General features: G+C 60.9%; 34 protein-coding genes and 2 pseudogenes (1 of these 36 running past the window's edge). 11 read left to right on the top strand and 25 right to left on the bottom strand.

From position 1 onward, the window contains the following. Positions 1-8,588 carry the 3' portion of a glycosyl transferase gene (locus tag IPI01_20180; GenBank protein MBK7260073.1) on the top strand. The gene continues 643 nt to the left of window position 1, outside the view, so the window shows 8,588 of its 9,231 coding nt (coding positions 644-9,231); its start codon lies off the left edge, out of view; the stop codon is at positions 8,586-8,588. Positions 8,589-8,612: 24 nt separating this feature from the next. Here IPI01_20180 and IPI01_20175 read toward each other — a convergent pair whose 3' ends face one another. Further along, positions 8,613-9,317, bottom strand: coding sequence for a hypothetical protein (locus tag IPI01_20175; GenBank protein ID MBK7260072.1), 705 nt, complete (start codon positions 9,315-9,317; stop codon positions 8,613-8,615). A 247-nt stretch (positions 9,318-9,564) separates the two neighbouring features. Next, the gene (locus tag IPI01_20170) at positions 9,565-10,299 is read right to left on the bottom strand and encodes a cytochrome b/b6 domain-containing protein (GenBank protein MBK7260071.1); all 735 of its coding nucleotides are present in this window, start codon (positions 10,297-10,299) and stop codon (positions 9,565-9,567) included. Between the two features lie 276 nt (positions 10,300-10,575). Between IPI01_20170 and IPI01_20165 the strand changes: the two genes are divergently transcribed. Further along, positions 10,576-11,148 carry a DinB family protein gene (locus IPI01_20165; GenBank protein ID MBK7260070.1) on the top strand — a complete coding sequence of 191 codons (573 nt, stop codon included), beginning with the start codon at positions 10,576-10,578 and terminating at the stop codon, positions 11,146-11,148. A 98-nt stretch (positions 11,149-11,246) separates the two neighbouring features. On the opposite strand, the gene IPI01_20160 is transcribed toward IPI01_20165, so the two are convergent. From IPI01_20160 to IPI01_20140, 5 genes are all read right to left on the bottom strand, one after another. Then, positions 11,247-12,119 carry a T9SS type A sorting domain-containing protein gene (locus tag IPI01_20160; protein MBK7260069.1) on the bottom strand — a complete coding sequence of 291 codons (873 nt, stop codon included), beginning with the start codon at positions 12,117-12,119 and terminating at the stop codon, positions 11,247-11,249. Positions 12,120-14,007: 1,888 nt separating this feature from the next. Beyond that, positions 14,008-15,342 (bottom strand): sensor histidine kinase, encoded by a 1,335-nt coding sequence (locus tag IPI01_20155; GenBank protein MBK7260068.1) that lies wholly within the window; start codon positions 15,340-15,342, stop codon positions 14,008-14,010. Then, positions 15,339-15,974, bottom strand: coding sequence for a DUF1638 domain-containing protein (locus IPI01_20150; protein ID MBK7260067.1), 636 nt, complete (start codon positions 15,972-15,974; stop codon positions 15,339-15,341). The genes IPI01_20155 and IPI01_20150 overlap by 4 nt, the downstream gene beginning before the upstream one ends. After that, positions 15,940-16,962 (bottom strand): uroporphyrinogen decarboxylase, encoded by a 1,023-nt coding sequence (locus IPI01_20145; protein MBK7260066.1) that lies wholly within the window; start codon positions 16,960-16,962, stop codon positions 15,940-15,942. Before IPI01_20145 ends, IPI01_20150 begins: the two co-directional genes overlap by 35 nt. 8 nt (positions 16,963-16,970) lie before the next feature. Continuing rightward, positions 16,971-17,636: a cobalamin-dependent protein gene (locus IPI01_20140; GenBank protein ID MBK7260065.1), complete on the bottom strand. Its 666-nt coding sequence runs from the start codon at positions 17,634-17,636 to the stop codon at positions 16,971-16,973. Positions 17,637-17,969: 333 nt separating this feature from the next. On the opposite strand from IPI01_20140, the gene IPI01_20135 reads away from it, so the two are divergent. The 3 genes from IPI01_20135 (at position 17,970) to IPI01_20125 (ending at position 23,801) form a co-directional block, all read left to right on the top strand. Further along, the gene (locus IPI01_20135; protein ID MBK7260064.1) at positions 17,970-20,495 is read left to right on the top strand and encodes a T9SS type A sorting domain-containing protein; all 2,526 of its coding nucleotides are present in this window, start codon (positions 17,970-17,972) and stop codon (positions 20,493-20,495) included. A gap of 241 nt (positions 20,496-20,736) precedes the next feature. After that, positions 20,737-21,612 carry a tetratricopeptide repeat protein gene (locus tag IPI01_20130; GenBank protein ID MBK7260063.1) on the top strand — a complete coding sequence of 292 codons (876 nt, stop codon included), beginning with the start codon at positions 20,737-20,739 and terminating at the stop codon, positions 21,610-21,612. Positions 21,613-21,968: 356 nt separating this feature from the next. After that, complete coding sequence (locus IPI01_20125; protein ID MBK7260062.1) at positions 21,969-23,801, top strand: alpha-L-fucosidase; 1,833 nt, start codon at positions 21,969-21,971, stop codon at positions 23,799-23,801. 73 nt (positions 23,802-23,874) lie between these two features. On the opposite strand, the gene IPI01_20120 is transcribed toward IPI01_20125, so the two are convergent. From IPI01_20120 to IPI01_20070, 11 genes and pseudogenes are all read right to left on the bottom strand, one after another. Further along, on the bottom strand, positions 23,875-25,320 hold the full coding sequence (locus tag IPI01_20120; protein MBK7260061.1) for an alpha-L-fucosidase: 1,446 nt from the start codon (positions 25,318-25,320) through the stop codon (positions 23,875-23,877). Between the two features lie 247 nt (positions 25,321-25,567). Further along, a complete protein-coding gene (locus IPI01_20115; protein ID MBK7260060.1) occupies positions 25,568-28,291 on the bottom strand; it encodes a beta-galactosidase in 2,724 nt (907 codons plus the stop codon). After that, the gene (locus IPI01_20110; protein MBK7260059.1) at positions 28,291-28,503 is read right to left on the bottom strand and encodes a hypothetical protein; all 213 of its coding nucleotides are present in this window, start codon (positions 28,501-28,503) and stop codon (positions 28,291-28,293) included. The genes IPI01_20115 and IPI01_20110 overlap by 1 nt, the downstream gene beginning before the upstream one ends. 18 nt (positions 28,504-28,521) lie before the next feature. Continuing rightward, positions 28,522-30,233 (bottom strand): annotated as a pseudogene (locus IPI01_20105) (sodium:solute symporter family protein). Between the two features lie 74 nt (positions 30,234-30,307). Next, entirely contained in the window at positions 30,308-30,475 is a 168-nt protein-coding gene (locus tag IPI01_20100) for a tetratricopeptide repeat protein (protein MBK7260058.1), read from the bottom strand. 379 nt (positions 30,476-30,854) lie between these two features. After that, positions 30,855-31,432, bottom strand: a pseudogene (locus IPI01_20095) (DNA-3-methyladenine glycosylase I). Further along, entirely contained in the window at positions 31,429-33,105 is a 1,677-nt protein-coding gene (locus tag IPI01_20090; protein MBK7260057.1) for a D-aminoacylase, read from the bottom strand. Before IPI01_20090 ends, IPI01_20095 begins: the two are co-directional and overlap by 4 nt. 164 nt (positions 33,106-33,269) lie before the next feature. Next, positions 33,270-34,580, bottom strand: a complete 1,311-nt coding sequence (locus IPI01_20085; protein MBK7260056.1) for a TonB-dependent receptor — start codon at positions 34,578-34,580, stop codon at positions 33,270-33,272. Further along, on the bottom strand, positions 34,574-36,250 hold the full coding sequence (locus tag IPI01_20080; GenBank protein MBK7260055.1) for a carboxypeptidase-like regulatory domain-containing protein: 1,677 nt from the start codon (positions 36,248-36,250) through the stop codon (positions 34,574-34,576). Before IPI01_20080 ends, IPI01_20085 begins: the two co-directional genes overlap by 7 nt. A 336-nt stretch (positions 36,251-36,586) precedes the next feature. Beyond that, complete coding sequence (locus IPI01_20075) at positions 36,587-37,075, bottom strand: hypothetical protein (GenBank protein MBK7260054.1); 489 nt, start codon at positions 37,073-37,075, stop codon at positions 36,587-36,589. A 503-nt stretch (positions 37,076-37,578) separates the two neighbouring features. Continuing rightward, positions 37,579-38,577 carry an acyl-ACP desaturase gene (locus IPI01_20070; protein MBK7260053.1) on the bottom strand — a complete coding sequence of 333 codons (999 nt, stop codon included), beginning with the start codon at positions 38,575-38,577 and terminating at the stop codon, positions 37,579-37,581. 264 nt (positions 38,578-38,841) lie between these two features. On the opposite strand from IPI01_20070, the gene IPI01_20065 reads away from it, so the two are divergent. The 3 genes from IPI01_20065 to IPI01_20055 all read left to right on the top strand — a co-directional run bounded on the left by IPI01_20065 (position 38,842) and on the right by IPI01_20055 (position 43,658). Continuing rightward, positions 38,842-40,842, top strand: coding sequence for a heparinase II/III family protein (locus IPI01_20065; protein ID MBK7260052.1), 2,001 nt, complete (start codon positions 38,842-38,844; stop codon positions 40,840-40,842). Between the two features lie 15 nt (positions 40,843-40,857). Beyond that, positions 40,858-42,081 carry a glycoside hydrolase family 88 protein gene (locus IPI01_20060; protein MBK7260051.1) on the top strand — a complete coding sequence of 408 codons (1,224 nt, stop codon included), beginning with the start codon at positions 40,858-40,860 and terminating at the stop codon, positions 42,079-42,081. 107 nt (positions 42,082-42,188) lie between these two features. Further along, positions 42,189-43,658: a T9SS type A sorting domain-containing protein gene (locus IPI01_20055; protein MBK7260050.1), complete on the top strand. Its 1,470-nt coding sequence runs from the start codon at positions 42,189-42,191 to the stop codon at positions 43,656-43,658. 108 nt (positions 43,659-43,766) lie between these two features. Here IPI01_20055 and IPI01_20050 read toward each other — a convergent pair whose 3' ends face one another. From IPI01_20050 to IPI01_20025, 6 genes are all read right to left on the bottom strand, one after another. Continuing rightward, complete coding sequence (locus IPI01_20050; GenBank protein MBK7260049.1) at positions 43,767-46,784, bottom strand: T9SS type A sorting domain-containing protein; 3,018 nt, start codon at positions 46,782-46,784, stop codon at positions 43,767-43,769. A gap of 60 nt (positions 46,785-46,844) precedes the next feature. Further along, positions 46,845-49,571, bottom strand: coding sequence for a carboxypeptidase-like regulatory domain-containing protein (locus tag IPI01_20045; protein ID MBK7260048.1), 2,727 nt, complete (start codon positions 49,569-49,571; stop codon positions 46,845-46,847). 219 nt (positions 49,572-49,790) lie between these two features. Beyond that, on the bottom strand, positions 49,791-50,177 hold the full coding sequence (locus IPI01_20040) for a winged helix-turn-helix transcriptional regulator (protein MBK7260047.1): 387 nt from the start codon (positions 50,175-50,177) through the stop codon (positions 49,791-49,793). A 173-nt stretch (positions 50,178-50,350) separates the two neighbouring features. Next, entirely contained in the window at positions 50,351-51,067 is a 717-nt protein-coding gene (locus IPI01_20035) for a hypothetical protein (protein ID MBK7260046.1), read from the bottom strand. Between the two features lie 95 nt (positions 51,068-51,162). Continuing rightward, complete coding sequence (locus IPI01_20030) at positions 51,163-52,119, bottom strand: metallophosphoesterase (protein MBK7260045.1); 957 nt, start codon at positions 52,117-52,119, stop codon at positions 51,163-51,165. Next, complete coding sequence (locus IPI01_20025) at positions 52,116-53,273, bottom strand: glycosyltransferase family 1 protein (protein MBK7260044.1); 1,158 nt, start codon at positions 53,271-53,273, stop codon at positions 52,116-52,118. Before IPI01_20025 ends, IPI01_20030 begins: the two co-directional genes overlap by 4 nt. A gap of 273 nt (positions 53,274-53,546) precedes the next feature. Between IPI01_20025 and IPI01_20020 the strand changes: the two genes are divergently transcribed. After that, positions 53,547-55,904 (top strand): hypothetical protein, encoded by a 2,358-nt coding sequence (locus IPI01_20020; protein MBK7260043.1) that lies wholly within the window; start codon positions 53,547-53,549, stop codon positions 55,902-55,904. An 87-nt stretch (positions 55,905-55,991) separates the two neighbouring features. Here the strand turns inward: IPI01_20020 and IPI01_20015 are convergent, their stop codons facing one another. Beyond that, complete coding sequence (locus tag IPI01_20015) at positions 55,992-56,345, bottom strand: PAS domain-containing protein (protein MBK7260042.1); 354 nt, start codon at positions 56,343-56,345, stop codon at positions 55,992-55,994. 198 nt (positions 56,346-56,543) lie between these two features. Here IPI01_20015 and IPI01_20010 point away from each other — a divergent pair, with 198 nt between their 5' ends. Both IPI01_20010 and IPI01_20005 read left to right on the top strand, forming a co-directional pair. Next, positions 56,544-57,206: a hypothetical protein gene (locus IPI01_20010; GenBank protein ID MBK7260041.1), complete on the top strand. Its 663-nt coding sequence runs from the start codon at positions 56,544-56,546 to the stop codon at positions 57,204-57,206. Continuing rightward, a partial coding sequence (locus IPI01_20005) for a hypothetical protein (GenBank protein ID MBK7260040.1) occupies positions 57,203-57,671 on the top strand: 469 nt, incomplete at its 3' end. The genes IPI01_20010 and IPI01_20005, both read left to right, overlap by 4 nt.

Below are 57,671 nucleotides of genomic sequence, written 5' to 3'. Positions count from 1 at the left end.
ATCGCCTCCGGCTTCACGAAGCATGCCTCGATCTTGACGTGGCCAACACGCTGGAACAGAGCGTTTCGCCCGTGGCCGAATGGCTGCTCGACAATGAGTATGTCATCGAAGGCACCGCCCGGAACATCGTGCTCAACATGCCACGACGGTTCTACCGTCAGCTGCCCGTGTTGACCGGTGAACCCGGGGAGGAACAGCCGCGGGTGTCTGCGCTCGCGAAGGAACTTGTCCAGCATTCCGATCTGCGTGTGGACAGGGACAGCATCCTGGCATTCCTTACCGCCTATCAGCGTGATCTCCCGTTGACCATCGGTGAACTGTGGGCCGTCCCCCAGATGCTCCGGATCGCGCTGATCGAAGGCATTCAACAGATCGCGGCGCGGACCCGGACGGAATTGCGCGAGCGCAGCGTTGCCAATCTGTGGGCGAACAGGCTCATCGTGGTGAGCCGGCGCGACCCCCAGCGCATCTTCTCGATCCTGGCGGAAATGACCTCGACACACCCGGACCCGAGTCCGTACTTCGCGTCGCAGTTGGTCGATTATCTCTATGATGAAGAGTCCGCGCTGGCACCCGTGCAGAGTTGGCTTGAGCGCACATGCCAGAGATCCTTGAACGATCTCAGTGCCGTCGCCAAGGCCCGGCAGACCAGCGATCAGGTCTCCGTCGGAAATGCATTTTCCAGTTTGCGGCGGCTTGACCTCCTCGACTGGAATGTGTGCTTTGAAGAGTTGAGCCGGGTGGAGTGGTTGCTTCGCCAGGACCCGGCCGGGGTGTATGCCTGCACGGATTTCACCACACGTGATCGCTGCCGGAGAGCCGTCGAAGATCTCCGTCGGGGATCCGGGCTTGCCGAAGATCATATCGCCGGTCGCGCCCTTGATCTTGCCACAACACTGTTTCATAGCGCCGGCAACGATGTGCACGCGGGCCACGTGGCAACATTTCTCATCGGAGATCGGAGAGGCGAACTGGCGGCATTGATCGGGGGTCGTGAGTCTCCGGGATTCAGGATGCTGCAGTGGACGTACCGGCACCACGCACTCTTGTATTCGCTTGCGCTCGGTATCTTCACTCTTCTCAGTATACTGGTCCCGCTGCAATTGGGCTTGTCCGGCGCACACCCCGCCGTGCGGCTTCTGATCACAGTCCTTCTGATCGTCCCGGGAAGTCAACTGGCGCTCGAGGTGGTGAATTTCCTCGTCATGCGGCTGTTGCCTCCACGCATCTTGCCGAAGATGGACTACAGGGTGTCGGGTATCCCCGACGCGTGCCGGACGCTTGTGGTGGTGCCCGTGATCCTGACGACGCCGGATGCGGTGTCCGAAGAAGCGGAAAAACTGGAGATCCGGTACCTTGCGAACAAAGAGGATAACCTGCTCTTTGGACTCTTCACGGACCTTCCTGATGCACCGAACGCGCACCAGGAGGGGGACGACGTATTGGTCCGGAAGGCGAAGGCAATGATCCGGGAATTGAACGCCCGGTATGGAGGCAAGCGCTTTCTCCTCTTCCACCGTGACCGTACATGGAATGACTCCGAACAACAGTATATCGGCTGGGAACGGAAACGCGGCAAGCTGGAAGAGCTGAATGGTCTGATCAATGGCACCCGGCAACGCGGGGCACCGCGTCTGCTCCATGTCGGCGATCATGGCCAGTTGGTGAACATACGATACATCATCACCCTGGACAGCGATACGCAGCTGCCGAATGGCACCGCGCGCCGGATGATCGAAACACTGTCGCATCCGCTGAACCAGGTCCGCTTCGACAAGAGTGGCCATGTGATCGATGGGTATACGATCATCCAGCCACGTGTGAGCGCATCGCTGCCCAGCATGAGCGGGTCGCCTTTCAGTCGCTTGTTCTCCAATCCGGTCGGGATCGACCCGTATACGAGTGCGGTCTCGGATGTGCATCAGGACCTCGCCGGGGAGGGCTCCTATCATGGCAAGGGGATCTACGATGTCCGGGCCTTTCACCGGATCCTCGCGAACAGATTCCCTGAATCAAGGATACTCAGCCATGACCTCATCGAGGGAGTGCACGTGCGGGTGGGTCTGGCGAGCGATATCGAACTGTTTGACGAGTTCCCGCAGGACTATCAGAGCTACATCAAGCGCCATCACCGGTGGGTGAGGGGCGATTGGCAGATCGCGGAATGGATCCTTCCCTTTGTGCCGGGGCGCGGTGGTCAGAGGATCCCGAACGCGCTCTCCCATTTTGCGCGCGGGAAGATCTTTGACAATCTCCGCCGGAGTCTTCTCCCGGTCGCCAGTACGGTGCTCCTCGTCGCATCATGGTCGATCTCGTTGCAGGCCGGTGTGATCGCCTCCTGTGTGGTCGGTGCCCAGCTGCTGCTCCACTCGATGTCGCAGCCTCTCGCCTGGGCCACCACATCCCCCGGTGCCACGCGACTCTCTCTGAGGAAATTCGCCCATGATCTCCTCCGCGTGGGTGTGGAAGCTGCCCTCCTGCCATATCAAGGCTGGCAGGCCCTGGATGCGATCGTGCGCGCGCTCCATCGTCGGTTCGTTTCCCACCGAAAACTTCTGGAATGGACCCCGGCGCGGGCCATGGAAGGGCATGCACGATCACGCCTCCCCGCGTTCCTTCGCTCGATGGGCCTTGCAAGCCTCTGCAGTCTTCTTGGTGCGGTGTTCGTCTACGTCTCCTCAAGCCCGGCCATGGGGATCGCACTCCCGTGGCTCGTTCTCTGGGTCCTCTCACCCGGCATCGGGTGGCTTTTGAACCGGAGGCCGACAGTGCGGCTTCCGGAGACACTCCTGAAGGAAGCAGACAAGCTCTTCTTACGAAACGTTGCCTGCCGGACCTGGCGGTATTTCGCCGAGTTCGTGAATGAGCGTACATCATGGCTGCCTCCCGACAACTACCAGGTCGCCTATCAGGATCAGCTTGCGATGCGCACCAGTCCGACCAACATCGGACTCTGGATGGTCAGTGCGCTCGGAGCCCACCAATTCGGCTATATCAGTATCGACGATGTCATTCGCCGACTCTCGGCGACCATGAAGACGATCGCCGGGCTGGAAAGACACGAAGGGCATCTGTTGAACTGGTACGACATCCAGACGCTTGTTCCCTTGAAGCCGCGGTATGTCTCAACGGTGGACAGTGGCAATCTCCTCGGTGCGCTCGTGGCTCTGGACCAGGGACTCGGATCGATGATACGCACGGAGCTGCTCGACGACAGAGCGTGTGCCGGGCTTTACGATGCAGGTGAAGCTCTGCGCCAGGCCATCGTGGCGGATCGATCCCCCGCCGTCGACGTGGAGGCCGTGCGATCCATGCTGGGCACCTGGGGTGCTCCCCCGGACCGCATCGTGGATCTGATCGCCACGCTCCGTGGCATGCAGCGCGTGGTGGAAGATCTGTACGTGGCCGATAGTGCCTGTGGACAGGAAGCAGGACATGTTCCCCTCCGAACCCGGCCACTCCACGAACTCCTTGGCTCATGGATCGCCATCATTGACCGGTACCTTGGCTGGATCGAGATCATGGGGGAGAGGCCTGCAGAAGTTGTTGCCCGGGGAGACCCAGAGGCCATCTCGGCCCTTACCCACGCCCTCAGCCGTGCGCCGTCGCTCCACGACCTTGCCCGGGGCGAGCTTGCCTGGATCGAATCGCTGCAACGGATCCGTGCTCATGCATCAGCGGAAGACACGGCACTGCTCGAATGGATCGATCGTGTGTTCGCCTCCTTTGATACAGCGAAATGGTTCGCCGGTGAGATGGTCGCGTCCGGCGAACGACTGCGCGAGGATGTGCGTGGGCTGTCCGCATCCATGAATATGAGATTCCTGTACGACAACGGCCGGCGTCTTTTTTCGATCGGGTACAATGTTACCGAGGGCCGCCTGGATCACGCGTACTACGACTTGCTTGCCAGTGAAGCGCGTCTCGGTAGTTTCATTGCGATCGCGCGAGGTGACGTCCCGGCAGAGCACTGGTTCGCCATGGGCCGGCCGTACGGGGCTCTCGAGCGCCGGCAGGTATTGCTCAGTTGGACCGGCACCATGTTTGAATACCTGATGCCCCTGCTCTTTCAGCGCACATATCCTCGCTCGCTCCTGGATCGTGCCACGCGGGAAGCGGTGGTGGCACAGATGTCCTACGGAAAAGCACACCACGCGCCCTGGGGGATGTCGGAATCCGCTTCCGGGGACCTGGACATCAACAAGACCTATCAATACAACGCCTTCGGAGTGCCGTCGCTGGGGCTGAAGCGGGGATTGACGGAAGAGGTGGTCGTGGCACCCTACGCGACTCTTCTTGCGTTGAGCATCGTTCCTCGCGAGGGGGTCGCCAATTTACGGCGGCTCACCACACTCGGGATGCTTGGCCCCTACGGGTTCTTCGAAGCCATGGATTTCAGCAAACAGACGGAGCGTGAAGGGCAACGTGGCGTGATCGTGCAGGCGTATATGGCCCATCATCAGGGGATGGGTTTTCTGGCGTTGGTGAATCTTCTTCAGGGGGATCTCCTCCAGGGGTACTTCCACGACGATATGCGTGTCCGTACCGTCGAACCGCTGTTGCAGGAACGCACTCCCCATATTCCGCCTTCGAACCAGATCTCCATGCGCGCCCGGGTCTCTTCCGTAGCGGCCCTGGGGGAAGTTGCACCCTCCGTGAGCCAATTCGCGACGGCACACACTGCCACCCCGCGGACGCAGTTGCTTTCGAACGGCCGATTGGCATTGATGATCACGAATGCGGGAGGCGGCTACATTCGCTGGAACGACATTGATATCACACGATGGATGTCGGACCGGACCCGGGATCCATGGGGGGTGTTCTGTTACATCCATGATGTCGACGCGGGCCGGCTGTGGTGCACCACCTATCAACCGGTCGGCGGGAAACCGGACGGGTTCTCGGCGGATTTCTCTCTTGACCGCGCAGTGTTCCACCGCGTCGACCATGGCATCGAGAGCGAAACGGAGATCATCGTGGTGCCTGACGATGACGTGGAGATACGGCGGATCACGCTGATCAATCGGTCGCTGCGGTCACGTCAACTCGACCTGACAAGCTATTATGAACTCGCTCTCGCTCCACACAAGTCCGACCGCCAGCATCCGGCGTTCAACAAGCTTTTCATCCAGACGGAAGCCGTACCCGGTGAGCGCGCGATACTTGCTTCCCGGCGACTGCGGCAGGAGAATGAAACGCCGATCCATATCGGACATCGGTTCACCGGGGGAAAACCCGACAGCGGAGAGATCCGGTATGAGACTGACCGGACCCGATTCATCGGACGTGGGCGGACCCTTGCGGCACCCATGGGAGCCGTTCAGGAGCCGGGGAACAGCCAGGGAGTTGCTCTGGATCCCATCCTGAGTCTTCGGGAGAGTGTGATCGTGGATCCCGGTGAGCGCGTCCAACTCTCGATGATCGTTGCCTGCGGCCCGAGCCGGGAGTACGTCCTGAGGATGATGAACAAGTATGGCGATGAGACCGTCATTGCACGAGCAATGGACCTGGCGTGGGGTGCGGCCCAGCTTGAGCTGCGCCTCATGCGGATACAACCCGATGATGCGCGCCGCTTCCAGCAACTGGGAAGTCACATGCTCTTTCCCAATCTTCTCCTCCGCTCACCGGCAGAACGCATCGCCGAGAACCGCAAGGGACAGGCCGGCCTGTGGGCGTACGGGATCTCGGGAGATCTGCCCATCGCGCTCGTCGCCATCGATGAGAAACAGGATCTTGGCCTGGTGCGCCAGATGCTCCAGGCCCATGCGTACTGGCGCATGCACGGACTCACGACCGATCTTGTGATCCTGAATGAGGAGTCGCCGGGCTATGAACGTCCCTTGCATGAGCAGCTCGAGCGATCGGTCCATGCGGACGCGGGCATTGCCGGGATCGACCGGCCGGGCGGCGTTTTCCTGCGCAGTGCGGAATCGATCCCGGCGGATGATCAGACGCTCTTGCGGGCCGTTGCCGCTGTGGTCATGGTTGCCGCACGTGGAAACCTCTCGCAGCAGCTCGGTGTGCCGCCGGAATCTCCCGACCTTCCCGCGCCGCTTGTGGCACGGCGGGAATACCGCGATCCCTCCGCTGCCTTGCCATTCATGGAACTCCCGTACTTCAACAGCATCGGCGGGTTCACCCCGGATGGCCGCGAATACGCCATCTATCTCGGGCCTGGCATGCATACGCCGATGCCATGGGTCAATGTCATGGCAAACCCCGGATTCGGAACGCTCGTCAGTGAGACCGGTTCCGGGTTCACGTGGCAAGGGAACAGTCAGAGCAACAGGCTGACGCAATGGTCGAACGATCCGGTAACAGACCCGGCGAGCGAAGCCATCTATGTGCGTGATGAAGAGACGGGCGCCTACTGGACACCCTGCGCGCGGCCGATCCGGGAACCGGGCGCGTACCGTGCGAGGCACGGTGCGGGATATTCAGTCTTTGAGCACAACAGTCACGGCATCGAACAGGAACTGACGGTCTTTGTCCCTGTGGATGACGACGGCGGAGAGCCGGTGAAGTTACAGAGGCTGGTGTTACGCAATGATTCTGCGCGGACACGCCGGCTCTCGGTGACGTACTATGTGGAGTGGACCCTTGGCGATTTCCGGGAGTCCTCGCAGATGCATGTGGTAACCGGGTGGGACGGTGAAGCCAACGCGATCCTCGCCTACAACCACTACCATCCGGATTCTGCGGATCAGGTGGCATTTGCGGCGATCAGCCTGGGTGCAGATTCCTACTCCGCAGATCGGACCCACTTTCTCGGGCGCAATCGCTCGGTGGAGAATCCCGCAGCGATGGAGCGTGTCGGGTTGTCGCGCCGGACCGGGGCAGGCCTCGATCCGTGTGCTGCGGTGCAGGCCATGATCCGCCTCCTCCCGGGCGAACAGATCGAACTGACCTGTATGGTGGGTCAGGTTCCTACGGTGCTCAAGGCCAGAGAGCTGGTCCATAGATATCGGGACAACAGATCGGTGGAAGCAGCGCTGGCCGTTACACGAGCGTGGTGGGATGAGCGGTTGGGAGCGATCAGCACCCGGACGCCGGAGCCCGCGATGGATCTGCTCGTGAACCGCTGGCTGTTGTATCAAACCCTCGTATGCCGCCTCTGGGGCCGGTCCGGCTTCTATCAATCGGGTGGAGCCTACGGGTTCCGCGATCAGTTGCAGGATGTGATGGCACTGCTCTACACCTCGCCCGGAGAGACACGGAAGCATATCCTTCGGGCAGCAAGCCGTCAGTTCGCTGAGGGAGATGTGCAGCACTGGTGGCATCCACAGAACGGAGCCGGGATCCGTTCGCGGATCTCCGATGACCTCCTCTGGCTTCCCGCTGTGGTGGCACACTACGTCAGGATCACCGGGGATGTGTCCATCCTTCATGAATCCGTGCCATTCCTGCAAGCGCCTGCACTCGAGCGGTCCCAACACGAAAGCCTCCAGGTGCCGGCGGTCTCTCCGTTGCGCACGTCGCTCTTCGATCATTGCCAGCGGGCTATCGCACGTGGCCAAACGGCCGGCGAACACGGCCTGCCGTTGATCGGAACGGGGGATTGGAATGATGGCATGAACAGGGTCGGTGCCGGAGGCAAGGGAGAGAGTGTGTGGCTGGCATGGTTCCTTGCGGACGTGTTGAAAGGAATGGCCGAATTGTCGGGCCACCTGGGCCTGGAAGAGGCACGCGGCAAATATTCGAGCGACCGTGCGGCATTGATCGCCGCAGTGGAAGCCTTCGCCTGGGACGGGCAGTGGTACATCCGGGCGACCTCCGACGATGGAACACCGATCGGTGCTTCAGCATGTGTCGAGGCGCGCATCGATTCCCTCCCGCAATCATGGGCCTGGATCAGCGGTGCCGCTGATGGCGATCGGGCAAAGACAGCGTTGAGTTCCGCGTGGGAGCACCTCGTCAGGGAGGATGAGGGGCTGATCCTTCTGTTCGACCCACCCTTCAACCAAACGGTCCCTTCGCCCGGGTATATTCAAGGATACCCGCCTGGGGTGCGTGAGAATGGGGGACAGTACACGCATGCGGCGCTCTGGTTGGTGCTGGCGATGGCGCGGAGCGGTGATGGCACGCGCGCAGGAAGGATGATGCGCATGCTCAATCCTGTCGAACATACGCGTGACCCTGGATCGGTCTGGCGCTACGGCACGGAGCCGTACGTCATCGCTGCAGATGTCTACCGGCTACCGGGAAGGACCGGACAGGGGGGTTGGTCATGGTATACAGGATCAGCGGGACTGATGTACCGGGTCTGGGTCGAAGATATCCTCGGTCTACGCGTGCGGGGGGAAACGATGGAGATCGTTCCCGTGATCCCCGAGTGGTGGGATGGGTTCACGTTGACCTACCGGCACGGCGATGCGATCTACGAGATACACGTTGAGAATCCATACCATTGCGAACGAGGGGTCACACGTGTCGTGATGGATGGACGTCCGATGAGGGACGGTATCATTCCGCTTGTCCGTGACCTCGTCAAACACCGGATCGTCGTACGCATGGAAAAATCGAATGTGCCGGATGCGTCCTCCTCCACATCAGTGGATGGTGGATATGCAGCCGGCACAGTGTCGTGATATCAGCGATGTTGCGAGATCGGATCAGGGAGCGTGGTACTCATCCTGTGCTTCCGCGAGTTTGCGGAGGGCATCAAGGAGGTCCTTCTCGGCCGACACCCAATCGTCCTGTGCGCTCAGGGCCTTCTCCCAGCGTGCGTTCAGTTCCGTCTCCATGGACTTGATCGCCTGATCGAGGGGAGGCAGCGCCGCCGAGGCTCCGCTCTTCTTCGCTGCAGCATCCCGCTCCGCCTTCTTTGCGAGCAATGCGGATTCATGGTTGCACATCGCCTCACGGGCTTCCACGAACCCCAGCGCCGCCTGGGCCGCCTCGGTCTCTGCCTTCCGTGCTTCCGTGCGTGTCTCGAGCAGGTCCTTCAGCTTTTCCAGCAACGCCTTCCGGTCCTTCCCCGTTGCGTAGGCGGCCGAATCCCTGTCGGAGTCGAGTGTATCAAGCCGGCCTTCGATGGCCTCGATCTCCTTCTCCAGCGACCTGACCCGACCGTCAAGGACGCGCACTTCTTCCTTCATGCGCTCTTTCCGTGCCTGGGCACCGCTCCGCAGGGCAGCGACGTAGGCAAGATCTGCCTTGATCTCTTCCTGTGCGCGTCGTTGGATGACCGTGACGAAGGTATCCGATGCTGCGGTTGCCGATGGTGTGGTCTGGGCGGCGACGTCCACGAACGTCATCATGAACAGAAGAAGGAGAGAGCCCAGGATCTGGAAGATCCGGTGATCGGTTGCGAGCATGGTGACCCCTGAAGTGGTGGTGGATTGATCGATGGTAGAGACAGCGCGGCCAGCCGAGGCCGTCCCAGTATAGAAAAACACTCCATACCCATCAAAAGTTCGCGTTTCTTTTTTTTTCCCCTCTCTCCTTTCTCTTTCCTTTCTCTTCCGTCGCCGGTTTTTTTCCCTTCTTCTTTTTGGGTCTCTTTTTTTCCTTTTCTGGCGCTTCGGGGTCTCCTCCCTTCCCCCTCCCTCCCGTCCGCGTTGCTCAGTCGATGTCCTGTTGGTCACTTCCTTCTGACTCCGGCGTGTCGGATTCGCCGGCAGTCTCACCCCCCAGCGAGATCGTCTGTCCTGTCACCGGCACCCTCAGTTTCCCGGTCGAAAAATCGAAGGACGAAGAGAGGCCGAAGAACCAGAGTACGACGAGGAGGATGATGACCAACCCCGTCGGCGATCCTGCGTTCGCCAGGCCTGCACCTTCTTCGCCCTGCTTCCATCCGGTGATCATGCTCAGGCTGATCGCCTCCTTGTGCCGCACCGTGTGCAGGGTGATGCCGAGGAGGTGGGCACCGATCAATCCGATCATCGAATACGCGAAGAGCTTGTGTGCGTCTTCGGCGAGTTCGGAACTCATGGTGAGCCCGCTCACGACCAGGAGGATCACCAGAACGAACATGCCGAGGGCGGCATTGGCGGTGCCCGGGTTGTGGCCTGTATAGCGCTGCGCCGTGCCAGTGATGGCCCCCGTGAGATATTTCACCGTCTCCCCCGGGGAGAAGAACAGGCCTCTGAGCCGCGAGAACTTCCCGCCGACAACTGCCACCAGGATCCGGATGACCAGCATGAATCCTGCAGAGAGCCCCGCGAGCATATGTCCGCGGAACGCTGCGCTGTCATCGTCGACGGTGAGAGCGATGACCAGAGCGGAGACAACGCACACTGCGAAGGTCCAGTGAAAGACGCGTAGTGACAGATCCCAAATCCGGACGCGTGCCGCCATAGGGTTCTCCAGTTCGTGTGTGACGTGGGCGTGTTGCCGAGCGCGTGGGAGAGGCCGGAAATCCAGCCTTCTGAATATCAACGTACCGTTCCCGGTATCCAAAGTCAAGACAGGGATCGCATGGGGATTCGCGCCGGGGAAGGAACAATGTGGGACTTCCCCCTGTTCTGGAGTATGCTCTCCTTATTCATGTCACACCGGCTGCATGCCCATCCTGCTGCAGGTAAGCGTATGGCCGAAACGTACTGCTGTCCCACTCTTCCAAAGGACCCGCGTATGCGCACACTCCGACTCTTGCTTGTTCCTTGTCTCCTCTCTGTGGCAATGCTCTCTTCAGCATTCGCAGGGAGTGGATTCCAGACGGACCTTCTCCACCACATTGAATATGTGCAGAAGGAGATCATGGATCTCGAGAATACGGTTCCGGACAAGAAATTCTCCTGGCGCCCGGCGAAGGGTGTCCGCTCCGTCAGTGAGGTCTATGCCCACCTCGCATTCGCCAACTTCATGATGGCACAGATCGCGGGCATCAAGTTGCCGGAAGACATCACGATCACGGGTCCTGCGGATGCAGAGAAGTGGGAGAAGACGCTGACCGGGAAGAAGGAGCTTTCGGAACGATTGGTCCGATCATTCGAATTCCTGAAAGCCTCGGTCAAGGAACTCTCCGATGCAGACCTCGAAAAATCCGTGGAGTTCTTCGGGAATCCGATGACCGTGCGATCGCTCTTCATGCTGATACTCTCACATCAGCACGAGCATCTCGGACAGTCGATCGCCTACGCCCGCATGGCCGGTGTTGTCCCGCCGTGGACCGCGGCACGTGATGCCCAGGGAAAAGGGAAGTAACCACACTGTCATTGGGGCCGAGAGGTAGGAATGCCGTACAGTCGCGGGGATGATCCGCGGCTCTGCGGCATTCACACTTCAGAGACGACCCTGCGCACTTACTTCATGAGGAGCATTGTTCGCGCCGCTGTGGTGCCGTCGATCGCCAGCCGGTACACATAGACGCCACTTGCAAGGCCGGTCGCATGGAATGGGACGGTGTACTCGCCCGGACCCTGTGGCTGGTGGACCAGCGTTGCCACTTCCCGTCCGAGCAGATCGTACACCTTCAGCTCGACCATCCCCGGCCCGTGGGTGCTACGGGGCACCGCATAGGAGATCGTGGTGGCCGGGTTGAAGGGATTCGGGTAATTCTGCGCGAGGGAGATCATGAGAGGTTGCGCTGCCACGTCATCAGGATCGATCCCTGTTGTTGCCGCCGGCGTTCGGAGGATGGTCCCGGAACTCCCTGCGATCCACTGGATGCGGGCATCCGTAGGTGCGATGCACCGGAGGTTCACCATCGTGCCGCTGACGGTTCCCCTCCACGCGGTGCCCCCATCGGTCGTCTGCAGGATCGTGCCATTGTCTCCGGCGATCCATCCTGAATCGCGGCCATGGAATGCAACGGCATTCAGGTGAGAACGTGTCGGGATGCTCTGGATCGTCCAGAGTGCGCCACCATTGGTCGTGCGGTACACCCGCCCGTACCTTCCGACGATCACCCCGGTGAGTGAATCTGCGAACGCCACCCCGTTGAACGCGAGTGTGTCGGTGAACGTCGCAACGGACCAACTCGAGCCACTGTCCGATGTTGATGCCACCGTGCCTCCATCACCCACCGCCCAGCCATGGGCTTCATCGCGGAAGTGGAAAGCGCGGAGTATCCGGGGCGTTCCGGTGATGACGAGCGTCCAGTTGTTCCCACCATTCGTTGTCTTGTAGAGCGTGCCTCCTGCGCCGGAAACCCAGCCGGTCGAAGCTGAGAGCATGGAAATGGCATAGAGGCGTCCGCCACCGGGAATGGTCAGGAAGGTGGTGTTCCCACGATGACCCGCCATCGGTTGTCCGGTACACTGCGGTGGATCCTACCGCCCATGCGCGCATATTGTCGACCGCGGTGACACCGTAGAGTGTGGCAACCGGCCGGTTAGGGAGGTTGACCCACGTGCCTCCGCTGTTCGTCGAACGGAACAGGATGGACGAACCTGTGGCCCATCCGGATTGTGCTTGCGGGAATGCGATGTCGTTCACCTCATTGGCGGGTGAGAGCCGTGAAAGTGTCCACTCCGGTTTCTTCTCCGTGATCGTCACCGTGAACGCAATGCTATCGCCGATCGCACTGACATCCGAGATGTCCAGATTCCCTCGCGCCCCGGAGGTGAGCACGCACGCCGGGTCGGTGGTATCGTTGATCGCCGTACGTCCGCTCGCATTGAATGCCGCCTGATTCAGGCTGCCGTTCGGAGGCCAGCTCGTGGTCGGGTTGCCCCCGGGGCGGTAGATGTAGATCCCATCGGGCGGGCCGTTCGCATTGCCGGAAATGAGGCTGTCGATCCGGTAGACGAGAAGGCCCTGTCCGGGGAGGGAGTTCTCAAAAATGGAAGTCTTCTTTCGGTATTCGAGGACGAAGAATTCTCCCGGGTTCGGCGAGTCGATGCGGTAGCAGTTGTTGGTCGGCGAACTCACGGGATGCAATGCATAGCGTCCTGAGGTGGTGATCTTCGGGAGGGACGAGATCCACGTCATATACCGGTACCGGAGGTACGCTCCGGAATGCTGGGGCGGGTTCGATGTGGATGCCATGATGTCCCAGGCACCGGTCGGGGCTACGGCGTCCGGGGAGGCATACCGGTACGTATCGGGTGCGCCGAGGGTGTGCATCATCTCATGCGACAGCACATTGACCCCGGCCATGGATTCGATCTGAAAGTTGTATGCGCCGATCTTCTTCCCGCCAAGCGTTGGCCCGGAACTTCCCATCGAGGACATGTGGGGCCAGAGGAGTGTCGCCCATGCGGACGGCGTGCCCCTTACGATGAAGCAGACATTGTCGGCGTACCCATCGTTATCGCCGTCCACCACCAGCCCGGTCGGGATCTGTGCCGACACCGAGGCGGCCGCACGGACGAGCAATTCCCGTTCACGGGTGTACTGGTCGTTCACATAGCCGCCGGTGTTGGTTGCGCTGTAGGGGAGAAAATACGCGCGCGGCTGGATATCCTGATAGCTCAGCACGGTGGCACCGATGTTCAGCGGATAGAACGTCGTGAACACCTCGAGCCGTCCGTAGGACACCTCTTTGAAGTAGTTGTACATCGAATTCACGCCCGGGGTGGTGACGTTGAAGGCATTGTCATATTTCGACGGCGGGTCGGTGAACTCGGCATCATCACTGAAGCGGATGAAGATGACCACATTGTTGAGGACGCCGGTCCGTGGTGCCAGCGCCCGTGCGGGAGGTTCATACCACGGCATCGCGGCGCGGATCTGAGCAGCGGCAGCAGCAGAGATCGTGGCGTATGGCGTGAGGCCGGCAGACCCTGGATCCTCGTGTCCGGCGACCACACGGGTGCTGATCAGCCGGTCGCCACTCCGTTGTGCATAGACGTACATCCCGGTCGCCGGGTCCTGAACGATCGTGAATCCCTGCCGGTCGTGCAGCCAGTTGTAGAACTCGTCTCCCGATGCGTAGCATGGGAGAACCGTTCCATCGGGTTGACGAACGGTCACCGGCACATCGCGCAGGAAGGCCCCGCGGGCGATGAAGGCAGAGAGACACAGGAAAGCACACAGGAGCGAAGTTCGCACAGGGTCAGGATCCTTCCTTCAGAAATGTGGAAAGGCGATCATGCAAGGTACTTCGGCGACGGTCCACAATCAAGGAGGCACGTGCGCCGGATCGGCGGGCGGGAGGGGGATATCGAGGGAAAAGGTACAGCCCGCACCGGTGGCGCAGGTCAGCGATCCATCGATCTGCTCGGCCAGCGATGTTACCAGCGTCATGCCGAGGGTCGTAGGGTGCTCGCAGCCGCGTTTTCCTTCGGGGAGGCCCACCCCATCGTCGCTGACGATCAGGCGCGCATGCGAGGGATCGATCATATGCAGGCTGATCGACACCGTTCCACGACGGTCTGCGGGGAACGCGTGCTTCAGGGCATTCGACAGGAGCTCGTTCGCAATCAGTCCGCAGGGGATCGCATTGTCGATCGCCAGAGTGACCGGCTCGATGTCCAGAGAGAGTTGGATGCCCACCCTGCCGTAGGCCGAGACCAGTTCCCGGGTGATCCTTTTGAGGTTTTCGCCGAACTCGATGCTGGCAAAGTTCTCCGACCGGTAGAGTTGTTCGTGCACCATGGCCATCGTGCGGACACGCCTCTGGCTCTCGTCGAACGCGCGGAGGATCTCCTGGTCGCGGTATCGGCCGGATTGCAGGCTCAGAAGGCTCGAGATGATCTGGAGGTTGTTCTTGACCCGATGGTGGATCTCCTTCAGCATGATCTCCTTTTCCCGCAGGGAACGGCGGATCCCCTCCTCACTCGCGCGCACGTGTTCGTTCGCCCGCTGCAATTGCGCGGTGCGTGCGAGGACGCGTGCCTCCAGTTCCCTGTTCAGATCAAGGAGCTGTTCCTCTGCTTGCTTCCGGACCTTCACCTCCGCCGACAGCGCCGTGTAGGCGTGTTGCAGGCGCGAGTGCCCAAGGATCGCGTTCTTCAGTACCATCGCAGCGTACGCAAAGAAGGTGGAGAGTTCGCGTGGCATGTCGCCCAGACTGATGTGCAGGCATTCGATCTTGAAGACCCCGATGAGTTCCTCTCCCACCAGAAGGGGTACGGCCCAGGTATACGCACTCGCGAACTCTTCGGTGGTCATCCTGGTGTCCTCGAACGGTTGCTCGATCTCTTCGGGTTGCCGCGATGTGAACACGCGCTGGACCAGGGGATCGGCGATGGACGTGTCGTGGCGCGCACTGCCATTGATGTCGGCGGAATGGATCTCGCCCTCCCGCATGTAGTAGAGGATGAGGTCGAGTCCGCCGATCACATCGGCCAGGGCATGGAGCATGTTCTGGATGGTGGTGTCGAGTCCTGGCGCTTCACTCATCCGGTTCATCAGGCTGATCACGAGTTCGAGGGATGACTTCTCGCCGGCAAGTTTGCGCACGCGTTCTTCGAGTGCAGCAACGTCGCGGTCCGTGGCGATCTCCCCGTTCATGGGACATTCGCCGATGATCGGAGCACGATGGCGGTACGGAGCGTGTCTTCCAGAGCGTCGAGGGAGACGTCCATCCATCTGACCGGCAGGCCGGCAACGCGCCCTGCTTCTTCGGCCGCCCCGGTGAAGTCGCCGGTGCAGGGGGTCCGGAGCGCCAGGAGGTACCGGCGGTCCTCGTTGAAAATGGATCGGATGACATCTGGCGTCGTGGTGCCAAATGCATTGGCGATCACGCGGTGCCAGTTGCGTGCCCATGCTTCCATCAGGAAATAGGCCCCCTGTTCCACTTCCCTGCTGAACACGTCGTGGCCGAGCAGCATCTCGATGCAGTTCTGTCCCTGGGTGCGCACCGTCTGTGCCCCGGCCACGATATCGTCGATCCTGGGGTGGCAGCAGCCATAGAAGACGACCGTGCTGTCGGATCGATGCGCGGTGAGGGAGGATGCGAGCGCCCTCTCAAGCGAGCAGAAATCGTTGTGCAGGTCCGGGTCGAGCAGGATGGGTTCGAGGGGCCAATGATTTTTCCTGATCAGGGATCGGATCTCCCGGGCCAGGATCCCGCAGCCTATGAGGAAGGTCAGCTCCTGCGCAGGTGCGCTACTGGAGCCACCGTCCGTATTCGTATGCTGCATTGAGCATGGTCCTGATGTTCTCTTCCGGGATACAGTAGGGCATGACGCCGGTGCCGAACAGGAAATGTCCTCCGGGCATCCCTGCCTCCATCATGCGTTTCACCTCCTGCCGGATCTCTGCAGGAGACCATTCGATCAATCTGATATCGTTGATGACCCCGCAGGTCAGCCCCTGCGTGCCGATGATCTGTTTCGCCGATGCGAGGTCGTCCAGCGGACTCACATAGTACGTGCCGAGCCCGGTCCGTTCGCGGACAACGCCGATGACGTCGTTCATCCGTGCCATGCCACAGTAGTACACGACCCCGTCCGGACCGATGGCCTGGATATCGCGCATGATCCACGGCAGGGAAAGGGAGGTGAAGATGCTCATCGGCACGAAATCCGTGGACCCGAAGGGGTTTGCGTACACGATGACATCCGCCCCCGCCGCACGGCAGGCGCGGACCTCGCGAACGAAGAACTCGTGGCACGTTGCGAGGAGCAGGTCGCGCTTCTCCTCGGGGCCAAGGAGCAGCAATTCGAGCCAGCGTTCCATCCCCATGAGCATCGCGGGGATCGTCATGGACGACGAGATGTACGAACAGATCGGCACCTTCCCGCCGACCTCGTTCCGCAGGATGGCAAGGCACCGGGATTGTTCGGTGAACGCCGGATGATCCTCCAGCCGTTCGGGCACCTCCAGGGTGTCGATATCATCCAGGGTACGGATGACGAAGTCCATCACATTGGGCGGTCCTTCCCGGGCGAACAGGATCTTCTTGCATCCGAGCAGTTCCGCCTCTTTGCCGACATAGAAGAGGCTCCAGACGTTGTCATGTCCATACTTCCGGAGCATGCGGAGCTGTGCTTCGGCGACATGCTCGCCGCTGGTGTAGTACGATTCAAGGTCGAGTCCGAGCTCTTTCGCTCCCTGGTCGAGCAGGTTGCAGAACACGGGGATCCTGTCCGCCGGAGTTCCATTGATCGCCGCAACGAGCCGTTCCATCGACGTATTCACTGGCGGACCTCTTTGATCAGTGCGCTGATCACGGTACCTGCGACGATGCCGTCCTCGGCCCACGCGTCTGCTCCGACAGTGCGATAGAGATCATGATCGAAGCGGTAGGGAGCACCGCCGACGACAAGTTTGATGCGCTGTTCGAGGGCGCGGTCTCTCAGGAGTGTGCGGACCCCGGGCGCCGCGGACGGTCCGCGCGCCGTGTGCACCATCATGGATGACACGCCGATCACATCGGCGTTGTGCGCGATCGCTTCTTCTACGAAGCGTTCGGCCTGGACATTCAGCCCGAGATCGATCACTTCGATCATCAGCGCTTTGAGGCACCCGCTCACGATGCGTTTCCCGAGTCCGTGCATGTCGCCAACAGAAGTACCGATGACGACGCGGCCGATGATCTCAGGTGACCGGGCGAACTTGCCCACCATGCTTTCGGTGACCTCGGAGGCGATCTGCGCGGCCACAAAATGTTGGGCGATGCTCGGAGTCCGCCGTTCGCTGGTGGACTTCATCATGATGTGGATCGAGGGGACGACGACCTTGAAGACGATATCTTCGGGGAGGATGCCGTCCTGCTCGGCTTCGTGGATGACCCGCAGCGCGCGCTGCCGGTCCGTGTCGAAGATAGCCTCGTTGAACGCAGTAAGTACGTGATCGATCATTGGGTGCCGTGCGAGATCCTGCTGAATTTGGAGCAAAAATCACGCCATCGGAGACCCTGCTCTATTGACGCAGATTTCAAAGAAACCGGAGTCCCCACCCCGTGCACGGAGTATATTCATGGCCACGTGGCTGCCCCAAAAATAGAACAAAATGACGATGTCTGTGGGCTTGACAGGGGGGGGGTGGAAAAGGTACTTTGCGGCACGGTCGTCCTCTGGAACGCTTACGAGGACGCCGCACGCATGTGCATTCATGCACACTCTGTCCGGTAGCGAACCACGGCATCATTCATCCCAACAGACCTGTTCCACATCGCCGAAGGGGCACGGTCCATGCGCACATCACTTGTCGTTGCCTGTCTGATAGTCATTCTGTTCTCTCCCGACGCCGCCTGTCAGGTGTCGGTGCCCTGGACATACACCGGCGGACCACTGGCCGGTCAGGTTCAATGCTTCGTGTGTACGGAGGAGGGCGAGATGTATCTCGGCACCGATGCGTCGGGTGTCTATCGCTCGGTGGACGGTATCAACTGGAAACGTTCGGCAAGCGGGCTTCAGGAACAGAACGTCCAACTCATGGCGGTCGAACCGGACGGAGACCTTCTGGCGCTGACGTACGGGAGGCCGTATCAGGGGAGCCATTCTCCGATCCTGGAACCGGCAACGGGCTATCTGTACCGATCCACGAATGCAGGAGCGGGCTGGACGGTGATCGACACGGTCGAGATCTCCGCCCTGCTGGTCGATTCGAATGGGAACATCTGGCGCAGACGCTACACGTCCGATGTTGGCGCGTGGTATATGAGGTCAACGAATGGAGGCACATCGTGGGAGCAGAAGATCCCCGGGTATGTCGGCCATCCCTGGGTCCGGAATCTGGCCATGGACTCCTCCGGCGCCTTGTACCTTGGCTTAAGCGATGATTCCGGAACAAAGGCGACCTACAAATCCACGACCTCAGGAACATCCTGGACCACATTCATTGCGAATACCTCGCTCTCGGATCTTGCTATCACGAAGGGAGGTTACATCTTCGGCATTGAATCCCCTAACAGGTTGGTACGTGTAAAGACTGATGGAACGGGTTACACCGTGCTTGATTCGAGTTTCACGGGCCGGGGATTCGCATTCCTCGCCAATGGGTATGTGTATGCGGTCGAGAACGATGGCAGCCTTGTTCGGTCGACGAACAACGGGGTCACCTGGACGACTGCAGCTGCTGCCAGTTATGGCGCGAGGAGTGTCTACTGTCCGGACGGCACAACGTTGTTCATGGCCGCATCGGCGGGCCGTCTCCTTCGTGCGTCGGGCCGGGGGTGGACCGATGTCACGGATGACCTGCGGAACAGCTTCGTTCCTTCGTTGCTTTGCACGCGGGATGGGGCACTCTATGCCGGCACCCAGATGGGCATCTGGCGGAGAGAAAGCGATCCCGGATCATGGGTGCAGCGCACGAGTGCGGCATGGCATGCATCGTTCCCGCCACAATACGTGTGGTCGATGGGTGAAGGGTCCGATGGGTTCCTGGCTTCTGTAGCAGAGGGGTTAGGGTTCACAGCCGGTGGCGCATCCTATGAAACGTGCTGGGGCAACGTTGCGACGACCTCGAATGACTGGACGGACGTGCAGGAGGCCCGCGCCGGCTATTCCGGGGGAGCGCCAAGCGCGCCTCCATCACAGGCGAAGATCCTGCCTTATGCGGTGACGGTCGGGGCGGGCGACACCACGTATCTTGCGGGGCTTCCCACGAGCAACGGGCGGGCGTTCGCAAAATTCTCGGGCGGGACCTACTCCGCATTGGCCGGACCGCTCTCGGGGAAGACCGTATTTGCGCTGGCCAGGAACGCGCAGGATACGCTCTTCGCAGGTACGGGCGACTTCGGCGTGTTCCGGTCTGCGACGCGAGGGACGACCTGGGCCGTTGCGTCGGGCGGCCTGGCGGACCTGGACGTGTATGCACTTGCGACCGATCTTTCCGGCAGGATATTCGCAGGGACCGGGACCGGCCTGTACCGATCGACGAACAACGGAAGCACGTGGGCCGTGGCTTCCGGTTTTCCGTCCACGAAGGTCCAGGCGATCGCGACCAACAGCGAGGGGCATGTGTACGTGGCAACAGCAGACTACGTCTGGATGTCTGCGACCCACGGCACCTCCCCGTGGTACCGTTTGAACTCCGGGTTGCCGATCGCGGACATTACCTCCATAGCGATACACCCCGATGGTAGCATCTACGCCGGGACATGGGGCCGGGGCGTCTATCGCCGTCCTGCATGGCCGGCCGCTCCAACGATGCCTGTCCTCGTCTTCCCGTCCAACCTGGCGGCGGGTGTGCCGCAGGATCCGGTATGCATCTGGAACAGGGTGGCGGGTGCGGAGACCTATCATCTCCAGATAGCGACATCGTCCACGTTCGCATCGCCCGTGTTCGACGATTCGACGCTGGCAGATACAGCGAAGGCTGTTACGCTGACGGGTGCGGGGACATACTACTGGCGTGTGCGCGCGAAGAATGTTGCAGGCACATCCGCCTACTGCGTTCCGTGGAAGTTCTCGGCGGTGCTCAGCACGGTGGGGTCAACGCCGGGCGTTCCCGATGTCTACTTCCTTGATCAGAATCATCCGAATCCGTTCAATCCATCGACGCTGATCCGCTATGGGATGCCTGAACGCGCGCAGGTACGGTTGGTGGTCTATTCCGCGCTCGGTCAGGAAGTGGCCGTCCTGAGGTCGGAAGAGATGGCGGCGGGGTATTACGAGGACCGGTTTGATGCGCTTGGCCTCGCCAGTGGCGTCTACCTCTGTCGGCTCGAAGCGGGCACCTTCATCCAGGCCCGCAAACTTCTCCTCATCCATTAGGGTGAGAGGATTCTCCACCTGCGCGTGTCCGGGGGTGGTCACAAGAGCGTGGATGAGCGATATCTCCGTTTCAAGGATGGTATATGGGATCATCTGGCGCATAGTGCGCATGCGCTGCTCAGAGAGTTGTGGATTGTGAGCAGGAATCGTAGTTTTGAGATGCACTCACTTTGATGGACAGATGATCCGGGAATGGGGAATCAAGGCCGTACGGGTAGCGCGCTCTGCGCGCAGAGGGGCAGTGATCCTCTCGGTCGTGTCTGCATCGATCCTCATCTCCGGATGCAGGACGGCGGATCAAATGCTCTTTGCCCGGGCAGAAGACTCGTACCGGCAGGGAGCGTTCATGCGCGCGGAGAGCCTCTTCACCATCTACCTTGCGCATGAACCCCGGGATCCTGACGGATGGTATAACCGTGCGCTTGCACGGACGGCCCGTCAGGATCTCGCGGGTGCAATGAACGATCTGGATAGTACGATCACGCGATACGACGACGACCGTGATGCCCGATGGATGCGATTCAGGGTCAGGGAGATGCAGATCGAGCATGCCCGGCGGGAAGAGGGGACATGGACCTATGAACGTCCGTTCCGCCGGACCTGGATCAACGCGCTTGCAGTGCTGCAGTTGGAGGAGTTGACCGGGCTCCTCGAGCGCGACCCCTGTGATGTGAGGGCCCGATGCGAGAGGGGGATACTCTGGAGGTTATCGGGCAGGCATGTAGAGGCATACATCGACCTTACGCTTGCATTGCAATGCGACGCGGCGGATGTACAGTCGCTGACGGAGCGTGGCAACCTTTTCCACGCTCTGGGCAAGTATGAAGAGGCGGTGAAGGACTATGACGATGCATCGAGTGCATGCGACACGTGTTTGTGGTTGCTCTATAATAAGGCTCTGTCGTTCCGTGCCGCCGGGCGGCTGAACGAGACCGTCTCGGTCCTGGAAACCCTCGTCGCCGCCGACAGCACGGATGGGGAAGCGTGGTTCATGCTCGGTGACTGCCGGTTGGAGCTCGGCCGTCGTGGTGCGGCATGTACTGCGTGGCGGCGGAGTGCACTGCTTGGCGTAGCCGATGCGCGGGGGCGGCTCGAGCTGCACTGTGGCAGGCCATGATCGGGTCCGCCCGGAAACCTCCTGCTTCATCGTCTCCCCCCTTGGGATGCTCACCCGAATATTCTACCACGCCCTGCTAGAGTCAGTGCATTTGCGACATCATCGTCAGGACGCCGATCGATGTCAGATCTCCCGTCCGGAGATGCCAACTTGTGTTACTCCCGTGCCCCCGATCGGTAATGGAAGGATTGACCAAACCACTCCAGAGGAGGGGTTTGTGGCCCAGGGATCCTGAACGCCTGCCATCCATGCACTGAAGGCAAATCACCGTTGACATTGCAGGGCCGCGGCACTAGATTGAAGTGAACATTCACCGTACGCAGTCTTTCCACGAACGTATCCCGAAGAGGTAACGCATGTCGATCCTCAGAACCGCCGTTCTCGTTATCATGCTCGCAACGTGCGGTCCCTTCCTGTCCGCCCAACAGAATGGTGGCGGTGAGGCCCACCCCGATCTTACAACCAATGCCGCGTCGCTGAAACGGTGGCAGGAGATGCGCTTCGGGATGTTCATCCACTGGGGGCCGATCACCCTGCGCGGTGCCGAGATCGGATGGTCGCGCGGTCCGCAGGTCAGGATCGAGGATTACGATGGCCTCTACAAGGAGTTCAATCCCGTCCTCTTCAATGCGCAGGAGTGGGCCGGACTCGCGAAAGCGGCGGGCATGAAGTACCTGGTCATCACGAGCAAACACCACGACGGCTTCTGTCTGTGGGACTCGAAATACACGACCTACGACATCATGTCCACACCCTTCCGTCGGGATGTGGTGGCCGAACTCGCCGATGCCTCTCGAAAGCAGGGAGTGATGTTTTGTACGTACCATTCCATCCTCGACTGGCACCATCCGGATTACCCCGTTGCCTATGGCGGCGATCCGAAACCGATCGCCTCTGCAGATATGAACCGGTACCGCGCGTATCTCCGCAACCAGGTCACGGAACTCATCACGAAGTACGGCACCGAGATGCTGTGGTTCGACGGCCAATGGGAGGATCCCTGGACCCATCAGGACGGTATGGAGCTGTATGCGTACGCACGGAAATTGAAGGACGGTCTCCTTATCAATAATAGAGTGGACAAAGGACACGGTTCAGGGGCGAAGGGGATGAGCGCTTCGAACATCTACGCGGGCGATTTCGGCACACCGGAGCAGGAGGTCGGGTCGTTCGACAATGACCACCCCTGGGAATCCTGCATCACGATCGGTACGCAGTGGTCCTGGAAGCCCAACGACAGGATCAAGTCGCTGAAAGAGTGTCTCCATACTCTCGCCAGAACCGCCGGAGGTGGTGGCAATCTGCTCCTGAACATCAGTCCGATGCCCGACGGCCGCATCGAACAGCGCCAGATCGACCGGCTGAAGGGGATGGGCACCTGGCTGAAGAGATACGGTGAGAGCATCTACGGGACGAAGGGTGGCCCGATCAAGCCTGGCACCTGGATCGCGTCCACGAACAAAGGGAATCGCGTCTTTGTGCACCTGCTCACCGCCCCGAAGGATACTCTCTTTCTGCCGGTGTTCCCCGGCCGCACGGTCACGAAGGTGTCGGTGCTCGGCGGCGCACCGCTGACCTCTCGTTCCACAGAAGGACGCCTTGCCATCCCTCTCCCCGCGCAAGGCCTTGACCCCGATGATGCCGTGATCGCATTCGACCTGGATGGCCCGGCTTCAGGGATGCCCCTGTTGGAGGTGCCAGAGAATACCTTTGGGACGCTGCAGGTGGAAAAGGTGACGTTGAAGGAAGCGGCGTCAACGAAGTACCCCGGACACGGGGCACAGGCGCTGACCGACGGTATGCGTGGCACCGTGGAGATGAACGACACAGAGTGGATGGGATTCGAAGAAAGCGATTGCGAGGCCATTCTCGATCTGGGGAAGGAACGGAAGATCTCCAGCGTTACCGTCGGGTGTTTACAGGCGCAGGGTTCGTGGATATTCCTCCCCCGTTCGGTGGAAGTGATGGTATCGATGAATGGGACCGACTACCTTCCGGCGGGGTTGCAGACGACCGGGGAGCCAACGGATGATCCCCGCGTCATGACGAAGGACCTCACCGTGTCGTTCGCTCCCACCGGGGCGCGGTTCCTGAAAGTGCGAGCGGCGAACGTTGCTGTCTGTCCCCCGGGACACAAAGGTGCCGGCGGCAAGGCCTGGCTGTTCGTGGACGAGATCATCGCAAGGTAGGAGTACGCGAGGATACATGAACACGCCCCCGGGAAGCGGATACCTGCCGCTTCCCGGGGGCGTTGATCTATATTCACTGCACCTGTGAGATCCTGACGACCCAGGCTTCCTTGCACGGCGCCTTCGCCCGCACGGAGGCCGGGATCGTTATCTCGCACCCCTTCCCGGTGTTCTTCCACGCGAGCGTCGCCGTGGACCCGAGCAGGCTCACCCTGGCCCCTGCGGCCGGACGGAGTGAACTCAAGCGGACCGTTTCCGGCGGCATGGTCTCTCCCTTTCCTGCCAGCGTGACCGCATACACCGCGCCATCCTTGCCCTGCGTCAGCCGCACGGCCCCTTCACGATACGGAGCGATCGGGTGTGTTTCGTAGATCGCGCTGCTGTTGACCTTCATCCATGCACCGATCTCCGCCAGACGGTCGTATGCCTCCTGGTGCCATGTGCCATCAGGCCCGGGGCCGATGTTCAGCAGCAGGTTTCCGCCTTTCGCGACGATGTCCACCAGCATATGGATCAGTTCACGGCCTGACTTGTACTGATCCTTGGACGTGTACGACCAGCTCGTCGTTGCGGTGATGCAGGATTCCCAGGGATAGGGGAGCAGTGTATCCGGCACGACGTTCTCCGGCGTCAGATAGTTCTGGTACTTCCCATGGACCGCGCGGTCCACGACGATGAGCCCCGGCTGATGCCCGCGCGCCATGCGTGCGAGTTCCGGCATGTAGATGTCCTGACTCTGAATATGGCTGAACTTGTAGTCGGGTGCCGTGATGTAGTGGAGGACCTCCTCACGCGTCATGGGCTGGACCCACCCACCGTCGAGCCACAGGATGTCGACCGGCCCGTAGCCGGTCATGAGTTCCTCGATCTGTGTGTGGGTGAAGCCCACGAATCTCTTCCACCGGTCCGGATACTTTTTGATGTCATAGTTCACGTTCCGGTCGGGCGTCGGGAAATACGGCCACCAGTAGTTCTCTGAATGCCAGTCGGGTTTTGAGAAATAGATGCCGGCCCATAGCCCTTCCGCACGGAAGGCAGTGAGGATCTCCTTGAGGATGTTCGCCTTCGGGTGTGAAGAGAACGGCGTTCCGGGATCGGTGATGCGGTAGTCCGTGGTCCGCGTGTCGAACATACAGAAGCCGTCGTGGTGCTTCGCCATGCCTACGACGTACCGGATGCCGGCGTCCTTTGCGGCGCGCGCCCACTTCGCGGGATCGAACTGCACGGGGTTGAAGGTCTTCTTCAATCCTTCGTAGTCCTGTTTGTACCGAACATAGTCCGGCGCGTTGCGCTGGCACCAGGGTTCGTCCTCGGCGCAGATCGACCAGGACTCCACGACGCCCCACTGGCTGTAGGGCCCCCATGTCATCATCAATCCGAATTTCAGCCCCTGCCATGCGGCAAGCTTTTTGACGACAAGCGGGTCGGTCTCCGGCACGTACGGCGAACGGTCCTGCGCCCGCAGGATCGCGGCGGTGATGAGGATGAACGAGAAGAGAAGCACTGCCTGTCGTTTCATAGAGACTCCGGTTCTTTCAAGGTGCGTGGATCCCTGGTTGGTGGTCATCGGCTGAAGAGCCGCACGGTGATGGTATTCCGGTACGGTCGGGTCAATGGTGCAGGACGCTCGTAATTTCCCCAGTTCATATTGAGATATGTCCACTCGTTATCGATGAGAAGATCCAGCCGGCCGTCCGGACGCACCGAAGCCCTCGCTGCAACCGTGCCATCCGATACCACTTCAACGCCGTTGGCGGAAGTTCCGTTCACCAGAGCATAGCGAATGACATTCTCTCTTCCGCGAGCGGAAATCGTGCGGAACGGGCAGCCCGGAAGCCTGCATGCCGCGCCGCGATGGGAAGAGGTAATGGTCCCGGGTATCCATCTCCCACGGCCGTGCCGGATCCCGGTGCGGGGTCTCGCTTTCCGCATGACGGACCAGCTTCATCGCCTCCCCCGTGAGGGCGTCCGATGTGGCCGGCCGGATAGGATGACCAGAGTGCATTGCGGTCCCATTGCAGCCGGTCCAGGGAGGGGCTGAGAAGGAATTGCACGCCTGCCTCCTGGCATTGCGCCGGGGGGTCCAGTAATTCATAGGAGGTGATGATCGCTCCTGCCGACGTCACGGTGATCTCGCGGCGCGCGGAAAGGCTGTCCGTCCGCCCGCTCGACTTCACGACGACACGATGAGGTGAAACGGATACCGTGACCGCGTCCGTGCGCCACACCCCGCCCCCGATGTCGTAGGTCGTATCCACGTCCCAGTTCAGCGGCGGGCCACGCTTGATCACGCGGATGAACGGCCCCGCATCGATGATCTTCTCTCCGTTGCAGCGGGCGGAGAGGATCAGTCCCGTGCCACGGTCGAAAGCGACAGCGAACCCTGATCCGTGGACCGTAAGTGCCGCACCCGTGCTGTCCACGTTCAGGACCTCCCCCCGCTCACTGATCACCGACGGGGCCGTGTGCGGGTGGATCACTTCTTCGTCGATCACCCGGCCGCTGCGGTCGGTGAATATCAGTGTTGCCGGGAGGTGCAGGGTCATCGATCCGGGGATGGTGAAGCGTCCGCTGCCATGGGGTGCGACCGATGGCGATGGGATCGTGATGGTCTTCCTGCTGCTTTCACAGGTGATCGTGATCTCACGCAGGTCTGTGTGGTCGAAGCGGTTCTGCACAGGCAGCACAAGATCCTGGCCCGGCATGACGGCGGTGGCTGCAGGCATGCTGACGCAGATGGGCGAGTAGGCTTTGCGCGTGTGCCAGAACTCCGGCTTCTTCCTCCTCCAGATATCCACGATACCCCAGGGGCCATAGCCGACGGTCGTATCGGGGAGGGGGAAGATCTCATCGATCATTCCCCAGATGGCGCCACCGATGCTGAACGGCGAGGTGACATTGTTCTCCCAGGCGCGTTTCATGCTCTCGCCCCACGCATCATGGATGCCCGGATCGTCGCGAAGATCCTGCACGCAATAACATGGGACGTGCATCCATTCATCGCCGACCACAGGGAGCTTCGTGGTGCTGTCCGTTTTGGAAGGATGCAGACACCGGTCCCACGAGGGATAGTGGCTGCTGAGAAGATCGTAGCAGTAGACGCTGTCCGGAGCGGTATGGGCATAGCTGAAGATGATCGGCCGCGAAGGATCCAGCGTCCTGACGGTATCGAACGATCTCTGGAAATTCGAGCCGTAGGTGCTCTCATTCCCCAGCGACCACAGGATGACGGAAGGATGGTTCCGGTCGCGCCCCACCATTTCCGTCAGTTGGCCGATGTATCGGTCCGTGAATGCCGGATCGTTCTGCGACCCTCCTTGTGCCTGGTACGGGCCGGTCCGGTGTGTGCTCACAAAGCACACGGCCGACTCATCCTCGACGTAGATCCCGTACTCATCGCAGTATTCGAGGAATTCGGTTGACGGAGGATAGTGGGATGTCCGGATGAAGTTGAAGTTCGCTTCTTTTGCGAGGAGGACGTCCTGCAGGTCCTGTTCTGGTGTCGTGCTCCGGCCCAGTGTCGGGTGGATGTCGTGCCGGCACGCCCCGCGGAGTTTCACGGGTTTGCCATTCACCAGCAACTCTCTTCCCGCGGTCACAACCTCCCGGAATCCGATACGGCGCCGGATGGTCTGCTCCACGCTGCCGTTCACACGCAGGCGTGCTTCGAGCGTGTAAAGATCGGGATGCTCGGCGTCCCATGGAACAGGGTTTCGCACAATGGAGGTGTACACGCCGGTCGTGCGCGGTGCCGTGAACGTGGTTGCCGACCGGGGAAGCGCAACGCGTTTGCCGTCGGGGGCGACCAGCATGAACTCGAGAAGCGCACGCTCCGGCGCGGAGATCGCCGAGACGATCTCGAGGACGGCGTCCTTCCTGTTGGCGGTGAAGCTCGTCCGGACGTTCAGCAGGGAGATGTGCACTGCCGGCCGGGCAAGGAGTTCAACGCTCCGCAGGATACCACCGATGGGATGATGTGCGTAGCCGCTCGCATAGGAGATCTCATCCGCTCTATCGGTGACGCCGACCACCAGCGTGGCCCGCCGGCCCGGGGTAACGAACGGTGTAATGTCGCATTCCCATGTCGTGAAGCCGCCGTGGTGACTGCGGACATGCGATCCGTTCACCCAGACTCGGGCGTAGCTATACACGCCGTTGAACCGCACCGCAATACTCTTGCCGGTGAAGTCCTGGGGTATCTCGATGACCCTGCGGTACGCGTATTCGCGGTCATGCTCGATCATGAATCCCTGCATCTGGCACTCGCCGGGAACGTGGATCGGTGACCAGTCCGCCGTCCCGGGAGGGGCCGACCAGAAGGAGTCGGGCGGCGCAAGGGAGAACTCCCACGTGCCGTTGAGAGAGACGCGGCACCGGGTGACGCCCTGGACCGATCCGGGAACGGGACGCGCGGGTGTGGGGTCCGATGCATGCAGGATGGTCGTGCCGAGAGCAACCAGGGTGAGAAGAAGAAGTATCGGGCGTGTCATCACGTGGTCCTTGTGCTGTTACGTGCGGAACGGCGGGCAAGGGCAAGCATGAACCCGCCGAAGATCAGGAGTGCGAGCCCCCACCAGAAGTTGATGTTCACCCCGAGGGAGCGTTGATACAGCGCGTCGTCTGTGAACGCTCCGTACAGGGTCAGGATGCCCCCCAGGATGCTGAAGAGGAGGCCGATGGGGATCCGGATGTCGAGTCGCATGTGTGTGTTCCCTTTTTCTTACCAGAATACCAGATAGCACGCCATCCCGGCCGCGAGGACAGCCCACCCGAGGGTTGAAGGTTCCTTGTACCACGGGAGGCCTTCTTCCTTCATGTGCGGGGTCAACGCATAGACGAGTCCACGCAATTCGTCATCCGTCCGCTCGCGCCGCGTACCGAACGAGATCAGGATGGTCATGAGGAAGCAGACCCCCCAGGCCGCGATAGCGGTCCAGAAGTTCTGGGCCATCTCGCTTGGATATGTGTGAAGGATGGACCCGAGCCATCCTCCCTTGATCGGCGTCGTCGCGCCAACCGGAATGGTGAGTCCATGGTGGATCGCCGCCGCGGCCGTTCCCAGGACGAGCCCGTAAAATGCTCCATGTCCCGTTGCCCTTCGCCAGAACATGCCGAGAAGGAACACGGCGAAGAGCGGGGCATTCACGAACGCGAAGACGAGCTGCAGCATATCCATGATGTTGTTGAACTGCGCGGTGACATACGCCGCCGCGACACTGAACAGTGTCCCGAACACCGTGGCCAGATGCCCCACCGTGAGGTAGTGCTTGTCGGAGCGTCCGGGACTGATATAGCTCTGATAGATATCGTAGGTCCAGACAGTATTGAACGCCGTCACGTTTCCCGCCATGCCGGACATGAACGAAGCCATGAGCGCGGTCAGGCCGAGCCCGAGAACGCCGGACGGGAGGTAGTGCGTCAGCATCATCGGCACTGCCAGATCATAGTCGTAGCTGCCGTCCTTTGCCGGGAGTGCGAATCCCGACACACCCGCCTGATGGGTGAGTGCGATCGCGATCATGCCCGGGAGGATCACCAGCAAGGGGAACATCATCTTGGGGATGGCAGCGATCAAGGGCGTGCGGCGGGCATCGGTGAGCGAGCGGGCGGCCATGGCGCGCTGTACGACGAGGAAGTCGGTGCACCAGTAGCCGAACCCCAGGACGAAAACGAGTCCGAAGCCCATGCCGAACCACTCCACCCCCATGGGGTTCTCAGCGGCCGAGCCCATGATACCCCATGTCCGCGTCCATGCGTCCGCCTGGAACCCGTGTGACGTTGCCACCCCGGCGAGCCGTGCCTGTACCCCGCTCCAGCCACCAGCGTCGCGGAGCCCGAGGTACACAAGCGGCACGAATCCGGCGACGATCAGAAAGAACTGGAGGACCTCGTTGTAAATGGCGGATGTCAGGCCGCCCATGAAGATGTAGGCAAGGACGATCGCCGCCGAGATGAGGATGGAGAGATTGAAATCCCAGCCGAGGAGGATCCCCAAGAGTTTTGCGAGAGCATACATGGAGATGCCCGACGAAAAGACCGTCATAAGGGCGAAGGAGATGGCGTTGAATCCGCGTGTCTTCTCGTCGAAGCGGAGTTTCAGGTATTCGGGGACGGACCGGACGCGGGCATTATAATAGAAGGGCATCATCCATATCCCGACGAACACCATCGCGGGGATCGCTCCCAGTAAAAGTGTGCGGTCATCAGTCCGTATTTCGCACCCGACGCCCCCATGCCGATGACCTCCTGTGCACCGAGGTTGGCAGAGAGGAACGCGAGGCCGGTCACCCACGCGGGCAACGACTTTCCGGACAGGAAGAAGTCGCTGCTTGTTCTGATGCCTGCCTTCAGTACCCATCCGATCCCGATGACGAACAGGAAATAGATGGCGAGGATGATGTAGTCGATCGCGGCAAGGTGGACGCCGGCCATAGGGAATGCTCCGGGTTGCGTGATGGATCAGGAACGGCGGGAGTTCGCCTCGTGATGGTGCGAAAGTGACACTGCTAGGGCAGCCGGCGGAGAAGCTCCGCGGCTTCACGTTGTCCGGGTTGCAGCGCAAGCGCCTTGCGGGCCTGCTCTTTTGCTTCCGGGTACCGTCCGCTGCGGGCATAGGCATAGGCGAGCAGTGAGCGGCCGTATGCCGCTTCACCTGTCGTCAGTGCCCCGCCCAGGGAGGCATCAACGGCGAAGCCACGCTCGAGTTCCGCAGCGGCGCGCGCCCCCCCGCAACAGGATCACGCCGAGCTTCATGTAGGCGTACGGGTTCTCCTCGACCCGGATACTCTGACGATACCCGGTTACGGCATCGGCGATCCTGCCTTCGGCCGCGAAGGCGTCGGCGCGGCGGACAAGAGGCTGGAACGAATAGGGCAACGCCTTGGCGATCGCAGAGTATTCGGTCCGCGCACGACGGTTCTCTGCACGAGGCGGAGATCCGCGCCCACGGAAAAGAACCTGAGCGCCCCTTCGGCGAGAAGGAGGAAGATCACGGGCGTCAGAACGAGGATGGCCCCGAACAGCCTGTGCTTCGCGGACGGAGAGAGGGCCACGTTAGCGTGCCTTGCCGTAACGGAAACAACCGGAGGTATGGTCGTTCACCATCCCCACGGCCTGCATGAATGCGTAACAGATCGTCGAACCCACGAAGCGGAAGCCGCGCTTCTTGAGGTCCTTGCTCATCGCATCCGATACCTCTGTGCGTGCGGGGATGTCCCGTAACGACTTGCGGTGGTTTCAGTTGTGGTTTCCCGCCGACGAAACTCCAGATATATCTGTCGAAGCTGCCGAACTCTTTCTGGATCTCGAGGAACGCCTGCGGCATTGCTGATCGTGGATGCGATCTTCAGGCGGTTCCGCACGATCCCTTCATTGGCAAGCAACGTGCGTACCTTCTTCGCATCATAGCGGGCGATACGGGCAGGGTGAAATCCGTCGAATGCCTTGCGGTAATTCTCGCGCTTCTTCAGGATCGTGATCCAGCTCAGTCCGGCCTGCGCACCCTCCAGCGTGAGCATCTCGAAGAGGTGCCGGTCGTCGTGAACGGGGATCCCCCACTCCGTATCGTGATAGGCGACGTACAGCGGATCGGTGCCTGCCCACCCGCACCGCGTGCGTTGTGAGGGACTCATGACCGGAGGACCTTTCCGGGCTTCGCGTCGGTCTGCGTGTTGTTGTCGACGACAGGGATGCCGTTGACGAACACGAACGGGATCCCGTCAGGGAAGCGGTGGGGGTCAGTGAACTCCGACCGGTCCGCGATCCTCTCGTAGTCAAAGAGTACGATGTCCGCTGCCTTTCCTTCTGCGATCACTCCCCGATCCCGAAGGCCCAGGACTTCTGCGGGAAGGGCCGTCATTTTCCTGATCATGTCCGGCAGCGTCGTGATCTTCCTTGTGCGCTGGTAGTGTGCGATCGCCCGTGGAAACGTGCCGTACGCGCGGGGATGCGGCCAGGAGCCGTCACCCGGTGCGCGCGGGCCGGCATCGGATGCGACCATCGTGTTCTTCCAGGCGAGGACCATTTCCGTGCCGGGTTCGTCCATGCCGAACCCGACCATGCCGACGCTGGCATTCTCCTGCAATTGCAGGGAGACGACGAACTCATACGGATCGATCGTGCCTTCAGTACTGATCTGAAGGATGGTCTTCCCCTGGTAGGGCTTGTTCTGGTCGCGCCGGACACTCGAGATCATGACCGCATCCCATGAGCCGAGCCCGTCCACTTTTCGTTGGACCTCCGCGCGCAGCCGGGATGCGAGTGACGGGTCCTTGAGGCGCTCCAGGAATCTCTCGGTTCCGCCATCCCTCGACCAGAGAGGGAAGAGGTTGGTGAGTCCGGTGTTGAATGCGACATACGGGTAGCGGTCGGCATGCACATCGAGGCCGCCCGCGATGGCTTCGTCCATCATGGCCAGCGCCGTTGCCACCTTCGGCCAGTTCCCTTTGTTCTGTGCCTTCAGGTGGGAGACCACCAGGCGGGACCCGGACGTTCGAGCAATGGCGATCGCTTCGGCGAGCGCTTCCAGCACGCGGTTGTCCTCGTTGCGCATGTGGGATGCGTACAGCCGTCCCCGCGCCGGGATCGCTTCCATCAGTGCCGCGAGCTCGGCCTGGTCGGCAAAACTTCCCGGGGTGTATTCAAGCCCGGTGCTCGCGCCGAAGCACCCCTGCTCGATGGCGGAACGCGCGGAGTCGCGCATCGCCGCGATCTCATCGCCCGTTGCCGGACGGTTGTCGAAGCCGACGTGGACGGCACGCAGCGTGCCCAGGCCGATGAACGAGATGATGTTCTGCGCGGAACCACGTGCGCCAAGGAAGGTGAAGAATTCGTCCATGGTCCGGTATGGACAATCGAACCCGTACGATCTCCGGAAGTCCTGCAACGTGTGATCGAGGCCGCTTCCGCCGAGTGGTGCAACCGATTCCCCATCCTGGCCGGTCACTTCGGTGGTCACCCCCTGGTGCACCTTGCTCGGTGCAAAGGGGTTCTTGATGAGATCGAGATCGGTGTGCGAGTGAATATCGATGAATCCGGGCACGACCTTCAGTCCGGACGCATCGATGACGCGCGCGGTGGTTGCCTGCCGCAGATCACCGGTAGCGGTGATGATGCCGTTCCTGATGCCGACATCCATGCGGCGTTCGGCACTGCCGGTCCCATCGATCACCGTGCCGTTGATGATCACGAGATCGAATGATGGCCGTGTGGTGTAGGATGTGGATGTGCAGCCCGCGAGGATCGCCGAAGTGCCGGCTCCTGCAAGGGTCGCAAGGAAGGTTCTACGCGAGGTCTGTGGATCCATGGTCGGGGGGTCCGGGTTCGTGCTCCAATATAGGCCGAATCGGGTGTGGTTGCAAGCGGCGGGGGGAGATCGGAGTGGACATGGAACGGCCCCTCGCGCGTGCGAGGGGCCGTTGCAGGTACCGCATGTCCTGTGCCGCCCGGAAGCGGCCGTGGACCGATGGCTCAGAGTCTGATGCGCAGGCCGAGGTCTGCGGTCATGCCGTACCGCTGCTCGTATGCTGCGAAGCTGGTCTTCTGGTTGATGTCCAGCTCGTTCTCACCCGTGATGTTGTTCATGTTGAAGAAGAGCTGCATGCCGTACCATGGCAGTTCCTGCTTCACCGAGAGGTCCCAGCGGGTATATTTCGCCGAGTTGACGCGGTTCTGCATCCAGAAATCCGGCTTCTTGAAGATGTTGTCCTGATACAGCATCGACACGCGCGCCGAGAATCCCATGTAATCGTAGCCGATGGTCAGGTTGAGGATATCGTTCGGCTGGTTGAGCAGGCGTGTCGTATAGGCGGTATCCAGACGGGTGGTCGTTGCATTGCCATCATCGTCGTACGTCACCGACAGTTCGCTCCTTGGATAGCTCGCTTCGGAGAAGATGTGCGTGTAGTTGATGTTCAGGACCAGGCCCGTGAACGGCTGGGGCAGGTACCAGAAGTGTGTCTGCCATTCGGTCTCGATGCCGTACACATCGATCGCAATGGGGTTGTTGATATAGGTGTTGAATTCGAAGAGTTCGCCGCTGGGGGCGGGCAGGTCCGGATACAGGCTCACGTTGGTCACATAGGTCTTGGAGAAGAAGATGAGGTCCTCGATCCTCTTCTTGAACCCGTTCAGTGTCAACAGGCCGATCTCATTGGAGTGAAACGCAGCGACGAGGTCCAGATTCTGGGACCGTGCAGGCTTGATCCGGTAGTTGTTATAGGAGATGAAGCCGGTCCCGATCAGGTAGCGCGGCGTGATCGTGCTGTAGTCGGGATAGTTCAGGGTGTTGGTATAGGCAAAGTGGAACTGCAGCCATTCGAACGGGGCATACCGAAGGTGGAGCATGGGCAGCCAGTAGCCGTGCGACATGGTGACGGTCGTATCGCCTCCCTGGATTCCGCCGGGAACGAGCTTGCCGCGCACCCCGGTATATTCGGTTGCCAGGTTCTGGTAACGCACGCCGGGAAGGATCGTGATCTGGTCGCCGAGGGTGAAGGTCGCCATGGCGTACGCCGCGCTCTTATCTTCCATGCCGTCGTAGTCGTTGATGACGTTGCCGAGGTCATTCGGCTGGTATCCTCCGCGATCGCCGACCTGGGCCGTTCTCCGGGCAACAGGGAGGAGTTTCCACATCATGTCGATGCTGATAGGCAGGGTCAGATCGTAGTCGCCGTTCAGGAACGTCCCGTAGCGATACGGATCATCGATGAAGTTCAGCATGCTCAGGAGGCTGCCGCTGGTGATGAGCGACGGATAGGCCGCCCGGAATGCGTTCAGCATGGCATCCTCGCCCCACGTCGATCCCGAACTGGTGTTGAAATCGTACGCGCGCGCGCACGGCGCTGGTAGAAGCCGCCGAACTTCACCTTTGCGGAGACCCAGTCGAGAAGCTGCATGTCCGTCTGCAGGTCCAGGCTTCCGGTGAGTGTGCGTTCGCGCGACAGGGTGGTGGATGTGGAGATGGCATCCTGATAGGATGTCGCGGGATTCGGCTTGATGAGTTTCGCGAGGACCTGCGGTGGGAGCTTCGTCAGGTCACCGAGGTTGTTCAGCCCGGCGTCCTGCTGACGGAAATTGAAGTACAGGTCGTCAGGGCTGCGGGATTCAGAGTAACTATGTGAGAGTTTGAGGTCGACATGGAAGAGCGGGATCTCCTGTTTCACGCTCAGCATGTTGCTGATGACGTTGAGCTTGTCCCGGGTGTCGCCGGCGGTGTAGTTCACCCACCGGTTGCCGGTATTGATCACCTGCCCCCTGTTGAGTGCCCGCGTGTCGCTCGAGCTTCCGAAGTTCATCAGCCCGATCTCGCCGGATTCGTGCTGATAGTCGAGCACGAGAGTCCCTCCGACCCGCTCCCTCGTGCGGTTCACATCGGTCAATTCAAGGGTTGACAGATCGGGGATCCCGGCGTCGCCGTGGATCTTGTCGCTGAGGTTATATCCCACACCGAGGTTGTGTGAGCTCAGGTTCCTCTTTTCTGTGGATGCCTGGAAGAACACGCCGAGGGCATCATCGAGGAACCGTTTTTCAAGAGAACCGACGAACCGGTAGTCGGAACGGGTACTCTTCAGGTCGTTGAATCCACCCTGGACCCGCAGTTCGACATTGGGGAGCCAGGCGAGGTCGGGATCGATGAGTGACACCCTGCCCCGGGAAGCTTTGCGCAAGCCGAAGTTCACAACGCCGCCGATCAGCGTCGCATCCATATCGGGGGTAATGGCTTTGATCACCTCGATGCCGCCGAGCATGCTTGAAGAGATCATGCTCAGGTCCTCGGCGCGGTCGCCGAGCTGGTTGGATTGTGATTCCTGGGCGTTGCGGTCGCCTGATGTGAGGTTGTTCGTGGAGGCGACATCGCTCGGCAGTTCGACGCCGTCAATGGTGACCTGATTGAACTGCGGCGAGAGTCCGCGTATGACCACCTTCGCGCCTTCACCGCCTGTGCGGATGAGGGAGACGCCGGGGAGGCGGCTGACGGATTCTGCGGCATTGGCGTCGGGCAGTTCCTGGATGCGGGCGGCGGACACGACGTTCATGACCGGCATTGAACTGAGTTGCTGATTGATCGCTTCCTTCTGCCCCGCGGCCTGGGCGGTGACGACAACGGTCTCGCCTTCGATCGCTACCGCGGAGAGATCAAAATCCTTCCGTACATCGGATCCTTCGGGTACCGTGACCGTCACCGTGACGGTCCTGTATCCGACGTAGGTGATGCGGAGAGAGTGCGTGCCGGCGGGGATATTGCGGATGATGTACTTCCCGGAGATATCCGTTGTCGCCCCCATGCTTTTGCCGACCAGAAGGATGTTCGCACCCGGCAGCGCGTCTCGTGTTGACGCATCTTTGACGGTGCCGGTCATGTTCGATGATCGTTGTGCCTGTGCGGTGACGACCGTGCACAGAGCGAGGATCATCGCCAGAGCCAGGGGATGCAGTAGCCGTTGCACCATGGATTTCTCCTTTTCGCGGAACAGTGAGGGGGTCTACAATTCAGATCAGAATATCAGGGAATTCGGACGCGCGATCCCGCGGGGTGGTCATGAGAGGAATGGTACCGAGACCCGCTAGGAGGAATTAGTTTGGCTTAACAACGAATAATATCATGAATACTGTTCTCATTGTCAATATGGGCCAAATCAATCGTTTTCAGGAGAGCTTGATGTCGCCACGGAAGCCCCCGGACCTGCACGTGACATCATGTACCACGCCGATGAGGCACAGAAATGCCTGAATTCGTGGGTTCTGAACCGGCAGTGGGGGGAATAACGGTGTGGAAACCGCGTCTCTCACGGATAGATGCGGAGGATCACTCCTCCATCCACACCTAAACCTGCTTCCGGACCAAGTATCAGGAGTGGGGCGATCTCACATCCGACTTCCAGGAGGGTGCGGGGGATCATATATGCAAGCCCCACCGGCGCCCGGACCGCCAACCCCGCCTCCTGGACGACGTAGCCGAAGACCCCGCGCCGGCCATCGACCCACCGCTTGCCAAAGCCGATCGCCAATCCCGCCCCATACGAAAAAACGAGACGGCGTTCGCCGAACGGACGCGACAGCCAGAGATAGTCGGCGTGAAGGCGCATGCGGTCGAACGGCGAGAACCCCAGGGCTCCGTCGATGGCATTGCGATCGCTCAGATGATATTTTGCCGAGATCCCCGTCGGCTCTCCCACGATGAGCCCGATGCCGAAAGGCCCCTGCGCATGCGTGGTATGCGGTATGAACGCAAGAAGACAGCAGGCAAGCAGACAGCACACAGCGGTACAGCGCATGGTCCATCCCTTCATGTTCTCTCCCTCACCCAATGAGCGGTATCCGGGGGAAAAAGTCAATGCGTCCTGCGGCAGGTTGACGAACGGGCAACCGCGGCCACCATCACGCGTGTGAAGGGGTTGCCGGTGCGCGGGATCATGGGTGAGGCCGGGTGATCATCCGGAGTGGGCCTCGAACTCCGGGGAATCAGTCGGCAGTGTCGGACTGGATGTTCTTCTTCGATTTCCGCGGGGCTTCTCTGGGCAACGAAGAAACAGCATCGGAGATGCTCAGAACGAGCTCAAATGTCGCCTGGCACCGCCGATTCGAACAGGTTTGAAAGAACGATCGTCTGCTTGCACCGCGGACGGTCTTGAGTTCTCCTTTGCCGCACGTCGTGCACACACTCATACCAAGCCCTCCTGGTTGTCGAGCTGCAATGTCGCATTTGTATGTTACGCCGTTGTTACGGCAGTGTGAAGAAATCGTTGTGTCGTTCTGCGGCACCTCACCTTCGTATCGCTCAGGCGCCTCTCGCCGTTCCGACCTCCCTGTCAAATATCCAACTGAAGCGATCGGGGGCGGTCAGGATCGTTGCGCGTTCGGCGAGCAGGCGATAGCGCGTGGCCAGTCCGCACAGGTAATCCTGCGACCGCGCAGCGATATCCGAGAGTCCGGGCAAGTGCTCGACATCCCAGTGCTTCACCAGGCTTTCGACGATGTCCGCATAATCCATGGCGGTGTACACGCCCGTGCGCTGGGCCACTCTGGAGAACCGGAGGAAGAGGGATTCGCTGATGCCGTCGCGCATCATGACCGCAGGCATGACGATCTTCCGCTTCATCATCGTCGCGAACGCGATGATCGCTCCGACCGGATCGATCTCGAAGATCCGGGCCATGAACAATTTGTACGCCTTCTCATGCCGGGCCTCATCTCCCGCGATCATGCCGCAGATACGGTGCAGGGTGTCGTCCCCGGCACGGAGTGCCAGGGTGCCGACATTGCGATGCGAGATCTTGGTCGCCCACTCCTGGAAGGATGTGTAGATGAACCCGAGGTACGGATCGTTCTCTGTCTGCGGGTCGAATCCGGCGTTGATCAGGTGATGGATGGTGACCTCGACGGCCCGCATGTCCACGCGGCCGGAAAGGTACAAATATCGGTTCAAAAGGTCTCCGTGACGGTTTTCCTCGGCTGTCCAACCGCGGCTCCATTGGCTCCATGGGGAAGCACTCACGCCGGTCTCATCCGTAAGGCCATTGAGCCGGTTGATCCAGGTCTGGTAGGTCGGCAGGGCTTCTTCCGTCACCATGTCTCCGACGAGTACCACGAGGAGGTCATCCGGCAGGTTCCGTGCCCCCGCCTGGATCGCATCCACGCGCTCTTTCCAGTCCGGATCGGACATTATGGGGAGGAAATCTGATGGTTGCCAGCTCGTTTCGATCGGTTTCAGGAGCGATCCGATGTTTTCACCGACGTATCCCTCGATACTACGTATCACTTCAAGCTTATTCATCATCAAGCGCTCTATGGATGTTGATCTCCTAACGGTTGAACACACGTGAGGAGAAAGTCGTTCGCCCACAATGAAGAATTCCCCTGATCCCGGGCCGTCAGAACCGCCTCACCAGTCAGCCCATACCCCGCCGGGCATGCCCAAAGCTTGCCTTTCGGCGTCGAAGGGCGTAGATTCCATGGTACCGGCAGGTGGAAAACGAGGCCCGCCGGGACGCCCCTCTGCACTCGCATCAATCGCACCTCTATAATAACGAGGAGATCTCAGGTGATCACCGGACCCCGATCCATGGGAATTGTCCTTGCCGGCGTGCTGGCTTCCGTGTGCCTTTCGATGGCCTCTGGTGCCATGGCTGGTGAGGCCGGTACGCCTTCGACGGCCATCCTGAGCGGAGCGATCTCCCCGGGCGAATTAGGCTCTACTCTGGCAGCTCCCCGTGCATGGAATCCGATACCTGCATTCTCCGCCAGGGAGAAATGGCGGTCGCTTCCGGCACCTGTCCGCGAAGCGTACGTCCGCGCCGGCGAAGGGCTGCTCCATTGTCGTTGGCCCGAGCTGCAGGCAACCGGTTTCCTCGAGTATGTCCGCACCGGCGACCGGAGCAGGTTCCAGACAACGATGTTCTCGCGCAGGCAGCAGCTTGCGACTCTGGTCATCGCTGAGTGTGTCGAAGGGAAGGGGAGGTTCCGCGATGACATCATCAATGGCATCTGGACGATCTGTGAAGAGAGCTACTGGGGCGTTCCCGCACATGTCGGCATGCAGCGTGCCGGGTCGGGATTGCCCGATGTGGAAGAACCTACCGTAGACCTCTTTGCCGCGGAGACGGCCTCGCTGCTGGCGTGGACGTCGTATCTTCTGCATGACTCTCTCGATGCGGTCACACCGCTCATCAGTGCCCGTATCGCCCATGAGGTGGAACGCCGCGTCAATGCGCCGAACCTCGACCGGGATGATCTCTGGTGGATGGGGTTGACGCCCAAGCGGGTGAACAATTGGACCCCCTGGATCTGTTCGAACTGGCTCAGCGCCGTACTCATCCTTGAGAAGGATCCCGGCACACGCGTGCGGGCTGTCACGAAGATCATGCAGTGCCTCGACCGGTTCCTGGACACCTACGAGGATGATGGCGGTTGTGATGAGGGCCCGGGGTACTGGGGCCGCGCCGGTGCTTCGCTGTTCGATTGCCTGGAGATGCTTCACTCGGCCACGCGTGGCCGGATCGATGTGTATGCCCATCCGCGCATCCGCGAGATCGGGAAGTTCATTGTCCGCGCGCATATTGCGGGCCCCTGGTTCGTGAATTTCGCCGATGCGCCGGCACGGCTACAGCCGGACGCCCCGACGATCTTCCGGTACGGGCGGGCGATCGGGGATGCGGACATGGTAGGGTTCGGTGCGCACGTGGCGCGGGGGCAACGCCTGGGTGAGGGGATCGTCCCCGGTCAATTCGGGGTTCTGGGGCGGGTGCTGCCGGCCCTCTTCGTCCTGCAGGACCTGCAGAAGGCCACACCATCCGATGCGTGCCTGCGCGATTCATGGTTCCCCGGCATTCAAGTCATGATGGCCCGGTCCGCAGAAGGGACAGCGGAAGGATTCTTCCTGGCCGCACAGGGTGGCCACAACGACGAGAGCCACAACCACAACGACGTCGGCAATTTCATCGTCTCTCTGGATGGTGAGCCGCTGATCATCGACGTCGGGGTGGAAACCTACACCTCGAAGACATTCAGTGCTCAACGGTACTCCATCTGGACCATGCAGTCGGCGTATCACAATGTGCCAACGGTCAACGGCGTATCGCAGAAGGATGGCCGCCGGTTCGCCGCACGGGAAGTGGAGTACACGACAACCGATGCGCGGGCATCGCTCCGCATGGATATCGCTGGAGCGTATCCTCCCGAATCTGCCATCGGGTCGTGGCGGCGTATGGTCTCTCTCGACAGAACGAATGCCGTTGAGGTACATGACACGTATGCGCTGACGGCCATGAAGGAGCCGGTCCGCCTCTCCTTGATGACATGCCGTGAGCCGGATGTCTCGGCGGCGGGACGGATCCAGCTCAGCCGATCCCTTCGTGGTGGAGAAGGAACGGCGGCGGATATCCGGTATCCCCCGGAACGGTTCACGGTGCGGGCGGAAGAGATCAGCATCACCGACCCCCAGTTGCAGTCGTCGTGGGGGAACCGGATCTGGCGGATCACACTGACGTCGACATCCCTCTCGCTCACGGGCGAGCACATTCTGAAGATCACTCCATCGCGCTGAAGCCAGAGAGACCGTATGAAGTCCTTGATGATCAAAGCAAGTTGTGCCATGCTCCTCCTTGTCGGACAAGCCTTTGCTGCCGGGCCGGGCGATCCGCCTCTCCGTGACGTCGTCCGCCACGCTCTGGATGTGGCACGTACGCAGAGTGTGGCAATGGCGGCATCGCTGCAAGACCGTCCGGGCCTTCTGCCGCGGACCCTTGCGAAGGACAGCACGCTGGTCACCTGCGCGCCGGACTGGTGGACGAGCGGTTTCTTCCCCGGGGTATTGTGGTATCTCTACGAGGATACGCGGGACACGGCGATCGCCTCGCTGGCGCGGGCATTCAGCGCCCGCGTGGAATCGCAGAAGTATGTGACGGGACACCACGACGTCGGATTCATGATCTTCTGCAGTTTCGGGAACGGGTACCGGCTCACGCACGACCCGTCGTACCGGGAAGTGATCAGGACGGCGTCCACATCGCTGAGCACGCGGTTCCATCCGACCGTCGGCGCCATCCGTTCATGGGGGCCGTCGCCGTCCACCAGCAAGTGGCAGTATCCGGTGATCATCGACAACATGATGAACCTGGAGATGCTGGAGTGGAGCGCACGGGAGTTTGGCACTCCCGCCTTCGACCGGATCGCGCGCGCGCATGCGACCACCACCATGCAGCACCACTTCCGCGAGGACCTGAGCACATTCCATGTCGTCTCGTACGACACGCTCACGGGCATACCCGAGAAGAAGCAGACCCACCAGGGCTACAGCAATGGCTCGATGTGGGCACGCGGGCAGGCATGGGGGCTCTACGGATTCACGATGATGTTCCGGGAGACGGGCGATACGGCATATCTGCGCCGTGCTGAAGGGATGGCAGACCTTGTCATTCATCATCCGCACTTCCCGGCCGACGGGATACCGTACTGGGACTACGATGCGCCGGGGATCCCTGACGAGTTGCGGGATGCATCCGCGGGGGCGATCATGTGTTCGGCCTTCCTTGAGCTCAGCCGGTACGCAGACCCTCTGCGGGCTGCAGCATACCGGGCCGTCGCGGAAACGCAGCTCCGGACTCTCGCGTCGCCAGCGTATCTTGCCGCGAAGGGGACCAATGGCAATTTCATTCTGCGTCACGGTGTGGGCCATCGGCCTGCAGGTTCGGAGGTGGATGTGCCCCTCACCTATGCGGACTACTATTTTGTTGAAGCACTCATACGCTACACAACGTGGTCGGAGCCCGCGGACCGGCGCTGATCCGGTTCTTATGTTCGTGATCTGGTAAGTCCCGCAGGTGTGCGCGGGTACTCGGGAGCACACCACTGGCCAGAAGGTCGGCCGAACATCACACAGAAGGAGGAGTCATGGGACGGAACATTGTGGCAGTGGCGGGACTGGTGTTGTGTCTGGGCATTCTGCAGGATGCGCGGGCACAAGGGATCACGATCGATACGGGTGATGTGAAGATCCTCTTTTCCCCGGGGGCAAGCCTTCCACAGAGGGTGGATACGTTGACGAGGAGCGCGGACATCGGGGCTCCGGGAGCAACGAGTTGGGATTTCACAAAGCTTCGGTCGTCATCGGTCACGCATCTGATCGGCAAGGTGCCTTCCGCAACGACGTATGCAGCCGACTTCCCTGCGGCCACCCACGCATTGCAGGATACGGCGTTCACCTTTTCATTCGCTTCGTCCACATTCGGCACGATCCTGCTGAAGGGGTCAGGGGTGCTCTATTATACTCTGGCCGGAGGGAAGCTGAACAACGCCGGGTTCAAGGGATCGGGGCAGGCATACATCTTCGGGAATCCGTATCCAGCGAATGGGGCGTGGCTGAATTCTCCGCCTGCAACGGAACTGACGTTCCCCCTGCAGATGGGGACCTCATGGAACTCAGAGTACACAGAGTCCATCTCCGGGTCGGTGTTCGCACTTGGTCAGAATATCCCTTTTGGCCCGGTCTACAATATTCATTCCATTGTTTATAGTGTGGATGCGTATGGCTCCCTGACGTTGCCTGATGGTTTGTCCCGTGATGCGCTGCGCATCAAGAAGACCGATCACTACGTGAATGGCACCATTCCCGGGACCCGGGTGGGCTACATTATCCGGGCACGGGACGGATCGTCGGTCCAGTTCTCGGTGGATGATACGACCGCGGTCAGTGGAACGGTCGGCATCGCCAATGTGATCTGGTCCGAGGGTGAGGCAGATTTCCCCGTCCCCATCACGCTGGCGCAGTTCACCGCGCGGGCCGACGGTGATGGTGCAGTGCTCGTTGCATGGGCGACCGCCTCGGAGACGAACAACTTCGGCTTCTACCTGCAGAGGAAGCGTGGGGACGATCTGGCATTCGCAGACGTTCCCGGCGCGTTCGTCGCCGGTCACGGGACGACCGTCCAACCGCACAGCTATGCCTTCACCGATGCACCGGGTGTGCCGGCCGAATGGTGGTACCGGTTGAAGCAGGTGGACCTCGACGGTTCGGTGCGGTATTCCGATCCGGTCCGTGTCGAAGGTGTGACGGCGGTGAACACCACGGTACCGGTTGCCACCTACCTCGCCCAGAACTATCCCAATCCCTTCAATCCATCCACGACGATCGGCTTCGGGATCGCGGGGACTGCACACGTGAGCCTCCGGGTGTTCAACGCACTCGGGCAGGAGGTTGCGGTGCTGCAGGATGGAGCAATGGAGGCCGGACTGCATGCGGTGGCCTTCAATGCACATGCACTGCCGAGCGGGATGTACTGGTACACGCTGCAGGTTCGCACTGCAGACGGTGTCGCCGGACCGTCGTTCAGGGCGACGAAGCAATTGCTCCTGGTGCGGTGAGACCCCGACGTCCGGTGTCGTCGCCGTTCATATGCCATCTAACGCACGAACGCAGAGCGCCTCCCCTGGCGCTCTGCGTTCGTTGTGTGGTGCGGATGTCAGCACCAGCTATTTGACGAGCATCATTTTCGCTGCCCGGGTGAAGCCAGGTGTTTCCAACCGATAGATGTAGAGGCCACTGGCGAGGCCCCGTCCGTCAAAGGTCACTTCAAATGCACCTGCAGGCACCACATCCTGCACGAGTGTCGCCACCTTCTGGCCCAGGATCGAGTAGACCTCGAGGCGGACGAACTGGCTCTGCGGCAGAGAGAACCTGATGCGGGTGGCCGGATTGAAGGGGTTCGGGTAGTTCTGCTCCAGTGCGAAACCCTGCGGGAGAAGTTCTCCGGCGATCACGGGCTCGACGGACGTCACCGGGAACGAGGACGAGTAATTGGTATACTGCGGATCGAAGTTCGTCCAGCCCGCGGTCCACTGCTGGCTCATGGATTTTGCCGGATCGAAAGCGCCACGGTACGTCGTGACATCGAATGCCGCAAGGCGCAGGTTCGAGAAGGATGCAGACCCGATCAGTGGGGAACCGGTTGCGGGCACCGGGTTCGGTGCGTTCAGGCTGCGCAAGTCGGTGAGACCGAGTGCACTGATCGCCCGCGGTGCGGAGCCGCTGTTGGCAGAAGCCGGGGCATCGAACCATGCCGTCACACCCGCCCACTGCGACGAATCATGCACGGAGGAAGAGTTGTTCGGCCGGGCGCTCGCAGAGAGCGTCACATTCCGGACCTGGAGTGAATCGGCATTCGCAGCGGCGATCGTGTTGACGTCGCGCACGCGGAATCCCCACGGGTAGCCACCGATCGCTGAATTGTAGATGCTGAGCCGGGTCGACCGGCGGAGCAGGGCGCTGTACTGGAACTTGTTGCCTGCGGGCAATCTGCCGACCAGCGAATCGGTGCGTTCCGGTCCGACAAGTGTGACGTTGGAGAACTGTGCTTTCGTCCAGGGTTGGTCCGTGGATGTGGCCGAAGCATCATTGTCGGATTCGAACCCGTTGCTCTCACCGGTCGGATCCCACTGGTTCTGATCGCGAAGGCCGAACGCGAACTGCACGTTCCCGGCATAGCCGAAGTCGGTATCGAACTCATCGTCCGTCCCGCCGAATGCCACGAGGTACTTCGGATTCACCGTGCCGCCGAACCACTCGTAGGAGTCGTCGTCAGCGTAGCTGACCTGGATATGGTGGATCTCCGTGCCGGCGCCGACGCCTCCCATCGTGAGGCCATTGACCTCGTTGTTCAACTGGAAGCGGTAACCGCCGAACTCGACGCGCACATACCGGAACACGCCGCTGTTGTCATTCACGTTGTTGCCGCCGTAACTGCCGCCGATGATGCCCCCCTCGATGAGGGGATTGACCTTGTTGGCCGGTGCGCTGCCCAGGATAAGGATCCCGCCCCAGTCGCCGGAGCGGCGCTGTCCGGGTGCTTTGTTGCTCGTGAAGACGACCGGCCGGTCTGCCGTGCCGGTGGCGAAGATCTTCGCGCCGCGCGCGATCACCAGGGCCGCACCGGTATCACCCTTGATCACGGTCCCTGCGGGGATAGTGATCGAGTACGTGGAATCCACGTAGACCAATCCGGTGAGGACATACTGCGAGTCCGCCGCAAGCGTCCGGTTGGCCGTCAGATGATACGCGGTCCGTCCGCTGTTCAGGCCCGGGCCGATGATCGCCTGTCCCTTTGCTTTGATCGCACGATAGTTCGTGTTCTGCGGATCGAAGTTCGTCCATCCTGCCGTCCACTGCGCTGACATCGGCTTGCCGGGTTCGAACGCCCCACGATAGGTCACGACATCGAGTCCGCTGAGTGCGGCGGCGCTGAAGCTCGCGCTCCCGGCGAGTTCCGAGCCGGTCTGCGGAGTAGGATCAGGAGTCTTGAGGTTCGCGAGGTTCGTGAAGCTGAGAGCCCCCGGGTTCCGCGGTGAAGAACCGGTGTTCGCGTAGGCGGGGGTATTGAACCATGCCGTGATGCCGGCCCACTGAGCCGAGTCGTGCACGGAAGGCGAGGTGCCGGGTTTCACACTTGCTGCCAGACTGACATTCCGGATCTGCAGGGAATCGGCATTTGCCGCGCTGATGGTATTGACGTCACGCACCCGGAATCCCCACGGATAGCCGGCGATAGCGGCATTGTAGAGGCTTTGCCGGGTCGACCTGCGGAGCACCGCGCTGTACTGGAACTTGTTCCCTGCGGGCAGCTTGCCGACGAGCGAATCGATGCGTTCGGGGCCGATCAGGGTCACGTTGCTGAAGACCGCCCTGGTCCACGGCAGGTCGGTGGACGTCGCGGACGCGTCGTTGTCCGATTCGAAGCCGTTGCTCTCGCCGGTCGGATCCCATTGATTCGGGTCACGCAGACCGAAGGCGAACTGCACCTTGCCGGAGTATCCGAAGTCCGTGTCGAACTCGTCGTCCGTACCACCGAAGGCAACGAGGTACTTCGGACTGACCGTGCCGCCGAACCATTCGAAGGAATCGTCATCGGCATAGCTCACCTGCACATGGTGCACCTCGGTGCCCGTGCCAACGCCGCCCATGGTGAGGCCGTTCACTTCGTTATTCAACTGAAAGCGATAGCCGCCGAACTCGATACGGACATAGCGGAAGATGCCACTGTTGTCGGTCGCATCGTTGCCACCGTAGCTGCCACCGATGATCCCCCCTTCGATGAGGGGATTCACCTTGTTGGCCGGAGCGTTCCCCAGGATCAGGATCCCGCCCCAGTCGCCGGAGTGCCGCTGGCCCACCGGCTTGTTGCTTGTGAAGACGATCGGACTGCTGGCACTGCCCATCGCGAAGATCTTTGCGCCGCGGGCGATCACCAGAGCCGCACCGGTATCACCAAAGACCACCGTACCGGGCTGGATGGTCAGGGTGAAGGTGGAGTCGACATAGAACAATCCTGTCAGGACATATGCCGTATCCGCCGACAGCGTGATATTGGACCGTTGATGGAATGCGGTCCGTCCGGCATTGAGGCCCGGGCCCAGGACCCGTTCCGGCAGCTGTGCGAAGAGCGCTGCTGCGGGAACGATCAGCACGGCGAGTAGCAGGGTGGAAAACCGTTTCATACCACTTCTCCTTACGTCGTTGTGTGTGAAGTCGCTGTGTCGGGCATCCGATCACAGCCCCTAGAAATTGAGTGACATTGCAAGTGTGTAGGAACTTCCCTGGCTCCAATACGCGAACGGTACACGCTCTTCACCGCTGGTCAGGATCCGTTCCTTGTTGAAGACGTTCTTTGCGCTGAGCTTTGCTTCGAGGAAACCGAACAGCGGCTGGCTGACGCTGATGTCCACCATGTCGCGCGGTTCCTCATAGACATCGTAGTCGCGCACGTCGCCGACGGCGCTCAGCCGGCGCCCCTGTTTGTTCAGCATGATGCTTGCGTTGGTCCCGAGCGACGGATGCGTGTAGTACACCCCCAGGTTTAGGGTCCAGGGTGCCTGCCCCTGCATCATGCGGGTCGCTGTCGTCCGAATCACGTTCCCCGTTGCGTCGGTGCGGGCGTCGGTATACTCGACATCCGAACGGACGGTCGTGTAGTTCGCCATGATGGTCACATTGTCCAGCATCCCGGCAAGGTGGCCAAGGGACAGGCGGGCCTCGAACTCCCAGCCGGCGTTTCTGGCGGAGGGAGAATTGAACCAGGTCTTGACGTACCGGTCGGGGGCGGCCAGGAGGCGTTCCTCGATCGCGTTGGACATCGTTTTGTGGAAGTACGAGATCGCGATCACCTCTCCGGCCCCGGGGAAGTATTCGGCCCGGATGTCATTGTTGTGCACGTACGCGCGCTGCAGGAAAGGATTGCCGATGGTATTCTGGTCGGTCTTGAAATCGAGATAGAGCACGTTGGCGAGTTCACGGAACTCCGGCCTGTTCACGGACTGATAGTGGGCGAGCCGGATGTTGAATGCGTCGAACGGAGAGATCTTGATGTTCATCGATGGGAGCACATCGGTCGCCTGCAGCGTCGTGGTGTTCAACGTCGGGTCGTCGATCGCGGCCGGGGAAGTGACATGCTCCTCGAAGTTCTCCAGCCGGGCGCCGCCGTTGATGCGCACGCTGGTTCCGGCCACGGCGAAGTCCACATCCGCCATGGCATAGTATCCATTCAGGCGTTGGTCGCCATCGTAGGCGCCCGTGAACGTAGACGCTTCGAGGAACTGAAATTTGCCTGCGCCGAAATTCTCTGCGGCAAAGATCTGGTCTGCCGGAAGCAGGACGAGAGAGAAGTACCGGGGGTCGCGGCCGGGGAGGGTGGAGAATGCCCGTATCCCGAAGGCCCGTTCCTTCATCTCGACGGTCGCACCGGCCTTCAGTTTCAGCGTGGGGAGACCGAGGGACAGGTCGACGGTGGCGCCGCGTGTGCGTTCGTTCAGCTTCGACCATGTGCGGTAGTTCTCGCCCAGCGAGAAGTCGTTGTCCGACCCTTCCGTGTACTCGAGCTGCTTGCGGTCGGGTTCTTCGGCGCGGGAGGAAGAGGAGAACATCTTCCAGGTGGCCTCGACACCACCCAGCGCCGGCAGTGCATGGTCGCCGCTGACCTGCAGGAGGTACAGGGAACGCTGGTCCCAGGAGATCGATTGACGGCGGGAAAGGCTGCCCGCGATGTTCGTCCCCGAGGAGACCGCGACATTGTCCTGCGCAGATTGATTGTAGCTGTTGCGCATGCTGAACTTGTGGTTGGCGGCGAGTTTGTAGTTCAGGTCGAGGAGCCCCGTCCAGAGGACGTTGCGGGTGTACGAATTGCCTGAGAACTGGAACACCGGAAGGCCGCCATACACGTAGGTCGGTGCTTCACGGAATTCCTGGGTGCTGTAGGAATTCGCATACGAGAGTGCGGCCACCGCACCGGCCTCATCGTCGCCGATCTGCAGCCGGTCGCCGTAGGAAAGATTGAAGGCACCGTTCACCGGTGCGCTCTGTTGCCGTGCACCCCATGAATTCGGCAGGCTGCTCGCGAGCTGTGCACCCGTACCCGCGGGGAGTCCCCGGCTGCCATCATCCATTCCGGTCCAATCGCTCGCGCCCCCCTGTGAACCGCGGAACTCCTGCCCCGTTGTGACGGAATTGTAGGTGCTCGAGAGGCCGATCCGGAACACCCGCTTCGATGGGAAATCCAGAGTATTCACCTGGACCATGCCGCCGGAGAAATCACCGGGGAGGTCAGGGGTGGCGGTCTTGACCACAACCGTATTTTCCAGAAGGTTCGCCGGGATCATGTCGAACGCGAAGCTCTTCCGATCGACATCCGTGTCGGTGCTGGTCACCGGCACCCCGTTCAACATGGTGCCGTTGTAGCGGTCGGTGACGCCGCGGACGTAGACGAACTTGTTGTCCACGATCGTCAGCCCGGTCACGCGTTTGAGTGCGTCACCGGACGTGGCATCGGGAGTCCGCTTGATCTGTTCGGCACTGAGGCCATCGCCGATGGACATCGCCTTCTTCCGGGTAGAGAGGATGGCGGCTTCGCTGGAGAGCACACGCTCCGCGGTGACGACCACTTCCTCGGCTTCGAATTGTTCGGCTTTGAGCGTGATCTGCAGGGCAACGGGACTCGTGGCGGCCACCTGGATGCCCTTCACGATCTTCGTGGCATAGCCGACGAACGTGACCCTGAGGTCGTAGGTCCCGAACGGGACAGTGCGGAGGGAGAACCCGCCAGTGATGTCTGTGGTTCCGCCGCGCGTTGTACCGACGATCAGGATGTTCGCGCCGACAAGCTCTTCGCCGGTGGATTCATCCCATACTCTCCCGGCGATGGTTCCGGTGGTTTGTCCGAGGGCGGTCACCGTCGCGAGCACGGTCATGATCCCGAAGAGGATGGCGAGAGAACGTCGTGAGATTGTGGTCATGGTCACACTCTGTACTTTGGATGATGGGTCGAGCCGGCAATACCCTTGTCAGGGAATCCGCCCGCGCGGGTGTTCCAAGGTACAAAGCCCATGTTATGCTAGTGTTACCGAATCGTTACCACATCCTTAAGTATCCATGACAGCGGAATTCTGTGTTATGTTCGTGTTAAGAAATTGTGAGGACAGCGCCCAGGTGTCCCTGACGGCCATGTCAGGCGTTCACAACGGAACAACGGGGAAGAATCGATATCCGATACCTTTGAATGTCCGAATCCACGCGCCGTGCCTCCCGAGCTTGGTCCTCAAACGGGAAATATGTCCATCCAGGCTCCGGGAAGATATGCTCTGCGTGTGCAAGCGGATCGTCGCCAGGAGAACATCGCGCCGGATCACTGCCGAGGAACGCATCAGGAGCGTGCGCAGGATCCGGAATTCGGTCCCGGTCAGATGAATGCGCTCGTCAGCGATGAAGACCAGTTCGCGTTCGATGTCGACCCGTAGTTCACCGATGCAGATGGTCGTCTCCGGGCCGCGTTCCTGTTCAGTGCCGATCCCGTAGGTGGGCTGCAGAGCCACCGCGGTGGAACGTGAATCAGGTAATTGCATTCGAGCCCCGCCTGCTAGTCAGCGATGCAGTGGTAAACACTGTGCACAATGTAGCAGGAAGGTGTTACGGGAGTGTTACTGGAGTGTTAACGAATCGTAATGATGTTGTGCGGACGATCGCCGGGGTGGGCGACTCCGCGGGATGCTGCGGGCGTTGTTCCCGCGGCGTGTGATCAAGGATGCGGGTGGGGTATGGTCGGTGCAACGATCGCGATCACACGATCGGCAACGGGGCGGTCCTGATTGCTGACGAAGAGAAGTCGGGAGGCGAGTTCAGCCGGACGGTTGCGGATCACGTTGAATGCGGACGCGAACAATTCCGCCGGATCATCCTCGGGATGACCCCCGAATCTGGCGTTGCCGGCATATTCTCCGTCGCGAAAGATATAGAACAATGCGGACCGTTGCATGGCCATCCACGTGCTGTCGAGTGATTCCCGCAGCTGTGGAGGGAGCGTGTGAAAGTACCGGTGGCCGAATTCATGCGTGACGGCCGACCGGCAGACTTCGGGCGAGGCATACATGTAGAAGTAACTGCTGGAAATGAACAACGCCTGCCCCCGGATAGCCGCCTCTCCGAGGTTCGTGAAGGTATGGTCGATCGACAGGGTGTCTATGCGCAGTGAGGGGGGCAACGGCCGGTTCAGGGTATCGATGAGAAGGGCCAGGGATCGTATCTCGCCGCCATAGGTCGCATAGAACGTCGCGGGATCAAAGCGCCGGTACAGGTTCGCGATGCTGTCGGGATCGAGCGGCAGGAGGACGTCCAGCGACCGCAGTTCTTCGATCTGGCGGAGTGTGACGTCCCCCGTCCACCCCGATGCGTCATTCCTTGATACCTGTTGATGGCACGACAGGAGGGATGCGAGTGCGACCATGATCGGGACCATGGTCACCCCGTGCATGCATGCCCGACGATATTGCGCAAATGTTCGCACAGAGGAATATATCCTCCGTGCGGGTGATTAGCAAGGAAGCATTGGTGCTATGCTGCCACATGTCCCGTTGTGAGCAGGGGCCCGGGAGCGGGGTGTGATGCATCGATCCGGATCGGCAGTTCCCCGAAGGGAACCCGGTGGATCTCTGTTGTGCATCCCGTGGCGTGGAAGTTGATGAGATTGATGTGCAGATCGGGGCTCTCATCGTGGAGGATCGAACCGCCTCCATTGAGGAACCGCACGCCATCCCGCTGATACTCCGCGGACTGGTGGATGTGACCGTGAAGCACAAGGTCGACGTGATGCTGCGCGAACAGCTTGAGGAGGCGGGATTTGCCGCGTAACTTCATGGTCTGCCGTTCGATCGCGCTCCACACAGAATGGACAGCGCCTTCGCGGGCATCACGCATTTTGTGGAAGTGGTGATGGAGCGCGATGATCTTCCTTTTGGGCCTGATCGCAGGGGACGCGAGCAGCTCGCGCAGGGTATCGAAGGACCGGTCGTCCACACTGCCGTTCGAGCCGAGCGGGTTCTTGACGCGGGAGTACGGCGCGATGGTGTTCACGGCGATGACCGCCACGTCGCCGATGATCTTTGCGAACGGGAAGAGGCGCTTCTCCGAGGGCATGATGGCCCCGTGAAAGGTCTCGTGGAAGGCTGCTCCGAATGCCTTGAGCTGTGCCTTCTCGTCCGTTCGCGCGCACCGGCCGGGAAATGACAGCACATCCTCTGCGGTGTGAACGCCTCCGAACACATCGTGATTCCCGATCGCAACGGTCAGGCGCGACGACGTCAGCATCCCCGCCGAAGCAAGCACCGACCGTGCCACCCGGTAGTCCTCCGGGGTACCATCAGCGGTGATGTCGCCGGTGATGACCACATGATCGACCCCCAGTCCATTGACATAGTCCAGGGCGCGTCGTGTCCGGCGGATATGGCTCCGCTTGTGTACAGCACTGAGATGCAGATCGGAAAGATGTGCGATGGTGATCGGTGCTGTCATGCTGCCTTCCTGTGCCGGTGGGTCTTGCGGGCCTGGTGCTCGTTGCGCACATCCCGGTACGATTCGATCATATTCTGAAAGATGTTCTGCCACGACTGCCGGCGGGCGAATTCCAATGCCTGCAGTGCCATGCTTTCGCGGCGCGCAGGAGCGTCCAACAGTTCGGCGACGGCCCTGCGAATGTCTGCCGGATCACGGGGATGGGTGAGCAAGCCGGTCACTCCATGCTGGACGACCCCGGCCGCCCCACCCTCGCGCGCGCAGATAGGGACCGTGCCCGATGCCATGGCCTCGATGATCACATTGCCGAAGGTCTCCGTTGTCGACGGGAAGACGAACAGGTCCGCGGAGGCATAGGCGTGTGAGAGATCCGTTCCATTCAACTGTCCCAGGAATATGGCATCCGGCATCAAGGCTTCCAGTTCGTGCCGGACCGGCCCGTCACCCGCCAGAACGAAGACGATATCCTGACGTTCCCGTGTCAGCTGCGCATAGGCAGCTGCCAGCGTGCGAAGGTCCTTCTCCCACACAAGCCTCCCAGCGAACAGGAGCATCTTCTTGTTCCCGGGAATACCGTGTGCGGTGCGCCAGGAGAACGAACGCGCTCCGGGATGGAATACCGTTGCATCCACGCCGTGCGGAAGGTGTTGAAGGCGGCGGAATCCCTGTGACCAGAGCTCGTCAAGGATCGGCATCGAAGGTACAAAGATCCGGTCGCAGCCGTCATAGAGGTGACGCAAGTACGACCAACCGAAAGGCTCCAGCATGGGTATGTTGTAGTACTTCGCATAACTCGCAAAATGTGTGTGGTAGGTCGCGACCACCGGGATATTGTGCTTCTTCCCGAACCGGACGGCCGCGTAGCCCAGGGAGCATGGGCTGTGAATATGGAGGATGTCGGGCCGGAAATCGAGCACCTGCTTTCCGAAGTACCGCGATCCTGGCGTCGCCAGCCGGTAGTCCGTGTAGAGCGGGAATGCCACCGAGGGGACCTCGATCATCGGGGCGGTCCTCTCACTCTCAGGCGGAACGATGGGGGAGACGAACACGTGATCCACCCCGGCGCCCGCGAGCGCCGTCGTCATGCGGTACAGCACGCGTGTGACGCCGTCATGTCCGGGCCTCATCGTTCCTGCAAAATGTGCTACGCGCATGTGACGTCCTTCGTTAGTGTGACATATGCCTGTGGCCATTGCCTCGATGCCGGTGGGAACCGGTCAGGAAGCCGGCACAGAGGATGAACAGCCCTGCGACCGCGAACCATGGATATGTCATGAATCCTCCGCAGATGTGATGTCCCATGATACATTACACATGTGACCACAGTGTTATGTGCATATTATCAAGGTGTTAAGTCGGGGCAGACCCTTGCAGTTGCCCCGCGGGGAGCGGATATTGGCGTATTCCATGATCATCGCAGGTGACGTGTGCCCGTTTCTGACATCCTGATCTCACTTCTCGCGCGTCGGCTCCGTATCCCGGATGCAGCGGTGCGCATGTTCCGTGCCGCCTCCCGGTTGAGCGGGTTGGATCGATCGACGCTTCCCGTCGAGCTTCTTCCCCTGAACGCTATCCAGATGTCCCGAGGGCTGTTGAATTTCACGGTCTTGCAGACGCTCGAGCGTTGGGTGCTTCCGTATTGGGCAGAACGGCAATACGACCCAACATGCCCGGAGTTCATTCCCCGGTCGCACCTCGGACTGTCGATGAACGTCACACATCGGAACTGGACCGCGGCAGGAAGTCCGGACTGTGCCATCGAGCCTATCGTGGATCCTCACGGTGCGGTGACACTCAAGCCAGACTCGTGGTCGATCGACGTGTGGCTTCGGTCGGGTATGGATGTGCTGTTTCCATCGCGGTGCACGGAGGTTCAGCAATCGTTGCTCGAGAACTTGCCGATCGTTCGCACCACGGGCACGCTGGAGGATCTTGAGATGACCTCGACGGTGTACACGGCTGAACGCACAGCCGTGATCCGGGTCCGCGTGGTGAACAGGGGACGGTCCTCCGTCACCGCGCACCTCGGGGTCGCCGTCAGGCCCTTTAACCCGGAAGGTGTCTCTCTCATTGATACCGTCCGGGTCGATGCATCCCGCAGGCGGGTGTATGTCAACGGTGTCGATGGGTTCACCGTCGACACCCCACCCGCACGGATCCTGATGTCCGACCAGGGGGCGGGCGACGTTGCATGGCGGTTCGCGGGAGGCCGTGAGGACAAGGACGACCTGCAGATCACGTGTGCCTCGGGGCTGGCCACCGCGGTCATGATCTTTGATCTGCTGCTTGCCGCGGCAGAGGAGCGGGAAGTGGTTCTGACATGCCCGCTCGATCACCATGGCACGGCAGAGGCAGAGCCCGTTGCGGCGGTCGTTGCCGGTTGGAAATCGCTGCTGGGGCGTGGGCCCGGATGCCGGGTGCCCGACCATCAGATCGGTGATCTGTTTGCTGCCTCGGAGAGTGCGTTGCTTGCATCGCTTGATGGGACATCCATCTGTCCCGGACCCGCAACGTATCACTACTTCTGGTTCCGTGACGCAGCCTACATGCTCCTGGCGCTCGACCGGCTCGGCTACGGCAGCCTTACCCGTGCCGTCATCGAACGATTTCCTGATGGACAAGAACGGTCGGGGATGTTCCGGTCACAGCAAGGTGAGTGGGACTCCACGGGTCAGGCGATCTGGAGCGTGTGGAACCATGCGGTGCATACGCACGATCTCACGATCGCAGAGCGTCTCTTCCCATCCCTCGCCTCCGGCGTGCGGTGGATCGACCGCAAGCGGATGCGCGCTCCGGATGATCCTCTCCTTGACGGCTTGATGCCCCGTGGACTGAGCGCGGAGCATCTCGGGCTTGCGGACGTGTACTACTGGGACTCCTTCTGGTCTCTTGCAGGCGTGGAGGCATTCGAGCGGATCTGCGCGTTGCTCGGCAGACGTCCAGAGATGGCACACGCGCATGAGCTTGCCGGGGCGTTGCGCCGTGACATCGGGCGCTCCCTCGATACTGCGCATGCACGCACCGGCATCCATGCTATTCCTGCAGGTCCGCTCCGGAACATCGATGCGGGCATGATCGGTTCGGTGGCTGCATGGTACCCCCTGCAGTTGTATGCACAGGATGACCCGTGGATGCGTGCGACGCTGGACACGATCCGGGGAATGATGTTCCGGCAGGGCCTGTTCTACCAGCCCTTCATTCACTCAGGATTGAATATCTACCTCACGCTCCATGTGGCCGGGGCGTTGTTGTACGCGGGGGATGCTGAGGCATATTGGAAGATCCTCACGGATGTCTCGGGACGTGCAACGTCGACGTTCACATATCCCGAGGCGATCCATCCTGTTACAGGTGGCGGATGCATGGGTGATGGCCATCATGGCTGGGCGGCCGCGGAGATCGTACTGGCGGTCAGAAATGCCTTCGTTGCCGAAATGTGGGGCCCTCCATCGGACCCGCACACCGTGCGCTTTCTGAGCGGCATCCCGTGCGCGTGGTTCGATCAGACGAGCCCCTTTGGTGTGGAAGGTGTCCCGATCCCGGAAGGCAGGGTCAGCATTCGTGTCCGACCCCAGGGGGATGCGGTCACGGTGGATCTTGTGTTCCATCGCGGGGGGGTGGTTGGCGAGGGGAGGTGGGTACTTTCGGTGCCCGGCCAATGGCCATGCGTCGAGTGCGACGGCCGGGAGATCGCAGGGCAGCGCACACCGCATCACAGGATCGAGGTCGCGATCCCCGCGCGTTCAGCGCGTATCGTTGTCCGGCGCAGTGCACAGCCCGTCTAGGAGGCGAACACCATCGAATGTACAGGGCCCGGGCGAACCCGGGCCTTGCTATTTCAACGGGGTTGGCTGCATGCCACGCCCCGACTCTCAGGTCTGCGGTGCGTCCCGGTCGAAGTGCGGCATCGTTTGAGGCAGGGGAAGGCTCATTTCCACGAAGCCGGCATATGTACCATTCACATACCATGGTGACTGATAGATCAGTTTTCTGATGCCGTTCTTCTGGATCGTGTAGACGTTCTTCTCTCCGGAGGCGAGCATGGAGGTGAGCTGGGTCCGCGATGGCTCCGGATGGCAGTCGAGAACGTTCCGCCCGATCAGCAGTGCTCCACCATCGTGCTCGAATGTCTCGATCGAACGGCGGTTCATTGCGATGATGACCCCCTCCGCATCGCAGACAGTGATGGCGGCGGGAAATTCTGTGATCCATGCATGGTCGCTCATGACGATTCTCCTGTTCTCCGGTGGTCGTGCTCCCACAATACAGGAATGTAGCTGAAATTCATCACAATCCGAAACGATGGCACTCGTGCGAATCGCTGATCCTTGCGTGAGTTCAGCGCATTCCTTCATAAACCCCTTGAAACACACTCCCAAGTTTTCGATCTTGAGTGTATCGTACACTTTGACTGGAGAATGACCGTGAGACGAATCTGGCCCGTCCTCATCCTTGCCTCGCTCCTCGCCGGATGCGCGGCCTATAAGGAGCTCTCCCCGGATCCGGAAGTGCTGCCCGCGGAGCGGGGATACATTGAACTGAAGAACGGCGATGAACAGTTCACGCTGGACAAGGACGGCAAATATTTCATCACGTTTCCCGCGCCGCCGCGCGACAACACCGTCCTCGTGCTGCACCTCAGCAACAAGTCGATCATCACATCGACCCTGACCGCGGTCTTCGACGACGGCGTGAAGCCCGCCGACCGGATCCTGGACGAGACTGCCGGGTCGGACACGATGAGCGTCTATGCCGTGGACACCCGGGTGTTGACGTTCTACTGGGTCATCGACGCGGTCAAAGCCGATACGCGGCTCACGATGCGTTACCGGTATGCCCCCCGGTGGCGGTTCACGTTCGAGAACAAGTACGCGGAATTCGGCGGGACGCTCCGCGCGAACATCGTCGACCGTCAGACCTATCAGTCGATGGGTCCCGAGTTCATGAGCGATCAGGTCGACCTGAAGAGGGAACGTGCGGGTCTGGATCAGACCACCGGGAACATCTCGGCATTGCGGGATGAGCTCGTCAAGCTGGGGCATTGTTCCCTGCGGAGATCGCCGGCAGCAGGGATACCGCGTACGTGAGCTATACGAAGCTTCGTGCGGCGGTGGACGATGAGCTGAAGTTCCAGACCGAGTACGCGACCGCTCTTGCCTTTTTCGACCGCGAGAAGGACACACGCGGGTCCATGGAAGCGTTTCTTGGGGCTGCGCCGGCGTTCGCGGACTTCTTCAAGCAGTCGGGCTCGCTCCGGAAGCCGGTCGTCGACCGGGCAAAGGCGCTCATCACGGCGCGGCTCGCCGAGGTTCCCGCATACTACGAGAATCAGGTCAAAACGCGGACCGACCTCCGGCCGATCACGCTGAAGCCCGCAACGGCACCTGTCCGGAAATTGTACGCCGCAGTGGGCGAGCACTACCCCGAAGCGCTCCAATCCCTTGAGGAGTTCCTTGCCCGGTACAATGTCGAGGCCGGTGCGCTCGTGCTCGCGAAGGAACGGCTCGCAGAAGTGCCGAAGCTCCTCCAGCGCAACCCGACGTGGTTGTCGG

This window comes from Ignavibacteriota bacterium, from assembly GCA_016707525.1.
GTDB lineage: Bacteria > Bacteroidota > Ignavibacteria > UBA10030 > UBA6906 > JAGDMK01.
Note: the sequence above shows the minus strand (reverse complement) of the source record. Positions and strands in the feature narration are given on the sequence as shown.

Bases quoted from the DNA above. Each gene is read 5' to 3' on its own strand.
- IPI01_20120 (MBK7260061.1), bottom strand. From the start codon at position 25,320: ATGAAACGACAGGCAGTGCTTCTCTTCTCGTTCATCCTCATCACCGCC.
- IPI01_20165 (MBK7260070.1), top strand. From the start codon at position 10,576: ATGCGCACACTCCGACTCTTGCTTGTTCCTTGTCTCCTCTCTGTGGCA.
- IPI01_20085 (MBK7260056.1), bottom strand. From the start codon at position 34,580: ATGCTGAACGCATTCCGGGCGGCCTATCCGTCGCTCATCACCAGCGGC.
- IPI01_20175 (MBK7260072.1), bottom strand. From the start codon at position 9,317: ATGCTCGCAACCGATCACCGGATCTTCCAGATCCTGGGCTCTCTCCTT.
- IPI01_20135 (MBK7260064.1), top strand. From the start codon at position 17,970: ATGCGCACATCACTTGTCGTTGCCTGTCTGATAGTCATTCTGTTCTCT.
- IPI01_20055 (MBK7260050.1), top strand. From the start codon at position 42,189: ATGGGACGGAACATTGTGGCAGTGGCGGGACTGGTGTTGTGTCTGGGC.
- IPI01_20090 (MBK7260057.1), bottom strand. From the start codon at position 33,105: ATGGATCCACAGACCTCGCGTAGAACCTTCCTTGCGACCCTTGCAGGA.
- IPI01_20015 (MBK7260042.1), bottom strand. From the start codon at position 56,345: ATGAGCGACCATGCATGGATCACAGAATTTCCCGCCGCCATCACTGTC.
- IPI01_20155 (MBK7260068.1), bottom strand. From the start codon at position 15,342: ATGAACGGGGAGATCGCCACGGACCGCGACGTTGCTGCACTCGAAGAA.
- IPI01_20110 (MBK7260059.1), bottom strand. From the start codon at position 28,503: ATGCGACTCGACATCCGGATCCCCATCGGCCTCCTCTTCAGCATCCTG.
- IPI01_20160 (MBK7260069.1), bottom strand. From the start codon at position 12,119: ATGCTCTCAGCTTCGACCGGCTGGGTTTCCGGCGCAGGAGGCACGCTC.
- IPI01_20125 (MBK7260062.1), top strand. From the start codon at position 21,969: ATGTCGATCCTCAGAACCGCCGTTCTCGTTATCATGCTCGCAACGTGC.
- IPI01_20040 (MBK7260047.1), bottom strand. From the start codon at position 50,177: ATGCAATTACCTGATTCACGTTCCACCGCGGTGGCTCTGCAGCCCACC.
- IPI01_20050 (MBK7260049.1), bottom strand. From the start codon at position 46,784: ATGAAACGGTTTTCCACCCTGCTACTCGCCGTGCTGATCGTTCCCGCA.
- IPI01_20025 (MBK7260044.1), bottom strand. From the start codon at position 53,273: ATGCGCGTAGCACATTTTGCAGGAACGATGAGGCCCGGACATGACGGC.
- IPI01_20140 (MBK7260065.1), bottom strand. From the start codon at position 17,636: ATGATCGATCACGTACTTACTGCGTTCAACGAGGCTATCTTCGACACG.
- IPI01_20080 (MBK7260055.1), bottom strand. From the start codon at position 36,250: ATGGTGCAACGGCTACTGCATCCCCTGGCTCTGGCGATGATCCTCGCT.
- IPI01_20150 (MBK7260067.1), bottom strand. From the start codon at position 15,974: ATGCAGCATACGAATACGGACGGTGGCTCCAGTAGCGCACCTGCGCAG.
- IPI01_20060 (MBK7260051.1), top strand. From the start codon at position 40,858: ATGAAGTCCTTGATGATCAAAGCAAGTTGTGCCATGCTCCTCCTTGTC.
- IPI01_20075 (MBK7260054.1), bottom strand. From the start codon at position 37,075: ATGCGCTGTACCGCTGTGTGCTGTCTGCTTGCCTGCTGTCTTCTTGCG.
- IPI01_20030 (MBK7260045.1), bottom strand. From the start codon at position 52,119: ATGACAGCACCGATCACCATCGCACATCTTTCCGATCTGCATCTCAGT.
- IPI01_20070 (MBK7260053.1), bottom strand. From the start codon at position 38,577: ATGATGAATAAGCTTGAAGTGATACGTAGTATCGAGGGATACGTCGGT.
- IPI01_20035 (MBK7260046.1), bottom strand. From the start codon at position 51,067: ATGGTCCCGATCATGGTCGCACTCGCATCCCTCCTGTCGTGCCATCAA.
- IPI01_20170 (MBK7260071.1), bottom strand. From the start codon at position 10,299: ATGGCGGCACGCGTCCGGATTTGGGATCTGTCACTACGCGTCTTTCAC.
- IPI01_20045 (MBK7260048.1), bottom strand. From the start codon at position 49,571: ATGACCACAATCTCACGACGTTCTCTCGCCATCCTCTTCGGGATCATG.
- IPI01_20115 (MBK7260060.1), bottom strand. From the start codon at position 28,291: ATGACACGCCCGATACTTCTTCTTCTCACCCTGGTTGCTCTCGGCACG.
- IPI01_20145 (MBK7260066.1), bottom strand. From the start codon at position 16,962: ATGGAACGGCTCGTTGCGGCGATCAATGGAACTCCGGCGGACAGGATC.